Origin of the sequence: Asaia bogorensis, assembly GCF_900465345.1 — a bacterium.
Lineage (GTDB): Bacteria > Pseudomonadota > Alphaproteobacteria > Acetobacterales > Acetobacteraceae > Asaia > Asaia bogorensis_A.
Genome location: NZ_UEGO01000012.1, coordinates 57672 through 115342, shown reverse-complemented (window position 1 = coordinate 115342; position 57671 = coordinate 57672). Strand labels below are relative to the sequence as shown.

47 protein-coding genes, 1 tRNA gene and 1 other RNA gene (2 of these 49 cut by a window edge) are annotated in these 57671 nt (G+C 60.4%); 33 read left to right on the top strand and 16 right to left on the bottom strand.

Translation table 11 applies throughout. The annotated features are described in order from the left end of the window. Nucleotides 1–1057, bottom strand: partial view of a glycosyltransferase family 2 protein gene (locus ED655_RS06200; RefSeq protein ID WP_122049418.1) — the 5' portion only. Its footprint begins 35 nt before the window's first position; the window shows 1057 of its 1092 coding nt (coding positions 1–1057); its start codon is at nt 1055–1057; its stop codon lies beyond the left edge, outside the window. Continuing rightward, nucleotides 1054–1551 (bottom strand): Lrp/AsnC family transcriptional regulator, encoded by a 498-nt coding sequence (locus tag ED655_RS06195; protein ID WP_051395788.1) that lies wholly within the window; start codon nt 1549–1551, stop codon nt 1054–1056. Before ED655_RS06195 ends, ED655_RS06200 begins: the two co-directional genes overlap by 4 nt. A 259-nt stretch (nt 1552–1810) precedes the next feature. Between ED655_RS06195 and trxB the strand changes: the two genes are divergently transcribed. Further along, a complete protein-coding gene (trxB, locus tag ED655_RS06190; RefSeq protein WP_122049417.1) occupies nt 1811–2767 on the top strand; it encodes a thioredoxin-disulfide reductase in 957 nt (318 codons plus the stop codon). A 175-nt stretch (nt 2768–2942) separates the two neighbouring features. Continuing rightward, nucleotides 2943–3833, top strand: a complete 891-nt coding sequence (locus tag ED655_RS06185; RefSeq protein WP_122049416.1) for a LysR family transcriptional regulator — start codon at nt 2943–2945, stop codon at nt 3831–3833. A 191-nt stretch (nt 3834–4024) separates the two neighbouring features. On the opposite strand, the gene ED655_RS06180 is transcribed toward ED655_RS06185, so the two are convergent. From ED655_RS06180 to ED655_RS06170, 3 genes are all read right to left on the bottom strand, one after another. Next, entirely contained in the window at nt 4025–4321 is a 297-nt protein-coding gene (locus ED655_RS06180) for an integration host factor subunit beta (RefSeq protein ID WP_122049415.1), read from the bottom strand. Between the two features lie 67 nt (nt 4322–4388). Beyond that, a complete protein-coding gene (gene sppA, locus ED655_RS06175; RefSeq protein WP_122049414.1) occupies nt 4389–5333 on the bottom strand; it encodes a signal peptide peptidase SppA in 945 nt (314 codons plus the stop codon). 90 nt (nt 5334–5423) lie between these two features. After that, complete coding sequence (locus ED655_RS06170; RefSeq protein ID WP_122049413.1) at nt 5424–5915, bottom strand: Ros/MucR family transcriptional regulator; 492 nt, start codon at nt 5913–5915, stop codon at nt 5424–5426. Nucleotides 5916–6900: 985 nt separating this feature from the next. Here ED655_RS06170 and ED655_RS06165 point away from each other — a divergent pair. Together ED655_RS06165 and guaD are read left to right on the top strand one after the other, a co-directional pair. Continuing rightward, nucleotides 6901–9015 (top strand): FUSC family protein, encoded by a 2115-nt coding sequence (locus ED655_RS06165; RefSeq protein ID WP_122049576.1) that lies wholly within the window; start codon nt 6901–6903, stop codon nt 9013–9015. Continuing rightward, nucleotides 9012–10379: a guanine deaminase gene (gene guaD, locus ED655_RS06160; protein ID WP_122049412.1), complete on the top strand. Its 1368-nt coding sequence runs from the start codon at nt 9012–9014 to the stop codon at nt 10377–10379. Before ED655_RS06165 ends, guaD begins: the two co-directional genes overlap by 4 nt. 33 nt (nt 10380–10412) lie before the next feature. On the opposite strand, the gene ED655_RS06155 is transcribed toward guaD, so the two are convergent. The 3 genes from ED655_RS06155 to ED655_RS06145 form a co-directional block, all read right to left on the bottom strand. Further along, nucleotides 10413–11465, bottom strand: a complete 1053-nt coding sequence (locus ED655_RS06155; protein ID WP_240993528.1) for an alpha/beta hydrolase — start codon at nt 11463–11465, stop codon at nt 10413–10415. 32 nt (nt 11466–11497) lie between these two features. After that, entirely contained in the window at nt 11498–11857 is a 360-nt protein-coding gene (locus ED655_RS06150) for a zinc ribbon domain-containing protein YjdM (RefSeq protein ID WP_122049411.1), read from the bottom strand. Between the two features lie 239 nt (nt 11858–12096). Next, nucleotides 12097–12186, bottom strand: a tRNA-Ser gene (locus ED655_RS06145). 279 nt (nt 12187–12465) lie between these two features. Between ED655_RS06145 and rplU the strand changes: the two genes are divergently transcribed. The 4 genes from rplU to proB all read left to right on the top strand — a co-directional run bounded on the left by rplU (nt 12466) and on the right by proB (nt 15323). Next, the gene (rplU, locus tag ED655_RS06140) at nt 12466–12780 is read left to right on the top strand and encodes a 50S ribosomal protein L21 (RefSeq protein WP_023977545.1); all 315 of its coding nucleotides are present in this window, start codon (nt 12466–12468) and stop codon (nt 12778–12780) included. A gap of 28 nt (nt 12781–12808) precedes the next feature. Further along, nucleotides 12809–13075: a 50S ribosomal protein L27 gene (gene rpmA, locus ED655_RS06135; protein WP_023977546.1), complete on the top strand. Its 267-nt coding sequence runs from the start codon at nt 12809–12811 to the stop codon at nt 13073–13075. Nucleotides 13076–13170: 95 nt separating this feature from the next. Further along, entirely contained in the window at nt 13171–14190 is a 1020-nt protein-coding gene (obgE, locus tag ED655_RS06130; RefSeq protein ID WP_023977547.1) for a GTPase ObgE, read from the top strand. Then, nucleotides 14187–15323 carry a glutamate 5-kinase gene (gene proB, locus ED655_RS06125; RefSeq protein WP_122049410.1) on the top strand — a complete coding sequence of 379 codons (1137 nt, stop codon included), beginning with the start codon at nt 14187–14189 and terminating at the stop codon, nt 15321–15323. The genes obgE and proB overlap by 4 nt, the downstream gene beginning before the upstream one ends. Before the next feature lie 195 nt (nt 15324–15518). Here proB and ED655_RS06120 read toward each other — a convergent pair whose 3' ends face one another. From ED655_RS06120 to ED655_RS06090, 7 genes are all read right to left on the bottom strand, one after another. After that, a complete protein-coding gene (locus ED655_RS06120; RefSeq protein ID WP_122049409.1) occupies nt 15519–16589 on the bottom strand; it encodes an SDR family NAD(P)-dependent oxidoreductase in 1071 nt (356 codons plus the stop codon). Nucleotides 16590–16896: 307 nt separating this feature from the next. After that, nucleotides 16897–17865: a hypothetical protein gene (locus ED655_RS06115; protein WP_162993413.1), complete on the bottom strand. Its 969-nt coding sequence runs from the start codon at nt 17863–17865 to the stop codon at nt 16897–16899. Between the two features lie 163 nt (nt 17866–18028). Continuing rightward, nucleotides 18029–19258 carry a histidine-type phosphatase gene (locus ED655_RS06110; protein ID WP_122049407.1) on the bottom strand — a complete coding sequence of 410 codons (1230 nt, stop codon included), beginning with the start codon at nt 19256–19258 and terminating at the stop codon, nt 18029–18031. Further along, entirely contained in the window at nt 19255–21660 is a 2406-nt protein-coding gene (locus tag ED655_RS06105) for a TonB-dependent receptor (protein ID WP_240993527.1), read from the bottom strand. Before ED655_RS06105 ends, ED655_RS06110 begins: the two co-directional genes overlap by 4 nt. 297 nt (nt 21661–21957) lie before the next feature. Beyond that, entirely contained in the window at nt 21958–22845 is an 888-nt protein-coding gene (locus tag ED655_RS06100) for a FecR family protein (RefSeq protein ID WP_122049405.1), read from the bottom strand. Then, nucleotides 22842–23348, bottom strand: a complete 507-nt coding sequence (locus ED655_RS06095; RefSeq protein WP_162993412.1) for an RNA polymerase sigma factor — start codon at nt 23346–23348, stop codon at nt 22842–22844. Before ED655_RS06095 ends, ED655_RS06100 begins: the two co-directional genes overlap by 4 nt. A gap of 267 nt (nt 23349–23615) precedes the next feature. After that, nucleotides 23616–23915: a DUF2312 domain-containing protein gene (locus ED655_RS06090; RefSeq protein ID WP_051395789.1), complete on the bottom strand. Its 300-nt coding sequence runs from the start codon at nt 23913–23915 to the stop codon at nt 23616–23618. Nucleotides 23916–24167: 252 nt separating this feature from the next. Here ED655_RS06090 and zwf point away from each other — a divergent pair, with 252 nt between their 5' ends. Together zwf and ED655_RS06080 are read left to right on the top strand one after the other, a co-directional pair. After that, nucleotides 24168–25637: a glucose-6-phosphate dehydrogenase gene (zwf, locus tag ED655_RS06085; RefSeq protein WP_122049403.1), complete on the top strand. Its 1470-nt coding sequence runs from the start codon at nt 24168–24170 to the stop codon at nt 25635–25637. A gap of 9 nt (nt 25638–25646) precedes the next feature. After that, nucleotides 25647–26120 carry a hypothetical protein gene (locus ED655_RS06080; protein ID WP_062164307.1) on the top strand — a complete coding sequence of 158 codons (474 nt, stop codon included), beginning with the start codon at nt 25647–25649 and terminating at the stop codon, nt 26118–26120. Between the two features lie 27 nt (nt 26121–26147). Here ED655_RS06080 and ED655_RS06075 read toward each other — a convergent pair whose 3' ends face one another. Beyond that, the gene (locus tag ED655_RS06075) at nt 26148–27128 is read right to left on the bottom strand and encodes an alpha/beta hydrolase (RefSeq protein WP_122049402.1); all 981 of its coding nucleotides are present in this window, start codon (nt 27126–27128) and stop codon (nt 26148–26150) included. A gap of 339 nt (nt 27129–27467) precedes the next feature. On the opposite strand from ED655_RS06075, the gene rnpB reads away from it, so the two are divergent. The 23 genes from rnpB to ED655_RS05960 form a co-directional block, all read left to right on the top strand. After that, nucleotides 27468–27864: RNase P RNA component class A (gene rnpB, locus ED655_RS06070), an RNA gene on the top strand. 419 nt (nt 27865–28283) lie between these two features. Continuing rightward, on the top strand, nt 28284–28754 hold the full coding sequence (mraZ, locus tag ED655_RS06065; protein WP_122049574.1) for a division/cell wall cluster transcriptional repressor MraZ: 471 nt from the start codon (nt 28284–28286) through the stop codon (nt 28752–28754). Then, complete coding sequence (gene rsmH / locus ED655_RS06060) at nt 28751–29752, top strand: 16S rRNA (cytosine(1402)-N(4))-methyltransferase RsmH (RefSeq protein ID WP_240993526.1); 1002 nt, start codon at nt 28751–28753, stop codon at nt 29750–29752. Before mraZ ends, rsmH begins: the two co-directional genes overlap by 4 nt. Next, entirely contained in the window at nt 29749–30762 is a 1014-nt protein-coding gene (gene ftsL, locus ED655_RS06055; RefSeq protein ID WP_122049401.1) for a cell division protein FtsL, read from the top strand. The genes rsmH and ftsL overlap by 4 nt, the downstream gene beginning before the upstream one ends. 130 nt (nt 30763–30892) lie before the next feature. After that, nucleotides 30893–32923: a peptidoglycan D,D-transpeptidase FtsI family protein gene (locus tag ED655_RS06050; RefSeq protein WP_408735650.1), complete on the top strand. Its 2031-nt coding sequence runs from the start codon at nt 30893–30895 to the stop codon at nt 32921–32923. Nucleotides 32924–32927: 4 nt separating this feature from the next. Further along, complete coding sequence (locus ED655_RS06045) at nt 32928–34391, top strand: UDP-N-acetylmuramoyl-L-alanyl-D-glutamate--2,6-diaminopimelate ligase (protein WP_122049399.1); 1464 nt, start codon at nt 32928–32930, stop codon at nt 34389–34391. Continuing rightward, nucleotides 34388–35764 (top strand): UDP-N-acetylmuramoyl-tripeptide--D-alanyl-D-alanine ligase, encoded by a 1377-nt coding sequence (locus ED655_RS06040; RefSeq protein ID WP_122049398.1) that lies wholly within the window; start codon nt 34388–34390, stop codon nt 35762–35764. Before ED655_RS06045 ends, ED655_RS06040 begins: the two co-directional genes overlap by 4 nt. Further along, nucleotides 35764–36855 carry a phospho-N-acetylmuramoyl-pentapeptide-transferase gene (gene mraY, locus ED655_RS06035; RefSeq protein ID WP_023977565.1) on the top strand — a complete coding sequence of 364 codons (1092 nt, stop codon included), beginning with the start codon at nt 35764–35766 and terminating at the stop codon, nt 36853–36855. Before ED655_RS06040 ends, mraY begins: the two co-directional genes overlap by 1 nt. Before the next feature lies 1 nt (nt 36856). Continuing rightward, complete coding sequence (murD, locus tag ED655_RS06030) at nt 36857–38224, top strand: UDP-N-acetylmuramoyl-L-alanine--D-glutamate ligase (protein ID WP_122049397.1); 1368 nt, start codon at nt 36857–36859, stop codon at nt 38222–38224. Between the two features lie 27 nt (nt 38225–38251). Beyond that, on the top strand, nt 38252–39445 hold the full coding sequence (locus ED655_RS06025) for an FtsW/RodA/SpoVE family cell cycle protein (protein ID WP_122049396.1): 1194 nt from the start codon (nt 38252–38254) through the stop codon (nt 39443–39445). Beyond that, entirely contained in the window at nt 39442–40557 is a 1116-nt protein-coding gene (gene murG / locus ED655_RS06020) for an undecaprenyldiphospho-muramoylpentapeptide beta-N-acetylglucosaminyltransferase (RefSeq protein WP_122049395.1), read from the top strand. The genes ED655_RS06025 and murG overlap by 4 nt, the downstream gene beginning before the upstream one ends. Nucleotides 40558–40658: 101 nt before the next feature. Next, entirely contained in the window at nt 40659–42077 is a 1419-nt protein-coding gene (gene murC / locus ED655_RS06015) for a UDP-N-acetylmuramate--L-alanine ligase (protein WP_023977569.1), read from the top strand. Further along, nucleotides 42074–42985, top strand: coding sequence for a UDP-N-acetylmuramate dehydrogenase (gene murB, locus ED655_RS06010; protein ID WP_122049394.1), 912 nt, complete (start codon nt 42074–42076; stop codon nt 42983–42985). The genes murC and murB overlap by 4 nt, the downstream gene beginning before the upstream one ends. Next, a complete protein-coding gene (locus tag ED655_RS06005) occupies nt 42982–43920 on the top strand; it encodes a D-alanine--D-alanine ligase (protein WP_205835996.1) in 939 nt (312 codons plus the stop codon). The genes murB and ED655_RS06005 overlap by 4 nt, the downstream gene beginning before the upstream one ends. 71 nt (nt 43921–43991) lie before the next feature. Further along, on the top strand, nt 43992–45002 hold the full coding sequence (locus ED655_RS06000; RefSeq protein ID WP_240993548.1) for a cell division protein FtsQ/DivIB: 1011 nt from the start codon (nt 43992–43994) through the stop codon (nt 45000–45002). Then, complete coding sequence (gene ftsA / locus ED655_RS05995) at nt 44999–46399, top strand: cell division protein FtsA (protein WP_122049392.1); 1401 nt, start codon at nt 44999–45001, stop codon at nt 46397–46399. Before ED655_RS06000 ends, ftsA begins: the two co-directional genes overlap by 4 nt. A gap of 83 nt (nt 46400–46482) precedes the next feature. Beyond that, on the top strand, nt 46483–47961 hold the full coding sequence (gene ftsZ, locus ED655_RS05990; protein ID WP_122049391.1) for a cell division protein FtsZ: 1479 nt from the start codon (nt 46483–46485) through the stop codon (nt 47959–47961). Between the two features lie 168 nt (nt 47962–48129). Then, nucleotides 48130–49137: a UDP-3-O-acyl-N-acetylglucosamine deacetylase gene (lpxC, locus tag ED655_RS05985; RefSeq protein WP_122049390.1), complete on the top strand. Its 1008-nt coding sequence runs from the start codon at nt 48130–48132 to the stop codon at nt 49135–49137. Nucleotides 49138–49216: 79 nt separating this feature from the next. After that, entirely contained in the window at nt 49217–50095 is an 879-nt protein-coding gene (locus tag ED655_RS05980; protein WP_062164295.1) for an outer membrane protein assembly factor BamD, read from the top strand. A 78-nt stretch (nt 50096–50173) separates the two neighbouring features. After that, on the top strand, nt 50174–51889 hold the full coding sequence (gene recN, locus ED655_RS05975) for a DNA repair protein RecN (RefSeq protein ID WP_122049389.1): 1716 nt from the start codon (nt 50174–50176) through the stop codon (nt 51887–51889). Continuing rightward, nucleotides 51889–53943, top strand: a complete 2055-nt coding sequence (ligA, locus tag ED655_RS05970) for an NAD-dependent DNA ligase LigA (protein WP_122049388.1) — start codon at nt 51889–51891, stop codon at nt 53941–53943. The genes recN and ligA overlap by 1 nt, the downstream gene beginning before the upstream one ends. Before the next feature lie 84 nt (nt 53944–54027). Beyond that, nucleotides 54028–55359: a hemolysin family protein gene (locus ED655_RS05965; RefSeq protein ID WP_205835995.1), complete on the top strand. Its 1332-nt coding sequence runs from the start codon at nt 54028–54030 to the stop codon at nt 55357–55359. A 378-nt stretch (nt 55360–55737) separates the two neighbouring features. Beyond that, a protein-coding gene (locus ED655_RS05960) for an FUSC family protein (protein ID WP_122049387.1) crosses the window boundary here: on the top strand, nt 55738–57671 show its 5' portion. It continues 118 nt past the right edge of the window; the window shows 1934 of its 2052 coding nt (coding positions 1–1934); its start codon is at nt 55738–55740; its stop codon lies beyond the right edge, outside the window.

Below are 57671 nucleotides of genomic sequence, written 5' to 3'. Positions count from 1 at the left end.
TCCAGACTACACCAATCAGCGCACCGGCCGCACTGGCGCTGCTCCAGTGTCCATGCGTGTCATAAATCAACTGGGCAACACCAATATTGCCGAACGCCCCGATGGTGGCACCGATAACAAAAATGCATAGCCCCGGTAGCCAGCGTCGCCCGCGAAGAGGGCGATCAAGGTAGGTGATGCGATTGTTCAGCTGAAAATTGGCAAGAATGGCGCAAGCGGTACCGAGTATCTGACTCACCTGAAAGCCAGCTCCGGAGAAACGCGCCAATTCCGAAACCAGCAAATTGACGGCAATCCCGATCAGCCCGACAGCCGCGAAGATGATGAAACGCGTCGGGAGCCAACCACCGAAGGCACGCTCGATCAGCATGCCCAGAAACTGCACCATGACAAGCGGACTGAGCTTGCTCTCACCCGATACACGCGGACGAAACACGAAGGGCACTTCAATAAGCCGCGCCTGACGCGGCACGGACAGGACGATTTCAAGCAGAATCTTGAAACCTGTCCCGGTCAGCTTCGGGACAGCCTGTTCAAACATGGCCCGTCTCACCGCAAAGAAACCGCTCATAGGGTCGGAAAGCGGCATAGGCAGGATCGACTGTGCCAGTCTTATCCCGGCCTGTGACAGCATATGCCGCCACCGATTGGCCAGACCGCTGCTATCACCACCCTCTACATGGCGGCTGGCGACAGCAATATCGGCACGGTTTTCGAGTAGCGGTGTAACCAGATCACGCAGGATGCCCTCATCATGCTGCAGGTCGCCATCCATCACGGCAATAACGTGGGCCGTTGAAGACAGCGCCCCCTCAATCACCGCAGAGGAGAGCCCCCGGCGCCCGACGCGGCGGATCAGGCGGATACGGGGATCTTCCTGCGCGGCTTTCTCGACCGCTTTCGATGTCCCGTCCGGCGAATCGTCATCAACGAAAACGATTTCCCAGCGCGTGCCCTCCAGTGCGCGGCGCACCCCTTCGATCAGGGGAGCCACGTTGGCGGCCTCGTTATAGCAGGGAATGACGAGGGTCAGATCCGCCGGAAGCGGGGGCATCATACCGGAACGCCGGCCCTGTTCAGACTGGTGCGTATCGTCTGGAGCGTTTGCACGCGCACCACATGATCCAGATCCGTCAGGCGCTTAGTCAAATAGTTCTGATGCGCGGCATCACGGGCCACGAGGCGCACGAGAAAATCGCCGCCGCCCCGGATCATGTGACACTCACGCACTTCGGCCCAGCCAGCGACTTCGCGCTCGAAGGCTTCCAGCACACTGCCCTTCTGGCTCTCGAGCCCGATCAGCGCGAAAAATGTTAGCGACCACCCGAGCCGGGAGGCATCCACATCTGCATGATAGCCCTCAATAACTCCGATTTCCTCAAGGCGTCGAACACGGCGCAGGCAGGGTGGCGCCGAGATACCTGTACGTCGCGCCAGTTCGACATTGGTCATACGGCCGTCACGCTGCAACTCGGCCACGATCTGACGGTCGATCGAATCCAGATCGACGATCGTCGCGCTGGACGATCCCGGGGAGAGACCTGCCGACAGTGACTCGACTCGCGCCGTAGCGTCGTGAGGAGCAGCGTTGTGGGGGAAGTGGTCGTCAGGATCGTTGTCAGTCATCGTCACCGTGAGGGTCGGGCAAAACTAGTCGGTTGGCAGGCGCGCATCATCACCTATATCTGCATCCTGACCCGAGAGCCATGTCTCTTCGCAATTGTCTTGTCACTTAGGCATGGTGCATCAACACCCTGCCCGATGGTCAATGACTAAAAGTTAAACGAACACCAGTTCAAGGACATTCCCAGTGAGCCAGAGTTTCAGGACTGATCTGCTTGTTATTGGCGCAGGCCCGGCAGGCTATACCGCAGCGATTTACGCAGCGCGTGCCAATCTCAAGCCGATTCTTGTGGCCGGGCTGCAGCCGGGCGGCCAGTTGACGATCACAACCGATGTTGAAAACTACCCCGGCTTTGCCGAGCCGGTTCAGGGCCCCTGGCTGGTGGAGCAGATGCGCCTGCAGGCCGAGCATGTCGGCACCGAGATGCATTACGACCTGATCACGGAATGTGCATTCAACGAAAAAACCGACGATGGCTATTTCCGCCTCAAAGCAGATTCCGGCGCGGAATATCTGGCGCGCACCGTCGTCATCGCCACCGGGGCCCAAGCGAAATGGCTGGGCCTGCCCTCCGAAGCCAGACTGCAAAGCGGTGGCGTATCGGCCTGCGCCACCTGTGACGGATTCTTTTATCGTGGCAAGAAGGTGGCCGTGATCGGTGGCGGAAACACGGCTGTCGAAGAGGCGCTCTACCTGACACACCATGCCGACCATGTGACACTGGTTCATCGACGCGACAGCTTGCGTGCAGAACGCATCCTCCAAGATCGTCTTTTTGCCAATCCCAAGATCACGGTGCTCTGGAACAACGCGGTCGAGGAAATTCTGGGTGCCGGCAAGCCGGAGACCGTTTGTGGCGTGCGACTACGCAATACGGTTGATGGCAGCGAACAGACCCTGGGTGTCGATGGTGTATTCGTGGCGATCGGCCACAGCCCCAACACAGCACCGTTCCGTGAGACGCTGGAATGCGACTCAGAGGGCTACATCATCACGGTGCCGGGCAGCACAAAAACCTCAGTCGAAGGCGTGTTTGCCGCTGGCGATGTGCAGGACAAGAAATTCAGGCAGGCGATTACGGCGGCTGGTACCGGGTGTATGGCAGCCCTCGAGGCCGAGCATCTTCTGGCTGGACTATCCTGACATTTTGATCGTTATTCTTCCGTAAGAGTTGCTGCATAAAATGACTTGGCAGAGCCCAAGAATGCTGCCAAGTCATAGCGATCAACATTTGATGACCGCCAGGCACGCGACCGGGAAATCCGCCCGCTCGCGCTCTTTTTCTGACGTGGTCGGGGACGAGCTCTAGGAAAGCCGCATGGACTGGGACAAATTGCGAATATTCCATGCGGTTGCGGAGGCGGGTTCATTCACCCATGCCGGCGACCGGCTCAATCTGAGCCAGTCCGCAGTCTCGCGTCAGATCTCGGCTCTTGAAGAGACGCTGAACGTCCCGCTTTTCCACCGCCATGCCCGCGGCCTGATCCTGACCGAGCAGGGCGAGACACTCAACCACACCGTCCGGGAAGTGTTCTCGAAACTCTCCCTGACACAGGCCTATCTGAGCGAGAGCAAGGTCAAGGCCAAGGGCGAGCTCAAGATCACCACAACGTCCGGGTTTGGCCTCGGCTGGCTTGCCCCCAAGATTCAACGCTTTCTGTCGCTTCACCCCGATATCGAGGTGAGCCTGATCATGGAGGATACGGACCTCGACCTCGGGATGCGTGAGGCCGACGTCGCCATACGTATGCATCCCCCCAGGCAGGCCGATCTGATCCAGCGTCATCTGGCCAATTTTGCAATGCCTATCTATTCCAGTCAGGCCTATCTGGACCAGCACGGCGTTCCGAACAGTATTGCAGAGCTCGGCCAGCATCATCTGGTCGGGTTCGCTGGTATGTCACCTCCCCTCCCTGATGCCTTCTGGCTGCTCGAACTGGTCCGCCGCCAGTGTCATGGGTCGGTTCGCAACAAGCTAGAGATCAACAGCTTCCCGGCCATCGCCACGGCCATCGCGAAAGGTGCCGGGATCGGATCGGTTCCCACCTATCTGGCGCAGGCACATCCAGAACTCGTCCGCATTCTTGAGCACGAGCCCATTCCAACCGTCGAAGCGTTTTTCGTCTATCCCGAGGAACTCAAGATGTCGAAGCGCATCACGGTGCTGCGTGACTTCCTGCTGAGCGAGATTCAGGCAGGCAAGCATTGAACCAAGCCCGATAACCTCACCCGCAATCCCCTGGGTGATACTGTCACCGAGAAATCGCTCGCTGCTATTCCGATCTTGAGCCAGTACAGGCTTGCCTTGCAGAGTCGGGGGCCGGCTGTGTCACATCAACCTGAGAGGGCTGACGGCCCGCTGCGGCGCCCCCGCTTTTCTTGTCACCGACGAGCGGCCACCTAGCCTCGCTTGTTTGCATGAGCATTGACGCGCTCGCGTAGCTCCTTGCCTGCCTTGAAGAAAGGGATCGTCTTTTCTTCCACCGAGACAGCAGAACCCGTGCGAGGATTTCGACCCAGACGGGCATCACGCTTCTTGACGACAAAGGCACCGAAGCCACGGATTTCCACCCGGTCTCCACGCGCAAGGGCGCCGGAAATCTCCGACAGGATGGTTTGGACAATCATCTCGATATGACGGGCACTGAGATGAGGATGCGCCGCTGAGAGTTCGGCAATGAGTTCGGATTTTGTCATCAGGGGCTCTGCAAACTCTCGGTAACAAGAGGGCGGATCGCCTGATCCGCCCGACAACGCTCAGTTTTCACCGTGGCAAAATCGAGACTGCACCGTCAAGGCTCTGATAAGCCACCATCCTGTCGATTGCTTCGGGCCAGGCAAACAGCGAGCCGCCAAAACGGTGATAGAGGCGCTCCCACATCGTGCGGCCGGGTCTTTCGATAACAAGCTTTCTGACCGGCAGACCCTTGCCACCCTTGATCTGACCATGCAGCCATGCCGTCGCCTGCTCCTCATCGCCAATCTGGTCTATCAGATGAAGCGCAACGGCCTGACGTCCAGTATAGGGGCGGCCATCGGCAAGCTGACGGATTTCATCGACGGAGCGATGACGTCCCTTGGCAACCATCAGAACGAACTGGTCAAACAGATCGTCCACAATCCCCTGGAGCATCTGTCGCCCCTCGGGTTTGAGGGCCGTAAAGGGCTGTGACTGGTCTTTCATCGGGCCTGAAGCAATCGCATCGGCCTTGACACCGATATGATCGAGCAAGACCGAGGCATCGGGACGCATCATGATGACCCCGATCGACCCCGTGATGGATGAAGGATAGGCAAAGACTCGCTGAGCCGGCACGGCAATCATGTAGCCAGCCGAGGCAGCAAGACCCTGCATGGAAACGGCAACCGGCTTGTGGCTGGCAAAACCGGCAATGGCATCGTGCAGCGCCTCCCCTCCGGTTACACCACCGCCAGGACTGTCGATGACCAGCAGCATCGCCTTGATATGCGGGTCACGCTCTGCTCGCTCGATCGCTTCAACCGTCGGTCGTACCCTGTTGCCGATGACGCCCGTTATCTCGAGGCGTGCAATCGCATCATGGGGGGGATGAGGTCTGGCGGGTGCAAAGAGCACGAGCGTCGTCACGATCAGGGCCGCAACGGCGATACCACGCCAGAACAGCAAGCGCTTTCGCTGGCGACGCAATACGGCCTCACTATCATCATCCGTGCGATTGAATGCCGTCATCGGTCTTGTTTCCCATCACGCAAATAAAAAAGGCAACCCATCACAGGATGGGTTGCCTTTCGTGGCGCGTCTACTGGGTAAATCCCCGTTTCAGGCCTTTTTTGCGCGGCCGCGGCGGGCGGGACGCTCTTCGCCTTCACTACCTTCTTCGGTCGGGACGCGCGAGGCCGTATCAGCCCCGGCATTGATCTTGCGACCAAGACCGATTTCGCGAGCAAGATGCGAACGACGCTCGGCGTAATTCGGTGCAACCAGAGGATAGTCGCTCGGAAGGCCCCAGCGCTCACGATACTGCTCAGGCGTCATGCCATAGGCGCTCTGCAGGTGACGCTTGAGCATCTTGAGCTTCTTACCGTCTTCCAGGCAGACGATATAGTCCGGGAAGACCGATCGCTTGATCGGCACGGCAGGCTGCGGACGCTCCGGCTCGGGATCGGCCTGACCGGCACCTTGCAGGGCATTGTATACTTGCTTGATCATGCCCGGCAGGTCATCGCCAGCGATCGAATTGTTGGCAACGTGAGAGGACACGATCTGGGCAGTCAACTCGAGCAAGGCGACGTTGGTTTCTGACTCTGACATTTATTTTCTCTTTGTTGAAGTTTAACTCTTTTAACCGGATGTTTTATAGCATCAGTTTTTCGGGGTAAATAGGCTTAACGTTTTATCTTTTCTTTTTTATACTTCCAATAAGTTTGCGTTAAAATCAAATTGATCTGACAGTTTTTTTTCATCGGCATCAAGAAGAAATCCAGGACAGCGCTCTTATCTTCGAAGCATTTTTTTCTAATGCGTCAATATACGTAAAAGTATCCTAATATATCTTTGTAAATTTTTTGATAAGTCAGGAAAAAAAAACCGCCTCATCATCGTTGTTTGGATTTTCATTCGGCCATTTCCTTTTATTATTGTTTAATTAACGTTTTTATTCCTTCGCCAGATCAAAAATACCGCATGCCCGAAAGGGGAAAAATCGCCGAAAGGTCACAGGCACGATAATCTCGATGATAAAAAGCAGACGTGCGCATCCTGATATTGCATGATCATGATACGATCGTCGTATATTTTCTGGTCATTGGCACTCTCGTCGACGCTTGTCTTTTTACATTCGGTTACTCTTGCACCTCTCACAAAAACTGCTCTGAACAGAAAACCTGTCTCTCTGCTCAAGTAACCAGATGCTGTCGATGATCAGGTTTTCATCGTCTCCGTGCCTCGAGACGGTACTGACGCAATGGATAACGATTTTTAACAATCTGATAATTCTCTCCATTCACAGCTCATCCTGTCGCTGATGCACATCTGGCAGATGACGGCCTTCGGCCCATGTCAGACAGCTTCGCAAGTATGAGCATTACCGATTCTTTAGGCGTACGCTCCTCGGCTACGCTTTCTTTCGTCATGACGCCCTGCCATCATGGACCAGCCATTTGCAGGGCGGTGTTTTCTGCGCCTGCCATAGTCGTACAGAACGCGGTCCCCTTCCTTGCGCCTTTTCTCCTTCCTTCCCTCCGTCGCCAATCGCTCGGGTAAACGAACATCCCTGGCGGAGAAAATCGCCCTCAGGATGCCTGCCTCTTACGGTCTCAATCGCTGGAGCTGGCTGTTTGCTCCGTCCGCCCAGTCCGTGGAGTTTGCGCTACGCAATACGGTCGCTGCCTTGCTTGCGCTCGGCATAGCCATGTGGATGGAACTCGACAGTCCTATATGGGCGACGATGACCGTTTGGGCGGTCGCTCAGGGGACGCGCGGTGAAAGCCTTTCAAAGGCACGCTGGCGTATTGTCGGGACAATCATCGGTGCAATAGCCGCCGTCGGGCTCTTCACCGTGTTCCCGCAGCAGCCCTTGCTGTTTTTCCTCACACTGGCGCTCTGGATGGGGCTCTGCGCAGGGCTCGCCACTTTTGTCAGTAATTTCCGTGCCTATGCTCTCGTACTATCAGGCTATACCTGCGCAATCATTGCGATGGGCGCCGTCTACGATCCTGAGAACGTGTTCATCATCGCGGTTTCGCGCTCCACATATATCGCTCTTGGTGTGATCTGCGAGGCCGGGATGGGCTTGCTCTTTGCAACCAGTCAGGAACGCCAGGCGCGACAGGCGGTACAGACGAAACTACAGACGGCGCTTTCCCTAGTATCGCTTTCCATTGCCGACATTCTTTCAGATGCCGCCACCACCCAGCGCAAGGCACGTGAACTGTTTGCGACGATACTGCGCCTGAACAGCGAGATCGAATTTGCCGAGATAGAAATGGGCCCCCATGGGCACGAGGGCGATCACGCCCGTGCTGCGCTCGCTGCAGTTTCCATTCTGCTTTCCCGGGGCTTTGGCATGGCTGCGCGTCTGGCGGCTCTGGCTCACAGTCATGGCAGCTTTCGCGAGACATCCAAAAACGCACAGATCTTCCTGCGTGGGCTTGAGGAAAGGCTCCGCAAAGCCGAACCCATCCAGAGCATTCTGGCTGACCTGCATCTGTTGATCGAAGAGTGTCGTGTTCATGCCGCGCCCTTCATCAGGGCTGACTATGACGATACCCCTGACCTCGGTCCGGTCGATGAACGCGTCCTGCATGTCGCGCTTGGCGAACTGCTCAATGATCTCGAAATCGCCATCATCGAATATGATGCCAGCACGCATCTGATCCCACGCGATCGTTTCCATTTCCGGCTTGAAAGCCATCGCGACCCGCGTAATGCCGTCAATAATGGTCTGCGCGTGATGGCGTCCATCCTGTTCACGGCTCTGGTGTGGGAAGTGACAGCCTGGCCTAACGGCACCGGCTTCATCTCCATGACGGCACTCATCTGCGGTCTGTTTGCCACGCAGGAAAACCCGGTTCTCGGCACGACCGTGTTTCTCAAGGGAACCCTCTGGTCAGTTGTTGTCGGGGGTATCCTGACGTTCATCTTCGTTCCGAAATTCGACACATACGAAATGTTCATCATGGCCTTCGGGCCCGCCATGTTCATAGGTGGCCTCGCACGAGCAAATGCTGCCACCGCAGGCGCTGCTGCCGCATACGGGCTGCTGATGCCCAGTATGGTAAATGTTCAGAATCATCATCGCCTGGACGAGATTGCCTTTTACAATGGCGCGATGGGCACGGTGTTGGCGGCATGCGCGGCAGTGCTGGTATTTCACACCTTCCTGCCCTTCAGCCCCCAGGCAGAGCGTCTGCGCCTGCGTAGGCAGATGCTGGGCGAATTGCGTACCCTTTGCCACCTCGACAAGGCACCCGAGACCAGACAGTGGATCGGGCGCAACATTGATCGTTTTGCCCGCCTGATCCGTCATGCAGGCCCCTCCCCGCTACCTATCGTGGAAAGCTATCTGCAAGGGACGCTGGCGGTCATGACAATTGGCCTCAATGCCATCCGCCTGCGCACATTGCTCGACCGTGAGCATCTGCCGGTGACGGCCCGACGTCCCATAGAACTTCTGCTGGACCGCATGGAATATACACGCGACCGTCATGACCGGCCGGCTCGTATCGCCGCAGCGGCCGTACGCCGGTTACGCGCCCTCGATCGGACCGAGAAGGATCTGGTGACAAGGCTCGAACTCATACGGGGCATCTCCTACCTCGTGGTAGTCCGGGATGAACTGGTTGCCAACGCGGCCTTTCTGGATGAGACACAGGCTTTCACCAGTCACGAATTGCTCGAAGAAATCAGATGATCCGGTCCAGCCATCCTCGTGACAGTTTCGATAGCGAGACACCGCAGACGCGTCAGCAAAGCCTTGCCCTGCGCGGTACCATTCTGCGTTTCGTCGGTAACCCGTTCGATATGCCTCCTGAAATGGCTTTGAGCGCAGACACAGATGGGGTTATTCTCATCGAGCAAGGCCGCGTCAGCGCTGTCGGGTCTTACGGTCAGATAGCACCACAATTCGGTAGCGACGTGGTGATTGTCGATCATCGCGACAAGCTGATCGGACCGGGCTTCATCGATACCCATGTGCATTATCCGCAACTCGGGGTCATTGCGTCCTATGGTGAGCAATTGCTCACCTGGCTCGAGCGTTACGTCTTTCCTGAAGAGCGTCGCTTTGCCGAACAGACCTACGCACAACACATCGCCTCGGCTTTTCTGGATAACCTGCTTGACCAGGGCACAACTACTGCCGCGGTCTACTGCACGGTGCATCCAGAATCGGTCGAGGCCTTCTTCAGCGAATCCTCAAGGCGCAATACCCGTATGATCGCCGGGAAGGTCCTCATGGATCGCAATGCGCCAGATTACCTGCGCGATACGGCTCAGAGCGGCTTTGACGAGTCCCGACGCCTGATCGACAAATGGCATGGTCGTGGCCGTCAGCTCTATGCTGTAACGCCACGCTTTGCCCCAACCAGCACCGAGACCCAGCTTGAGCTGGCCGGAGCCCTCCTTGATACGGCGCCCGATCTGTTCATGCAGACGCATCTTCTGGAAACACTGCGCGAGGAAGAATGGGTCCGGTCCCTTTTCCCTCACCGTACAGGCTATCTGGATGTGTATGACCAGGCAGGGCTTGTTCGACCGCGCAGCATTTTCGGCCACGCCGTCCATGTAAATGAGCAGGACCTGACGCGTTGCGCCCATGCGGGCTGCACCCTGGCGCATTGTCCGACCTCAAACGCGTTTCTGGGCAGTGGCGCCTTTCGCCTGTTCGATGCCATGCGCCCCGACCGGCGTGTGCATGTTGGGCTGGGCACCGATATTGGCGGCGGTAACAGCCTCTCCATGTTGCGCGTGATGAACGACGCCTATTGCGCTGCACAGTCACATGGAACGAGTCTGCATCCGGTGCAGGCCTATTGGCTGGCAACAGCCGGGGCAGCACAGGCGCTGGGGCTGCAGCATCAGATCGGCCAGGTGGAGCCCAGGCTAGAGGCTGATCTTTGCGTGATGGACCCCTATGCGACGCCCCTTATGGCGCAACGTGCGAAACGGGCCGAAACGGTGTCAGATCTGCTTTTCGCGCTTTCCATGCTCGGGGACGACAGGGCAATCAGCGCCACTTATGTCATGGGGCTGCGGCATCAACGCTCAACGCCGTGAAACGCCAAACTCCCACCCCGGCACGATCAGCGCTCAGATGGCGCGGATCAGCCCGTATTGGGCGAGCCAGGATTCATACCAGACTGGCCAGTTCGCGGTGACCTGATCGGGCTCACCCATGCCGAAGCCATGCCCGCCACTGGGCAGGCGGTGATAATCGACAGCCGTCCCTATAGCCTCGCAGGTCTGGGCCATCAGTGCAGCGTTATAGGGGTTTGCGATACGGTCATTATCCGCCTGGGTCAGAAACACCGGCGGATAACCCGGCCTGACGTGACTTTGCACTGACCATAGACGCGCCAGATCAGGGGCTGCATCGACGCCCACAAGATCCCGATGCGTTGCCGTATGATCATAGGGCTTCTCAAGCGTGATCACAGGGTAGATCAGGGCAGCGCCAGCCGGTTTCGGCACGGATATTTTTGCAAGGAGGGACGCAAACGGACCTTCTCCATGCCATTGCGAGGCTGTCACGCCCATAAGATGGCCTCCAGCCGAGAAGCCAAGCAGGCTGATACGCGCCTTGTCGATACCGTCACGATGCGCATGGCGCCCGATAAGGGCAAGCGCACGACGGGCATCCTGCAAGGGAGCGAGCGGACCCTCTGCCCATCCCTCACCCGGCAGACGATAGACCAGCACATAGGCGGTCACGCCACGGGCCGAGAGCCAGCGTGCAGCAGGATAGGCCTCACGCTTCATGCCGATGCGTTGATACCCGCCCCCTGCCGCGATGAGTACCGCACTGCCATTGGGGCTGTTTGGGCGAAAGACCTCAAGGCGAGGCTCGGTGATATTGTAAAGAGCGCCCTTGGCCGTCGCCTGTTCCGGTCCGCTCGGACCACCACCGCCGGGTGGCGTCTCGGGCCAGAGCGCAATCTGCTCTGGCGATCGCGAGCGGGACGGCCCGTGACATCCTGTCAGAGTTGCGGCGGAGAGTGCGAGAGAGGATGTCAGCACGCGGCGGCGGTTGAGAGCATTTTTCGCCTCGACCGGCCCCGTGATCGCAGGGGTCAAACCATGACCGGAACCTTGCTCCGCCATTGCGATAGCGGGTCTGAAACTTCCGGGCGCTTTACGCGACATGCGGCTTCCTTCCTGCTTGTCGCGAACGGCGCTCAGGCCTTTCGGACGAATTCCGATTTGAGATTCATCCCGCCGATCCCGGGAATCTTGCAAGACAGATTGTGCCCATCGCTGGCATCGACAAGACGGATACCCTTGATTTTGGTGCCGCCCTTGATGACCGACGACGATCCCTTGACCTTGAGATCCTTGATGATGGTCACGGTATCGCCATCGGCGAGTTCGTTGCCATTGGCGTCACGCACCGTCGCATCATCGCCAGCCTGGGCTGTGCCATCCGCAGGCGCCCCCTCGACGCTCCACTCAAGCGCACATTCGGGGCAGACCCAAAGTCCACCGTCCTGATAGATATGTTCGCAGCCACATTGAGGGCAGATATCGCTTTTCACGATCTTGTCTTCCTGTTCATTGGGGGCGCCTCATGAAAAGATATCAGGGCACCGCTTTTTCTTGACGCGCAGGGTAGCGTTTACCCCTGACAGCATGGCTTTTGCCAGCGTCATATCGCTCTAAGCCGCGGCAAAGCGTCTCGCCACCCAGCGTGACAGAACCCAATAGGCCCGTTGGCCCGCCGTCGACCGTCTTTATTGATGGATTATTGTCGTGATCTGTCGACCCTTTTTTCGGGGTCTGGCGGAGAGGGTGGGATTCGAACCCACGGTGCCCGTGAAGGCACAACGGTTTTCGAGACCGTCCCAATCGACCACTCTGGCACCTCTCCGTAGCAGGATCACCTGGTCGTGGGCGGCTTATAAGGGGCAGGTCCGGTGGCTTGCAAGAGGGGGAAATGCGATTCTTTTCGTAAGGCCGTCATTTCGCCCTGCTCCCCACGCGATAATGATTGACGGAAGCGGCTTGCCTCCTGTAGTGAGCCCCCCTCGCGGGAGCATGCGTCTTGTGGTGCGTGGTTCGGCCAATAATAAAAAGCGACTGGGCAATGCCGACCGGGGAAAACCCTGGCAAAATTGCCAAGAGATCGGACTGATAGAGAGTTTAAGACATGTTCGCAGTCATCCGCACCGGCGGAAAGCAGTATCGCGTGGCCCCGCAGGCAACGTTGAAGGTTGAGAAGCTCGAAGCCGAAGCCGGCACGACCATCACCTTCTCCGACGTTCTGGCCGTTGGTTCCGACGCAGGCATCAAGATCGGCGCTCCGCTGGTCGCTGGCGCCACCGTCACGGCAACCGTCATCGCCCAGGACCGTCTGGACACGGTCATCATCTTCAAGAAGCGCCGTCGGCAGAACAGCCGCCGCAAGAATGGTCACCGCCAGCACGTGACCGTCCTGCGCATCGACGCGATCAACGCAGCGTAACTGACGCTAGAGAGAAGGAGAGACCTCCATGGCACAAAAAAAGGCAGGCGGTTCGAGCCGTAACGGACGCGACAGTGCAGGCCGCCGTCTCGGCGTCAAGAAGTTCGGCGGTGAAGCCGTTCTCGCAGGCAACATCATCGTCCGTCAGCGCGGCACGAAGATGATGGCTGGCCCGAACGTTGGCGTTGGTCGTGACCACACCCTGTTCGCCCTCGCCGATGGCGCTGTGAAGTTCACGCGCCGCGCAGAAGGCCGCGTCCACGTTTCCGTGACGCTGGCAGAAGCCGCAGAATAAAAGACTGGCCAATACCAGTTGACGGGAGAGGCCGGTCCGCTTGGGCCGGCCTTTCTTGTTTTGAACGATATTGTTGGACGAAGACGAGACAGACCATGAAATTCCTCGACCAGGCCAAGATCTATGTGCGCTCCGGCGATGGCGGGGATGGTGTTGTCGCGTTCCGTCGCGAAAAATACGTCGAATTCGGCGGTCCTGATGGCGGCAATGGTGGCCGCGGTGGCGACATCATCTTTCGCGCCGTCCCGAACCTGAACACCCTCATCGATTTTCGCTACACCCAGCATTTCCGCGCTCGCAAGGGCGGCAATGGCGCGGGCTCGGACCGTACCGGGGCCAAAGCCGAGACCGTCATCATCAATGTGCCGATCGGCACGCAGATTTTCGACGATGATCGTGAGACCATGCTGGCCGACCTCGATGAGGACGGCAAGGAAGTGCTGCTTTGCAAGGGCGGCGATGGCGGATTCGGCAATGCCAATTACAAGACCAGCACCAACCGCGCGCCGCGCCGTGCTGACAAGGGCTGGCCGGGCGAGGAACGCTGGGTCTGGCTGCGCCTCAAGCTGATTGCCGATGTCGGTCTTGTGGGCCTGCCCAATGCCGGCAAATCCACCCTGCTTTCCGTGTGCTCACGGGCCAAGCCCAAGATTGCCGACTACCCCTTCACCACGCTCCACCCGCAGCTTGGCGTCGTGCGCCTTTCGGCCACGGAAGAATTCGTGATTGCCGATATTCCGGGCCTGATCGAAGGCGCCAGTGAAGGCGCAGGTCTTGGCGATCGTTTTCTCGGCCATGTCGAGCGTTGTGCCATGCTCATCCATCTGCTCGACGGCACAGAAAGCCAGCTGGTCAAGAATTACCGCATGATCCGCGGCGAGCTGGCTGCCTATGATGAGACCCTTGCTGAAAAGCCGGAAATCATCGTGCTGAACAAATGCGATGCCCTGACCAAAACCCAGATCACAGCCAAGACGAAGGCGCTCGCCAAGGCCTCCGGTGCCGAGGTGTTCACCTTGTCGGCAGCTACCCATGAAGGGCTGGCCGAGCTGCTGCGTATCGTGCAGGATCGCGTCACCCATTACCGTCTGGAAGAACGCGAGACCCATCAGTGACCAACCGACTGGCTGAAGCGCGCTGTGTTGTCATCAAGATTGGTTCGGCCCTGCTGGTCGATGCCAAGAACGCCGCGCTACGCCATCACTGGCTGAACACTGTCTGCGAGGATATTGCCCGGCTGCGCCGCCAGGGCACCGATGTCGTGGTTGTCTCCTCGGGTGCGATTGCGCTTGCGCGTGTGCGCATGGGCATGGTGGGGCGCAAGCTCCGTCTCGAGGAAAAACAGGCCGCTGCCAGTGTTGGACAGATCCAGCTTGCACAGGCATGGAGCGCCGCTCTGGGCCTTCAGGACCTTACCGCAGGTCAGTTGCTGCTGACCCCTGGTGACACAGAGGACCGCGAGCGTCACCTCAACGCCAGAGCAACATTGCGCACCTTGCTGGGTCTGGGCTGTGTGCCGGTCATCAATGAAAACGATGCCATCGCCACGACTGAAATCCGCTTTGGCGACAATGACCGTCTGGCTGCCCGTGTCGCCCAGATGATCGGCGCTGACACGCTGATCCTGCTTTCGGACATCGATGGCCTGTATACCGCTGACCCCCGCCTCGACCCAAGGGCGGAACATCTGCCTGAGGTCGCTGCACTGACTGAGTCGATCATGGCCATGGGTGGAGCGCCCCCGCCCGGTTATTCCTCAGGCGGTATGCACACCAAATTGCTTGCGGCCCAGATCGCTACGCGTGCAGGTGCCCGCATGGCCATTGCCTCTGGCCTCTCCCCTCACCCGATCAGCCAGCTGCTCGATACCGGGCGCTGCACCTGGTTTCTGGCTGCGGAAGATGCAGGCTCGGCCCGCAAGCGCTGGCTAGCCAGTGCACTCGAAACCAGAGGTCGCGTCATGATCGATCAGGGCGCGGTGCGTGCCCTCGATCATGGTGGTTCTCTTCTCCCTGCGGGTGTGAAACAGGTCGAGGGTCGTTTCAGCCAGGGCGATCTCGTCCTGATCTGCGATGAGACCGGACAGGAGATCGGCCGCGGCCTGACCGCCTATGATGCCGACGAGTCCCGCCTGATTGCCGGCCATCGCTCTGAGGACATCGTCACGTGCCTCGGTCATTCAGGTCGGGACGAGCTGATCCACCGCGATGATCTGGTTCTGATCCGCCAACCCCGCGAGCCGTCCTGAGCCCCTGCGCTCCGGTACGGTAACCGTATAGGGCGCCTGAAACACTCGCTCATGCGGTGAGGCCCCGGCGGGGAAAGATAGTCTGCCGTTAGAGGCGAGCCACGATGTCAGATAGCCCCTCCCGGATGAGTTGGGTGCCCATTACCGGCACCCGGGGTCGTCATCACTCTCTTGAACGCTCCTGTGCCTATCGGCTCAGGTCATCAGAGCACTGTCACCGCCATTAACCTCGAATTCTGCCCCTGTTGTAAGGGCAGATGCGTCGGAAGCCAGAAATACGGCAACAGGCGAGATATCCTCAGGCTGTAGCCATCCGACTGGCTGAACCTCGGTCCGGGCACGATCCTTCCATGCCTGGGCGGGTGAGATCTCGCCATGCACCTTGTGATGCACCTGCTGCTCAAGGGCCGCAAGACGCTGTTGATTGAGCGTGAGAGCAGTGCCCACAAGCCCCGGTATAATGGCATTGACCGTCATGCCATAGGGCGCAAATTCCATCGCTGCGGATTTCATCAGGCCGATCAGACCCCATTTTGACGCGGAATAGCTCGCGCCCCCCTTCGTGCCATGTCGCCCCTGCATGGACGAGACGATCAGCACTCGACCGCCCTGGCGCGTGATCATGTGCGGTACAAAAGCCCGCAGGGTCCGTGCGGTGCCATTGAGGTTGTTCTCTATCTGGTCGTCCCAGTCAGCGTCATCCATATCGAGCAGCGCCTTCCAGCCCTGTATGGCGGCATTGGCCACGAGGATGTCGATATGGCCAAAGGCTTTGACAACCTCATCCGCTGCGGCTCGCAGCTGCGCGATCTGACGGATATCAGCCTTTATCGCCATTGCACGGCGACCAAATGACCGGATTTGACGAACGGTCTCGTCCAGTTCCTCATGACTGGCAGGCACAGCGTCAGCCACACCGCTTATCGGCCCGGCGATATCCAGAGCCACCACGTCGGCCCCGTTTGCGGCATACTCGACCGCAATGGCACGACCGATACCCCGAGCCGCTCCTGTGACGACTGCCACGCGCCCCTGAAGCTGAGACCCTCTGCCGGCCCGGATAGCCCCCGCACTGAAAACGGCAGGGGCGCTGGGCGCAGCATGCGCACCATCATCGTTGACCGCAGCGGCCCTGGCGCCGCCGGCTGAAGACAGAAATGCGGCCCCCCCTGCCAGACCGGCAGCCAGCAAGGCACGCCGCGGATGAACCGAAGATGTCTCGGTGCCATCACCTAGAATGGCTTTGCTTGTCCTTGGATGAGGCATGGTCGTCGCTCCCGCTTACCTGAAGTCGTATCGTCAGACACAATACGACACATTCAGATAAAGGGGGTGACACATGATTGTGCTCGAAGAGCATAAATCCGGATTTATGTGGTACTGATTGCCAAATTCACTAGAAAAATATTACCAAGACAAAGGCATGAACGATGTTTTTCTAGCATTAAAACTTTTTCAGAATTATGGCTATGTAAGAAGTCTTGCTCATACCTTGGCATCATGCCTCGGTACCAATTACGTCCTCTGAGTATCGTTTCTCTTCTCTCTATCCGCCCATGAAGACTGCGCAGCTTCAGGGGCGCGGTGGCCAGCGAAGGGTCGGCTCGGAACGTACGCGCCGCGCGCCTGCCTCCTCCGCCTGACGGAGTTTTTCAGCTTCCGCTCCGGCACCGCGCGGTGCCATTTCCTGACGCTGCGCCTTCAGGCGCCATGCATCATCGTTGCGGCTCGTCACCTCATTCTGAACCTTGCCCTGATAGCCGGAAATTGATGCAGCGGTACCGCCTGCCCCGGCGTATGGGGCTGCAGACCCCCGCGTCTCATAAGCTGCGCCTGGCGGACGCGGCGCCTCTCTCGGTGGCGGCGGGTCAAAATGCGTGGGACGCAGGATGCGCTCGAGATTCTCCTGTGCGCCGGACTCCGCATAGCTGTAATCATCCCGCACACTCGGCGGGCTCTGGCGGTCACGACGCTCGTCACTGGAAGGAGGACGCGGCTGGAAGGCCTCGCGCGGTGAAACCTCCTCGGCAGCAGGCATGGGCCGCAATGCCTCATCCTGACCAGAGCGGTCGTACTGCATCCTGTCCGGCTGGATACGTTCAGCCGGGGCATGATCTGGCGTGAGGCGCTCACCCGAGGGACGCTCAACCGGGGGACGCTCAACCGGGGGACGATCCACCGGGGGACGCTGGGCTGCCTGCCGACCGGCCTGCGCCGACCACGGCATGGGGTCGGGGGCGCGCATGGTTTCAGTCGGACGAAGGGGCGGCTCAGCCTGCCCGCCAGACGCTGCGGCTCGCCGGGGCGGCGCATAGATCGGCTCACCGGAGGGACCAGTTTCGCCAGCGCCCTGAGCCAGCCTCATGGCGATGATCCGCAGTTCCGCCCGTACCTCGTTGAGCTGTAGCTCCACCTCTTCCAGCCGCGGTTTTACACCGAAGATGGAAAACGGCATGAGGATGAACATAAGTCCCAGTCCGAGCAGGATAAATCCTGCAAGAAACTGCATCCACAGAGGGAGAGAAAGGAGCGCGGTCGTCATAATCAGCGATCTATGCTAATTTTGCCGACTCCGCCAAGAGCGATCTTTACGGCCAGCCTTCCTGCCTCACAGCAAGCAGCCCTCAGATTGCCTCCCAGCGTTCGTAACGGTGTATCCCCAGTCTCCAACCGGGAAAGCGATCCCATTCCCGGACGCACAGTTTCTAGCGTAAACGCGTCCGGGTGAGGGTTACGGCAAGCGGTTGCGCGGCGCCGCTCTTGCCTTCCCTCAGGGCTTGCAGGGATTGATGGAATATCCGGGCGCGATAGACGATCTGCCCTTTTCCATCGCGCCATTGCTCGAAAGCCAGTGTCGTGTCCGGAGCCGTGCTGTCCGGCTGATCACTGAAATGCCAGTCCAGACCATATCGGGCCGCCAATGCATCAAGCGTCGTGTCATGACCTGCAAAGGCAAGAAGCCGCGTTGCGGGTGGGACGATCGAACCATCCCCCAGCGTGATCGCCTCGCCTGCCATGAATCGCGCGATGATATCCGCCATGACCGCGCTGCGTGCGGCTATGGCCACACCATGACGGCGGACAAGTTCGGATATATAGTCATGCACCGGAAGCACGGTTGTCAGCAGAGCCGGATTGATTTTTCCGACCCATGCCTCACGGGCGGACGCATTTCCTGCCTGATCGAGGCTTTGCGCATGAATCAGCAGCAGGTTTTCAGCGAGCGTCGCTGCCAGTGTCATCCCTCCGCCCAGCGAAGGTCGCCCTTTTTTCTCACTGACCACGAGGCCGTCTTTGAAACAGGGCCCCTGCGCCGTCTCACAGGCTTGTGGCGCAAAAAGCTGCTGCAACGCCGCCAGCCCGACATTCACGCTGTCAGGACGCGCCAGCCTGTCATTTCGGGCTGACTGCGTCGCGTCCTGCGCCATCTGATCATGGTGCTGTTTCACGAATTCCGCCGTCACGGCGTCAAACACCGGATCATGCTGCCCCGCGACAAGTGAGTGGGCCGCGATTTCATGCCCCGGCGAAAGGGCACGGGCCATGATTCGCCCGCTCTCACGGGTGCGGTCATCGGCAGAATCTGCCCATATGAAAGGAGGCGTCGCCCCAATGCAGGGAGATATGTTGTGCGTGCAGGCGAGATCATAATAGCGAGCCACCCCCTGCATCATGGCATCGAGTGTGGCGCGGCCATGATCGGTCAGTTCGCCGGGGGCCACCGGCCAGGAGGGCCAGACAACCCCGGTTTCCTGTTCGAGGCTACGGGAATCATGCGTCGGGCTGCGTATCCCATGACGTGCGATCAGCACAACGCGTTCCAGTCTCGCTGGCGCTTCAGGCTCGACCGAAGAGAAAACAGGAGATGAGGCAGCTTGTGCTGTACCTGCACCACCCAGTGCCAACGCAAGAGAAAGAATGAGCGCGCGGTTCATGGCAGGGTGACCGTCAGGTTGAAGAACACAGAGCGCCCCGCCAGACGCCAGTAAAGCGGTGCGCCATCGGGATAGCCCGCGCTGGCGGCAGACTGGTTACCGGCAAAGTCGCTGATGGCACGATTATTGAAGAGGTTGGATATCTTGAGGCTGGGCGTCACATCGCGCATGAAGCCACCCAGCTTCTTGAAATGCCACCCCAAGGCAAGATCGGCGGTGGTGGTGCTGCCAATACGATACTGATTGGCAAAGACTGTATTGCCGGCGCTATCGGTGGTGCTGTCGAGCCCATAATGATTGCCCACAAATTTGCCGATAAGCGAGGCATAAGGGCCCTTATTGTCGTCATAGAGCACACCAAAAGAGGCGAGCACATTGGGGGTAGCTGCCACGCGCACCGAGCTGTGCTTGTACTGCGCGTCATTCACGCTGTAATTGCCATAAAGAGACACGCCATGACCGATGGCATATTGCCCCTCAACCTCAAGCCCCTTGTAGATGGCGCCACCACTATTTACTGAGGTGCTTTGCGTGCCAAAGCCGGGCACCTTGATCTGCGCCGAGGCAATAAAGTTCGAGAAATTGATGTAATAGGCGTCGAACGAGACCGTCCAGCGCTTCTGCTGCACCACTGTGCCGATCTGATAGTTCAGTGTGGTTTCAGGGCTGACATTGCCCACATTCTGGGTCTGGAACACGCTCATGGGCGGGGCCAGAAAACCGCGGGCAATCTGGGCGTAGGCACTCCAGCCCGGCAGGATGATCTGGTTTGCCGAGATCGAAGGCTGCCATGAGGTGAATTGCTGCGTCGCGTTCAGCGGCACCTTGGTCGATTTGTTGACCGCCGCATCATAATCACGACGGAAATAGGAGTATTTGATGCCCGGCTTGATGATGGTGTTGCGGAACGGCTTCCAGTCGAATTCCAGATAGGGCTGAACGGTCGTGTTGAAATCCGAAATATCATAGCTATAGGCCGAGCCATTCTTGCCGGGCACCATGATGCCGCCCTTTGTCAGGTCGAGGGCATAGGTATAGCGCCGATCGTCCTGCAGATCGGCCCAGGCACCAACCAGCACATCACCTTGCGACGTATGGGCCTTGAAGGTCAGTGTGTCGCCATAGTCACGGAATTTCGCATCGGCATATTTGCCTGGCACGTCATTCTTGTATGTGGCCAGCTTCTTGCCTGCAGTTGAATAGAAGGTCACGCCATTGGCGCCCGGATCATCCGAACTGGCATCGGTGGACTCGGTGTAATCGTGTTCAAAACCGTTCGTATAAAGACGGTTTTCGATTGTCAGCCAGGGCAGCACCTTGCTCTTGATATCGATGTAGTCGAAATCCGACGTGTAGGTGCTTGGCTGATACCCGGCATAGCATTGCAGCGCAGGATTGAAGCAGAGGCCATAATCCTTGCCGTATTTACGGTACTGGGCCAGCGTGGCCCCCTGCGTGGTGTTCTGGTTTTCCCAGTTATAGGTGGTCAGCAAGGTCAGGGTCGTGTTTTCCCCCAGTCGCGCGACATCCTTGAACAGCAGGTTGTTGCGCCGCTCTCCCGAGCCGGTCAGATATCCATCCGTCTCCTCATGCTGCAGATCGAGCACCATCGAGCCAAAACGGGTCTTGCCGGAATCGACCTCTACACCCCCGGCACGGGTGTTGAAGCTGCCATAGGTGCCATAGGGTGTGACCCCGAAATGCTGTGCAGGGGTGCGGGATTGAAACCCGATCGTCCCGCCAAAGGTCGCATTGCCGATAGTCGAGGCGGTACCCGGCCCACGATTGACCTGCACCTCGCCGAGAAAATGCGAAATGAAAAGCGACGAGGTGGTGTGGTGCAGATCGCTGGCATTTCCAAAGGGGATACCATCGAACAGCATGTTGTACTGACCATCCTGAAAGCCACGCAGGCTCATGGTCTCGGCCTTGCCCATACCGGGGCCGTTGGGGTTCTGTGTCCAGATGCTCGGCTGGAACTTGATAATGTCATCCACGCTTGCCAGTGGCACGATATTATTGGTGATGAAGCGCTTCTGGATGACCGAGGTCGGTTCGGTAATGGTCAGCGGCACGGTGGAAGGCGCAAGGCGCTCAGCCCGCCCGATGACCGTGATATGCTCCTGCCCGGTTTTGTCGTCGTGTTTGTCATGCGCGAAATTGCTGCCACGAGCGGCATTGGCGATCACAACAGTCCCATCGGGCTGGATATGCGCACTCAGCCCGGACCCGCCCAGCAGACGCTCCAGTGCCTTGTCGAGCGTCAGGCGCCCCTTCAGCGCCGGGGCATGCCTGCCACGCACCTGATCGCTCGAAAACAGGAGGTCGCGCCCGGACTGCCTCGCGAGGGCGGTCAGGGAGTCTTCGAGTGGTCCCGCGGGCTGACTGAACCCTGTGACCATACGCCCCTTCCCGGAGACCGCATCCCCTGCCTCTGTCTGCCGTACAGTGGAGGTCTGAGCCAGCCCAGGGATTGGCCAGGCACAAAGCGACAGCAGCACCATCGCCAAACATTGGCGATTCCTGCGCGGCTGCTTGGCAGGAACAGGGCATGAGGCGGGGCGATCAGAGGCATACAGGGCGGGAATCATTGAAGCGGGTTTCCGTCAGGGTACGACCGGATTGGTCTCTCCCTGGCGAGACGACAGGCACGATCAGGCCCTCATCTGTTTCAATGCCGTTTCATCAAAGCTTAACAATCAGAGCTGCACGACCGAGATCAGATCGGGGGCAAAAACCACCCGCAAAGGCAGAAGATGCGCCAGCGCCCGGAAGAAACGAGCCGGGTCATGGGTGTGAAAGACACCGCTGATGCGCAGGGAGGCGAGCGACGGCGAAACAAGCCGGACAGGACGATCGCTGTAGCGGGCCATCTCGCTCAAAGCCTGTGCAAGCGGCGTGCCATGAAACACGGCGCGCCCCTCACGCCATGCCAGCAGATCATCCAGTTTCCCGGGCCGCTGGGTCACCAGATCGGTCCGCCTGTCATATGCAAAGATCTGCCCAGCCTGCACAACATGCGACGCGCCGGGTTTCCTCAGCCTTGCGTTCCCCTCAAGCACCGCGAGCGTCATGGCAGTGTTCGTCACATCCAGCGCATAACGTCCACCACGCCCCGACACGGCCCAGGAGCAACAGCCGAATTGCGCCTGCTGCCCGAATGGCGCGGCCATCACCTCATAGCGCCCCGCCTCGAAAACCATGCGACCGGTGCGAGGCGCGAGAACGAGAGAGCTGCACGCATCCATCTCCACGCGCAGCCCGGATGCCATGACGCGCCTGTGCTCGCCGCGGCCCGTACAGATCGTCCGCGCATCTGCCACGTTTGCCGCGGCACCGAGACTTGCCCCAAGCCCGACGATACCGGCCACCACGCCACGACGCGACAGCGGCAGCAAGACGCTTCTCCGGCGCGGCTGTGCAAACTGCCCGCCCTGCCAGATCTGTGAGACGAGATTATAGGCCTGATGATGCGCCTCTTTTTCCTCAAGCCACGCGTCGAAACGCCTGCGGTCGAGGTCGGAACACCGGTCGGACATAAGCCGCGCCTGCCAGTTTGCCGCCTGTTCGATTTCCGCGGGCGTCACGCGCCCACCGCTGTATCGGTCAGGAGCGCCATCGCCAGATGGGCCAGGGCTCGCGCCATGGATTTTTCGATCGTGCTGACACTCAGCGAGAGGGCCGCGGCAATCTGGCTGTAGGTCAGGTCATCCAGACGATGCATCAGGAAGATACGCGCCGTGCGGGGATCAAGCGCATTGAACGCCGTGCGCACGCGCCTCAGTTGCTCGCGACCCAAGACGATGCGTTCCGGCCCCGGCGCAGCACAGACGGGCTCTGCGCTGGTATCATCGTCGAGCGATGCCACACGCAGCCGTGCCTCGCGCCGTGTGCGGTCGATGGCGAGATTGCGTGCCGCGCGCAGAACATAGGCTTCGGGGTGTTCGATGCCGTCCAGCCCGCGCTCGAACAGATGCATGAGCGCGGTCTGAAGCAGATCATCTGTATCGTTGCGCCGGTTCTGACGCCGGATACGCTCGTGCAAAGACGTCCAAACGGACTGTCTGAGGCACCATTCTGCCGCTGACATCGCCATCCTGACCGTAATGAAACAACCGGAACGGGGCGTTTCATATCAATGGCCGTCGCCAAAGTCAGGGAGAGATAGAACGTGTCTTTAAATCTTCATGAAACCCGGCACAGGCCCTTGCTGCACTAAGCAGGATCACAGTGCGGCTGGGCGGCAGCGCGCTGACGCCCAGCCGGGTCGCGCGCCTACAAAAACCGGTCTCCGAAAACCGGAGGCTCCGGAAACGGGCATCAATAAAACATGCCCGGTTCGTGTTGGCGAGAAGCCTTACATTCCAAGCGCACGGCGATAGATATCAAGCAGCGTCTCCTGCTCTTCAATCTCATTGGGCTCCTTCTTGCGCAGCTTGATGATGTTCTTGATGGTTGCAACATCGAACCCGGCTGACTTGGCTTCGCTGAAGATATCCTTGATGTCGCCTGCCAGCGCCTTGCGCTCTTCTTCCAGACGCTCGACGCGCTCGATAACGCTGCGCAGGCGGTCAACGGCAATGCCACCTACATTCGAGTCAGGATCGGCAGCCTGACGCGCGCGGCTGGCGGCGGCTTCGTCAATATCAAAAGGCATGTCAGACATGGTGACCTCGAAAACAGGGGTTGCACACGGCCCGGTCGAGCCAGAACAGCCACAGATGCACGCAGCTGGATTTTGCAGGCACTTGCGAAGAACGGCGGCTTATCGCGCCGGTATAGGCCGGGTCAACGCATATTGCGAGGGAACAACCGACCATCTGGCGGCTTTGCTTTGCTACCTTTACCCCGTCCGGGCACGCATGTCATAAGACCGCACTGCCCCACCCAGAACCGGAGAGCCAGGAAGATGACCAACTGCCACCAGGTCGCCCCATTCGACTATGTCATTTTCGGCGCCACCGGCGATTTGACCATGCGCAAATTGCTACCCGCCCTCTATTACCGTCTGACCATGGGACAGGTGCCGAATACGGCCCGCATCATCGGCACGGCACGCTCCCCGCTCAAGCGCAGCGAGTATCAGACGCGCGCACGCGATGCGCTCAAGCGCTTCGTCAAGACCGATGATTTCGACGAAGACACGGTCGATCGCTTCCTGGACATGATCCATTATGTCAGCCTCGACGGCTCCAAGCCCGACAGCAACTGGGCAGGTCTGCGTGAAGTGCTCAGCCACAAGGCCGAAGAGCATGTGCGCGTGTTCTATTACGCCACGGCCCCTGACCTCTACGGTGCAATCTCGAAGAACCTGCACCACGAAGGGCTGATCACCGATGACAGCCGCGTTGTGCTGGAAAAGCCGATCGGCATTGACCTCAAGACTGCCGAAGAGATCAATGAAGGTGTTGGTCAGTATTTCAAGGAAAGCTATGTTTTCCGCATCGATCATTATCTGGGCAAGGAAACTGTCCAGAACGTGATCGCCCTGCGCTTTGCCAACCCGCTTTTCGAGGCGGTCTGGTCGGGTGAGCATATCGAGTCCGTTCAGATCACGGCAGGTGAGCTCGTGGGCGTTGAAGGCCGCGCCGCCTATTACGACAATTCCGGCGCCCTGCGCGACATGGTGCAGAACCACCTGCTGCAGGTGCTTTGCCTGGTCGCCATGGAAAAGCCGGACTCCCTGCAGGCCGATGACGTGCGTGACGCCAAGGTGGCTGTCCTGAAGTCGCTCGTGCCGCTCGATGCCAGCACGCTGCCCACCAGCACGGTGCGCGCCCAGTATACGAAGGGTCACAGCAAGGGCGCGACGGTCGATGGCTATCTCGACGAGCTCGGCCATGACAGCAACACCGAAACCTATGTCGCCCTGCGCGCTGAAATCGACAGCCCGCGCTGGAAGAACGTGCCGTTCTATATCCGCTCGGCCAAGCGACTGAAGGCCAAGGTCAGCGAGATCGTGGTGACGTTCAAGCCGTCGGCCACCAAGCTGTTCCCGTCCCAGCCGGAGAAGAACGTGCTAGTGATCCGGATCCAGCCGGATGAAGGCGTGTCGTGGCAGTTCAACGTCAAGAACCCGCTCGATGATGATTTCGGCCTGTGGGAAACCAACATGGACGTGCATTTCGAGCGCGAATTCTCGGTCCGTTACCCCGATGCCTATGAGCGCCTGCTGCTCGATGCTGTGCGCGGCTATCCTGTGCTCTTCATCCGTCGTGACGAGGTCGAGGCTGCATGGAAGTGGGTCGCGCCGGTTATGGATGCCTGGGCCAAGAACGAAGTGCCGATGGCGCATTATGCGGCAGGCAGCTGGGGCCCCGAGGAAGCGCGTCAGATGCTCGCCCGTGACGGGCAGGTCTGGCACGAAGACATGGAATAAGGCATCCCCTTGGCCTCTGAACCCAAAACACCCTCGCAGCCCGGCGCGCCCAGACTTGGTTCGGGCCGCCGCAAGCCCCGCACGCTCAAGCAGCATCTCCTACGCCGCCTGATCGTGCTGGTGCCCGCCTCGCTTCTGGCCATTCTCGTCATGAAAATGGGGTGGCTGGATCAGGCGGCGGACAAGATCCAGTTCGACCGCCTGGCGTGGTTTGATAACACGAAGCTGGTCGAGCATCTGCGCGTCATGGTCACGCATAATGGTATGACCGACGTGCCGGCTAAATGCCTCGTTCCCATTCTCAATGGCAATGATCCGCCAGATGCAACACGCATCGATTTCATGCAGCGCAGCAATGATGGCTGCCCCGGTAAGCCGGGTACTTTTGATCGCCTGTTCACCATCAAGGTCAATCGTGCCGATCGCATGCTGGCAACGGACCAGGGTACACCCGGCCGGTTCCACGCCATGTCGCAACAATAAAGAACGCCGGGCCTTGAGCCCGGTTTTTTATTGCGCCTCTTTGTACCGCGCGAATTGCGCCCGCAGATACGCCCCGCCCAGCCGCAAGGCACGCCGCCCCTCAACCACGACAGCATAGAAATTGAGAAAGCCGTGAATGGCTTTCGCACAGCAGACGAGGCGCACTCGAACTCCCGCTTCACGCAGCAGCGTAGCATACAGCTCGCCTTCACCTCTCAACGGATCGAACCCGGCCGTCACGATCATGCCGGGGGGCGCCGCTGACAGATCATCCGCGAAAACTGGCGCAAAATCCGGGTCAAGCATGTCACGGTCCTGCCGGATATATTGTCGGCCATACCAGTCGAGCAAACGCGCCGTAAGCATAAATCCTTCCGCATAGACAGCGCGGCTTGAAGGTGACCAAAGGCCCGAGACCGTGGGGTAGTAAAGAAGCTGGGCGACCACGCGCCACATACCTTCCACTCCGGCACGGCGTGCGAGCACGGCTGCCAGATTCCCACCTGCACTGTCGCCACAGACAGCGATGGGGAGATCGCGCATCCCGGCCTGATGATCGAGCCATTTCAGGGCCGCCCAGCTGTCCTCGACGGCCGCCGGATAGGGGTGTTCCGGGGCCAGCCGGTAATCCAGCGACAACACCATCGCGCCTGCATGGCGCGCGAGACGGCAGCACATGCCGTGATGCGACACCAGATCGCAATGGACGAACCCGCCACCATGCAGAAACAGGATGATGCCCGTCACCTCACCCCTCGGGCGATACAACCTCGCCGGACGCACATGCTCGCCGCACGGGATATCGAGGCTACGCCATGACCTTATCTGCAGGGCCGATAATACCTGCGGAAAACTTGGCATACCCGTCATGCGACGCAGGGCAGCAAGCGATTCCGGGGTCAGGCGGTCCGGTATAGGCAGACCATCACGCCCTTTTGCCGCGCGCCTCAACCATGAGAGGAATATCCTGTAGGGCAATCCGGGGCGTGCAACGGGCAAGTCAGTCATGAGCCGACACTAACACAGGATGCGCTTACAGAACTGGCCTCAAATCATGCGGCTCACTCACAGCAGGTCGCACTCACCGGGATGCACCCTTTGCGATCGCCCCTCTCCCGGAAGGATTGTGCCGCATGCGGGTCACAACTGGCGTCCCAGCCTCTGCATACGCGCTCTGGGAAGCTGACCGGTACCACATCACCTTCATCCGGCGGATGGTGAAGCTTCCCCGAGAAAGGAGGGGATGTTCTTCCCCTTGGTCGATCTGTTGCCAAAGGCACCGGGAAGTTATCAAAAAGCGCGGTGCCACGCTTGACCCACCTGCCCTGTTGGGTCAGGTTGCGCCCGTCAGACGGTCGGGCGATCGCTGTTGCGCCGGTGAGAACCGTCGTGATGGAGGAAAGTCCGGGCTCCACGGGAGAACGATGCCGGCTAACGGCCGGCGGGGGTGACCCTAGGGAAAGTGCCACAGAAAACAAACCGCCTGCCCGGCCCTCGGGCTGCAGGCAAGGGTGAAACGGTGCGGTAAGAGCGCACCGCTCCTTCGGTAACGCGGGAGGCAGGGCAAACCCCATCGGGAGCAAGACCGAATAGGAATGGCGGATCCGTCCCTCGGGATGGGATCAGAGGCTCTCCCGCCTTGTCATTCGGGTTGGTTGCGTGAGGCCGGTTGCAAGACCGGTCCCAGAGGAATGATCGCCCCGCTTTCAGCGGACAGAACCCGGCTTACAGACCGTCTGACATCTCCCCCGTCGAAAAACGACGTGACGAATACTGCACCGAACAGTGAAATCGCAGTATCATCATAAATTACATTAATCGTTTATAAATATTCTGGAAATCTTCATCTTTCGCCTCACTGGGGCCACAATCCATCGCAACTCCTCGCAGTGAAGAACATAACAAAAACCTTGCGTCGACCTTCCGTTCTCTTTCGCCATATCAAAATCCAGAACATAACAAGAACTATTGATTGTTGGCCCCAGAGAAAATCTGCGAAATCCCGCCATTTTTTGTTGCGAATTGTTTGACGTCCCATGAAATCCCATGATATCCCAAATTTATCCGAACGGTTTCTCTGCATGACAGGTCAAGACCTGTCCCGTGACGGACCCGAAACATCTGCGGCAATCACTCCAGGGCGAAGGGGAGGCATCGAACGGCGTGAGCGTGTTTCTCGGAACGCATCAGAACCGCTTTGACGCCAAGGGTCGCGTGTCAATTCCTGCCCCGTTTCGTGCCGCTCTCAGGGCGCAGGCGCAACCCGATGTGAGCCTCGTGATTCTTCGTCCCTCACATCTGCATCCCTGCATCGAGGCCTGGCCCAGCGCCGCCTTCGCCACGCTGGCAGGTCCCGTGGAATCGCTCGATATCTTCTCTGATGATCATGATGATCTGGCGGCCAGTCTCTACGCCGACGCCTACCCGATCGACGCCGACAAGGAAGGGCGCATCATCCTGCCGGATGTGCTCAAGCACCATGCCAATCTTGTCGACGAGGTTTCCTTCATGGGTCTGGGACGCGTGTTCCAGATCTGGGAGCCCGAAGCAGGCGCCAAGCGCCGCGAGGAGGCACGCGTGCGCGCACGGCGCATGACCAGCCGTCCCGCCATGCAGGGCGAGGTGGCATCATGAACGCCCTTGCACCACTCGCCATACTGACACGCCACGACCCCGGTCATGTGCCCGTGATGCTGCCAGAGGTGCTCGATGCACTCGCGCCGCGTGATGGCGGACGCTATGTCGATGGCACATTTGGCGGTGGGGGTTATACACGCGGCGTCCTCGCTCGTGCCGCCTGCACTGTGTGGGGAATTGATCGCGACCCGACGGCTATTGCCCGTGCCGCCGACCTCGCCGCAGAGCTGAACGCTCTTGCGCCAGGGCGGGCGCTCGTGCCTGTCGAGGGCACATTCGGCGCCATGGCTGAGCTTCTAAATGATGACGCGCCGTTCGATGGCATTGTGCTTGATGTCGGCGTCTCATCGTATCAGCTCGATGAAGCCGAGCGCGGCTTCTCTTTCCGCCATGATGGTCCGCTCGACATGCGCATGTCCCGTGCCGGTCGCTCAGCTGCGGATCTGGTCAATGAAGCGGATGAAGCCGAGCTGGCCGATATCATCTATCATTATGGCGAAGACCGCATGTCACGCCGTATCGCCGCTGCTATCGTGCGCGAGCGCCAGGAAGAACCGATCCGTACGACGGCTCGTCTCGCGGATATCGTACGCAGTGTTGTTCGCCCTGACAAATCTGGCATCCATCCCGCCACGCGCAGCTTCCAGGCACTACGTATTGCCGTCAATGACGAGCTTGGCGAGCTACAGCGTGCGCTGGACGAGGCCCCCGCCCTTCTGGATGAAGGCGGAAAACTGGTTGTGGTGACGTTCCACTCCCTTGAAGATCGCCTCGTCAAGCGTGCCTTCGCGCAGGCTGCTGGACGGGTGAGCCGCCCGTCACGCCACGAACCCATGGCCGAGCGTTTCGTCACGCCCGACTATGTTCTGCCCCATACCCGCCCCGTTCTCGCCTCTGACGAGGAGATCGGGCGCAACCCCCGCTCGCGCAGTGCCAAGCTGCGCAGCCTTCTCCGTACCGCACCATCAGCCTCTGTTAGGGGGTCTTCTTCATGATCCGGCCGTTTACGATTCTTTGCGCGCTTCTCGCTGGTGGTTCGGGAATGTTTCTTTATACAAAGAAGCACGAGACAACGGTCCTGGACCAGAATATCACTTCGGTTGTTCAGAAGACCGAGCGTGTCAGGCAGCAAACCGCCATGCTGCGCACACAATGGGCCTTGCTGAACCAGCCGGATCGTCTCAGCGCCCTGTCCTCACGCTTCCTTGGCCAGCTTCACCCCATGGCACCCACGCAATATGTGCGGCTTGCCAGCATGATCGAGACACTGCCGGCACCTTCCACTCGTCCGGCGTTTCGTGACCCACGTGAAAGCCTGAGCATTGCGGTTTCACAGGCGCCCGCAGCGTCGGCGCCTCGCAATTCCGAGTCTGCCCCTGTGGTTGCAACACCGGCTCCCAAGGTCAGCAGCCCCAAGGCACAAGCTCCTCGCGATACTGCGGCTCTCATAGCGAGTGCCGAGCCTGCCCATCATCATGCGGCGGTCGTTGCACCCTCTATCGCCCCCCCGGTTGTGGCACCCCGCGTCATGGTCGCATCGGTGACACCGCGTGTGGTCCCGACTGCACGTCCCGTCCCTTCCCCGGCCCATGCAGTTCGTGCCCAGAATGCCTCGCCGCGCCCGACCATCGAACTCGCGCAGGAAACAACGCGTACCCATGTCGTGTCTGACGAACTCGGCCAGACCAGCCATCACAAATCGCGTTATGGTGCCGTTGTCCATGCTTCGTCGCGCGATGCTGGCGCACGTGACAGTGCAGCGCAGTCAGGCAGCGCATCCGACCTTGCCGTGCGACTGGCCAGCTTTCGTGGCAACCGCCCGCAGGCAACCCCTGCAACCTCATGGCACAGCGCGAGAGAGGCTGTCTCCCATAGCGCGCACGCCAGTCGTGACATTGCCATGCAGTCTCCAAAGCCGCATCATGTGCAGAGCGATTCCGGGTCATCCTCGGCGCTGGCCGGCTATGGCGATGCCTTGCCGCCCCCGACCCCACTCGCCAACTGAGCGGATATGAAAGCGGCTGAGCATGGCTGGCAGGACACCCCCACCCTCTAACAGGTCGGGCCATAGCGGCGGCGCATCATCCCGCGTCGAAGGCAAGAGCTCCAAGAGGGTCAGGGCTTCTCTCGATCAGATGCATACAAGGCTGATCGGCGTTGGTCTTGGCTTCATGCTGCTGTTCAGCCTTGTTGCAGCCAAACTCAGCCTCGCCACGGTGTTCATGCCCATGGCGCCCGAAAAGCGCCAGATTGCCTCGCAGGTTCCCGAGATCCCCAAAAGCGATCCCAAGGGTCAGGTTGCTGGTGATTTCTCGCTCCCCGACGTGCGCCGCGCCAGCATTGTCGACCGCAACGGCCAGACGCTGGCCCTGTCTCTGCCTGTGGCACAGGTCTATGCCAATCCCATGGAGCTGATCGACGCGGCAGACGCGGCTAAAAAGCTCAAGAGCGTGCTACCGCAGCTGGATGAAGCCGAGACCACACGTCGCCTCTCGCTGAAGAAGCAGTTCGTCTATATCGCGCGCGATATCTCGCCGGTGCAGGAAATCGCGATCAACAATCTTGGCATCCCCGGCATCTATTTTGAAGCGAGCGAGCGGCGTCATTATCCGCTGGGCCGCACCGCAGCGCAGATTCTGGGTGGCGTGGACATTGACGATCATGGTGTGGCTGGTGTCGAACGCTACTTCAACGAGCGCCTGAACAAGGATCGTACCCCGCTGCGCCTGTCGCTTGATGTGCGTATCCAGGCTGTCGCGCGTGAAGTGACCCAGGCGGCAATGGACGAGTTTCAGGCCATAGGCGCGGCTGCCATCGTCATGGACGTGAACACAGGCGAGATCATCTCCATGGTCAGCCTGCCCGACTATGATGCCAATGAGTTCGGCCATGCACCTGCCGATGCCCGTTTCAACCGCGCTGTCACAGGCATGTATGAGCCTGGTTCGACCTTCAAGCTGCAAACAGCGGCCATGGCCATCGAGTATGGCGTTGCCCATATCTGGGACCGCTTTTCAACCATTCCCATCCATATCGGCCGGTTCACCATCTCTGACATCAAGACCGATCATTTTGCCCCCTGGCTGGCATTGCCCGACGTTCTGGCAAAATCCTCAAACCCGGCGGCTGCCCATATTGCGCTCGATGTCGGCGCGAAAAGGCAGCAGGACTGGCTGCGCACGATGGGATTTTTCAACCGCGTGCCTATCGAGCTGCCCGAGGCCGGACGTCCGATTGTGCCATCCTCAAAGAACTGGGGCATATCGACCGTCATGACGGTCGGGTTCGGTCATGGTGTTGCCGAGCCACCGCTCTCGATCGTGCGCGGGACGGCAGCGACGGTGAATGGCGGCATCCTGATCAAGCCAACCCTCCTCGCCCGCGAGCAGGATGATGGCACCAGCGCCGCGACGGACCAAGTACCGGGGAATGCTGCACCTTCACCGGCAGGCAACGCCGCATCACAGGATGGCGCGCTGAACACGACACCTGCCACGACGCAGCCCTCTCACGCGCCTGTCGTCCCAGCAGCCTTCAAGCCGGACGCCGACGCCAGCAGCGATGCCCCTGCACCGCCGCCCATCCCTCAGGGTGAGCGCGTCGTATCAGAGGAGAATTCAAAGCTTATCCGCAAGATGCTTCGTCTTGACGTGACACAGGGTACGGCCCGCAGCGCCGAGGTGCCTGGCTACTTTGTGGGCGGCAAGACCGGCACGGCAGAGAAGGTCGGCCCCAATGGCCGTTACCTCAAACACGTCAATATCTCGGCCTTCACCTCCATCTTCCCGATGAACGCGCCGCGCTATGCCGTGTACGTCATGCTCGACTCTCCGCATCCTACGCCCAAGACACATGGCTTTGTGACCTCAGGCTGGAATGCGGCGCCAACCACCGGCAAGCTGATTGCGCGTATCGGCCCGATGCTCGGCCTGTTTCCGGACACCAAGAACGCTGCCCGTATCGACGCCGAGATGGCCATACCGCTTGAGCCCGGCATTCCCCCCGGACGTCGCGCTCTCGGGCCCGGAAATGATCCCGGCGACCCGCGCATCGCCGCGCAGAAGGAAGAGGCCGAGAAGAAGGCGGCCAAGGCTGCCGAGAAAGCGGCGAAGCTCGCCGCCAAAGCCGCCGATCGCGCCGCGCACCACACTCCCGAACGAGGCTGAGCCCATGCGTCTTTCCGAGATCCTGAAGCGGGCCGGACTAACGGTCCCGCCTCTTGTCGTTGACCCTGAAATTCATGGCATCACAGCGGATAGTCGTGCGGTGCGGCCGGGTATGATCTTCGCCGCCCTGCCCGGCGTTGCTGTCGATGGCGCGACGTTCATTCCGCAGGCGCTCGCACAAGGTGCCTCGGCCCTGCTGGCCTCCGACGCGGTAACACCCACTTTTTCCGTGCCCTGCGTCTCATCGCCCTCGCCTCGCCATGCGCTGGCGCTCATGGCAGCTGTCCTTGCCGGGCCCCAGCCAGCCCATATTGCTGCAGTGACGGGAACAAACGGCAAGAGCAGCACAGCCGATTTCCTGCGCCAGCTCTGGTCCATGAGCGGCAAACCGGCTGCCAGTATCGGCACGCTGGGGCTGATCAGCGATATTCCCGTCGAGGCCCCGCCGCCGCTGACGACGCCAGACGCCGTCTCGATGGCCCAGACACTGGCGCAGCTCAAAACCGCAGGGATCGACCATGTCGCGCTGGAGGCCTCGTCTCACGGTCTCGACCAGCATCGTCTGGATGGCGTGCGTCTCGGCGCGGGCGGGTTCTGCAATCTGACGCGCGACCATCTCGATTATCACGGGACGATGGACGCCTATCGCGCCGCCAAGCTGCGCCTTTTTTCCGATCTTTTGCCTGAAGGGGCCATTGCCGCCTTCAACGCGGACATGGATGCGCAAACTGTCTCGGCCCTGCGCGATCTGGCGCAGGCACGACGCCTCAAGCCGCGGAGTGTGGGCGAACAGGGCGAGACGATCCGTCTGCTGAATGCCACCCCATTGCCGCATGGTCAGATTGTCTCCCTCGCTCTGTTCGGTGAGAAACTGCCCGACGTCACTATCGGGCTGACGGGCCGCTTTCAGGTTGATAACGTGCTTCTGGCGGCATCGATGATTTGGGCGCAGGACGATCAGGCGCGGGGTATTCTCGACCTCATCCCCCATCTGCAAGGCGTACGCGGTCGTGCCGAACTGGCCGTGACGCTAAATAATGGTGCCGGTGTCTATGTCGATTACGCCCACACCCCCGACGCGCTGGATCATCTGCTGCACAGCCTGCGCCCTCATGCTCAGAACCGCCTGATTGTCGTATTCGGTGCCGGTGGGGACCGTGACCGGGGCAAGCGCCCCCTCATGGGTGGCATCGCTGCGAAACTGGCCGATCTGGCGATCGTGACGGATGATAACCCGCGCAGCGAGGATCCCGCCTCAATCCGCGCTGCCATCCTTGCCGCCTGCCCTGATGCTCTGGAAATCGGGGACAGACGCGCGGCCATTGCCGCTGCCCTGTCCGAAGCCAGACCGGGTGATGTGGTGGTCGTGGCAGGCAAGGGCCATGAGAGTGGACAGACCGTGGCTGGTGTCACGACACCGTTTGACGACCGTGCGGTGATCCGCGAACTGACCGGGGTGCCGGCATGACACCGATCTGGACCAGCGCCGAGCTTCGTGAGGCCACATCAGGGCAGCTCATTGCCGATGTCACCGTGACCGGTATCTCCATTGATACCCGCACGCTGGAACCGGGAGACCTGTTCATCGCCCTCGTGGGCGATACCAGCGACGGCCATGCCCATATCACGACCGCACTGGAGAAAGGCGCGGCCTGCGTCATGGTTCACACTGCGTCAGGCAGCGACGACCCGCGGTTGCTGCGTGTGCAGGACACCATGCAGGGGCTACGCGCCCTGGCACAGGCCGCACGGGCGCGTTTCACCGGTGTGATGATCGGTGTGACGGGGTCAGTCGGCAAGACCACGACCAAGAACATGCTGCATTGCGCCCTCTCGGCGCTCGGGCCGACCCATGCGGCAGTCGCCTCCTACAACAACCACTGGGGTGTCCCGCTGACGCTCGCCCGTATGCCGCGCAATGCTGCATTCTGCGTGGCCGAGATCGGCATGAACCATCGCGGTGAGATCGCTCCACTGGCCGGGATGGTGCGCCCCGATGCAGCCGTCATCACCACCATAGGCAGTTCGCATCTGGGCTATATGGGGAGTGTGGGGGCCATTGCAGAAGAAAAATCCGACCTGATCCGCGCCCTCAGTAACGCTGGCGTGGCGCTGGTTCCAGACGATACAGGGCTGGACGCCGTTTTCGAGGATGCTGCCGCACAGGCCGGGTGCCGCCTGGCCCGTGTCGGTCTGGGCGAGAACGCCGATTATCGCCTGACCGGCGTGCAGACCGCGTCAGGAAGCTCACAATTCACGCTCGGTTGTCGCGATGGGACGAGTCATGCGGTGACGCTTGCTGCACCGGGAGCCCATCTCGTGCGCAACGCAGGCATGGCCCTTGCGGCCCTTCAGGCGCTCGGCCTGCCTCTTGCCCACCCCATAGCGGCTCTGGCCGCGTGGCGCCCCGGCGCGGGGCGTGGCCAGATCCAGCTCATCATGGCCGGGCAGGCTGCCCTGCTGGATGAGAGCTACAATGCCTCGGTTCTCTCCATCCGTGCAGCGCTGGAAACGCTCTCTCTCGTACCGGGCGAACGGAAAATCGCGGTTCTGGGTGATATCCGCGAACTCGGTGACTTTGCCGAGTCAGAGCATCTCTCACTCGTGCCGGATGTCACAGCAAACGCCGATCTGGTTTTTTGCTGCTGCCCGCACATGCGCCATGTTTTTGACGCTCTTCCCGAAGAAAAGCGTGGCGTCTGGCAACCAGACGCGGCATCTCTCGCCCCCTTCGTCCAATCCAATCTGAAAGCCGGTGACGTGGTTCTCGTAAAAGGCAGTCTTGGCAGTCGCATGCGCGACATTGTCACCCCTCTTCTTGCAGGGGGCGTGCAGGCCTGATGCTGTATAATCTTATCGCCATCCACGACACGACCCATGGCGGCTTCTTCAATCTGTTCCATTACCTGACATTCCGTTCAGGCGGTGCATGCCTGACGGCTTTCGTTATTTCGCTGGTTTTCGGGCGTCCCTTCATTGCGCAGCTCAAGCGTATCCAGCGCGAGGGGCAGCCCATTCGCACGCTCGGCCCGGAACGCCATATTCTCGAAAAAGCCGGCACCCCCACAATGGGTGGCATGCTCATCCTGATCGCGCTTTTTGCTTCCACCCTGCTCTGGGCCGATCTCACGAACGGCTTCGTCTGGGCCGTCATGTTCGTGACAGCCGCTTTCGGCGCGGTAGGGTTTGCGGATGACTATCTCAAGCTCTCGCGTCGCAACACGGCAGGCGTATCCAAGCGGGCCCGGCTGGGGAGCGAATTCGCCGCCTCGCTGATTGCCGGCTACTGGATGGAAAGCCTGATGCCGCCCGAACTGCGTAATATGGTGGCCTTTCCGTTCGTGAAAGACTTCCTGCTGCCGCTCGGCTTTGCCTTTCCGCTTTTTGCCATGCTCACCATGACCGGGTTCGGCAATGCGGTGAACTTTACCGACGGCCTTGACGGTCTCGCCATCGTGCCTGTCGTGATCGCATCGCTGGTTTTCGCGCTGATCGCCTATCTGGTGGGTAATCGCGTTTTCGCCGATTATCTGCAGCTTCACCTTGTCCCCGGCACCGGCGAGCTTGCCGTTTTCTGTGCAGCCCTTATCGGCGCGGGGCTCGGCTTTCTCTGGTTCAATGCGACCCCGGCCGATGTGTTCATGGGCGATACGGGCTCGCTCTCGCTGGGTGGCGCACTGGGTGCTGTCGCAGTTGCGGTCAAGCATGAGCTGGTGCTTTGCATCGTGGGCGGGCTTTTCGTGGTCGAGACACTCTCGGTTGTCATTCAGGTGTTCTGGTACAAGCGCACAAAAAAGCGCGTCTTTCTGATGGCCCCGCTGCATCATCACTTCGAAAAGAAAGGGTGGCAGGAGCCCAAGATCGTCATCCGGTTCTGGATCGTGTCCATCCTGCTCGGCCTGGCTGGCCTTGCCACGCTGAAGCTGCGCTGAAATGACCGGTCGCCCCTTCCCCTCCGATCTGTTTGCCGGGTCGCGCTTTGCTGTGGTCGGCCTTGGCCGCAATGGCCACGCTGTCGTCAAGGCCCTGCTTGGCATGGGGGCAGAGGTCCAGGCCTGGGATGACAAATCACCCCCGGCCCCTGATGCTTATGGAGCGCAGGGCGAAAACAGCCGCTTTACCGCCGCCCCGCTGGACGATCTGACCGGGTTCGAGGCGCTGATCCTCTCACCGGGCATCCCTCACAGGCTTCCGAGCCCTCACCCCGTCGCCATCAAGGCGCGTGAGGCTGGCATCCCCATTCTGTCCGATGCCGAGATGCTCTATCGTGCGGTGCGCAAGACAGGCTCGAAGGCCCGTTTCGCCTCGATCACCGGGACGAACGGCAAATCCACGACGACCGCCCTGCTCGCCCATATGCTGGATAAGGCCGGAGTGCCTGTTTTGGCCGGGGGCAATCTCGGTACGGCATCGCTTGCCCTGCCGCTCCTGCCCGATGACGGCGTGTATGTCATCGAGATGTCGTCCTATATGCTGGAGCGTCTGGACCAGTATCATGCCGCGACAGCCTGCCTGCTCAATCTGACGCCGGATCATCTGGACCGTCACGGGGATATGGCGGGCTATGCCGCAGCCAAACGCCACGTTTTCGATAACATGACCCCGGATGATCTCGCTGTGATCGGCGTCGACGACGCCTACACCCGCGCCGAGGCATCAACGCTGATTGCCAACGGCCTGGGCGTCGTCACGATCTCGGTTCATGATGAAACGCTTGTCGCGCCGGTGGCGAAAGCCCTTGAAGCAGCGCCCGCCCTGCCCGGCGCGCATAATCTGCAGAATGCTCTCGTGGCACGGGCGATGGCAAAGCATCTGGGGCTGGACGACCGCGCCATCGAAACCGGCCTGACAACCTATCCGGGCCTGCCGCATCGTCAGGCACTGGCGGGCGTCATTGATGGTATCCGTTTCATCAACGACAGCAAAGCGACCAACGCCGAAGCCGCCGAAAAGGCGCTGCTCTGCTATGACAAGGTCATCTGGATTGCGGGGGGTACGGCCAAATCCGGTGGGATCGAGGCACTTGCGCCATTGTTCGATCGGATTGCCAAGGCTTTTCTGATCGGCCGCGACGCGCCCATCCTGCAGGTCACTCTGCTGGCCCACGGGGTTGCCACTGAAATCAGCCAGACGCTCGATGTTGCGACGTCGGCGGCACTGGAAGCGGCCCGCGCGCTCGATGTCCCGGTTGTTCTGCTGTCGCCGGCATGTGCAAGCTTTGACCAGTTTGCGAGTTTTGAAGCGCGCGGCGCGTCTTTTATCGATATCCTGACTCGCCTCAGCGATTCAGAAACGCCCTGATCCGAAGGGCCGAGGGGTTAGGGAAACATGGCAGGGCTTTCACGTGTCGATACGTCCCGTATAGGGCGCTGGTGGCGCAATGTGGATCGCGTCACCTTGTGCTGTGTCGGGGTGCTGATAGCTTTTGGCTATGTCCTGATGCTGGCCGCCAGTCCTGCCGTCGCCGTGCGCATTGGCGCCTCACGCGAGATGTTCATCCTCAAACAGGTGATCTTCCTGCTTCTGGCGGGTGGGGTCGTGCTGCTTGTCTCCGGCCTGTCGCGTGAAGCGGTCAAACGCCTTGCGCTTATCGGCGGTGTCATTGCGTTGGCGGCTACCTTCATGACGCTCGTTCATGGCGTCGAGATCAAGGGGGCGCGGCGCTGGATTGCGCTGCCCATGATGTCGGTCCAGCCCTCCGAGTTCCTCAAGCCGTTCTTTGCAGTGGTGACGGGATGGCTGCTTGCCGAGCAGAGGCGGCGGGTCATTTTCGGCTCGGTCCGTTTCCCCGGCATGCTCATCGCCTTCGGCTGTTTCGGGCTTATCCTGCTACTGCTCAAGTCACAGCCTGATATCGGCATGTTGTCGGTCATCACGATGGTCTTTTTCATCCAGCTTTTCGTGAATGGCCTGCCCATCATTTTTGTTGGTGCTGGCGTGGGAGCCATGATCGCGGCGTTTGCAGGCGCCTATGTCGCGTTTCCGCACGTGCGCTCGCGCGTGGAGCGCTTCCTGCACCCCAATGTGGGCGACCATTATCAGATCGACACCGCGCTGCGTGCCTTTGGCAATGGCGGCATGATGGGGCGTGGCCCCGGTGAAGGCCGGGTGAAGGATCTGCTGCCAGACGCCCATGCCGATTTCGTGTTTGCTGTGGCGGGTGAGGAGTACGGGCTGTTCATCTGCCTGTTTATCATCCTGATCTTCACCGTCATCGTGGTGCGCACGCTGCTCAAGCTCATGCGCGAGAGCGACCCGTTCGTGATCACGGCCGCGTCGGGGCTGGTTGCCGGGTTCGGGCTGCAGGCCTTCATCAATATGGGCTCGACCTTGCATCTGATTCCCACCAAGGGCATGACGCTGCCCCTCATTTCCTATGGTGGCTCCTCGGCCATCTCCATCGCCCTGACCCTTGGCATGGTGCTGGCACTGACACGCCATCAGGTTTCGGCCAGCCCCATCAGTTCGCACTATGCCGGTCAGAGGCACTGGACGTCGCTTCGTGAAGGATCCAATTCGTGAAAAGCCCCATCGTGATTGCTGCCGGTGGCACAGGCGGCCATTTCTTCCCCGCCGAGGCGCTCGCGACCGAACTTGCGGCGCGCGGGCATGATCTGGTGCTGATGACCGACAAGCGAGCTGGTAAAAGAACGAGCGGTATCTTTCAGGACAGGCCACAATATGTGCTTGATGGCACAGGTGTGGCTGGCAAGGGTATCGCTGCCAAGCTCCGCGGTGTGACTTCGCTTCTGCGGGGTGCCTGGGAGGCCCGCAGCCTGCATAAACAGATCGCGCCCGTCGCCGTGATCGGCTTTGGCGGCTATCCGTCGGTGCCCCCCATTCTGGGCAGTCGTTTCCTGACCGGCGGACGCAAGCCGATCGTGATCCTTCATGAAGGCAATGCCGTGCTCGGGCAGGCCAATGCCCTGCTGGCCCGTTTTGCCAGTGCCATCGCGACATCTTTCCCCACCGTCGCCCGTCTGCCTCTGGGGCTGCGCACGGCCCTAACCGGCATGCCGGTGCGGCCCGCCATCGAGGCGCTGCTCGATGAGCCCTATACCCCGCCCGAAGAGGCGATCAATCTCCTGATCTGGGGGGGGTCCCTGGGCGCCAGAGTGTTCTCGACCACCATGCCCGCCGCTCTGGCCCAGTTGCCCGCAGGGTTCCGCGCCCGGCTGCGCGTGACGCAGCAGGTGCATGAGAAAGACATTGCTGAAACACGCGCCGCCTACGAGGCCGCAGGCATTGTTTGCACCCTCGCGCCGTTTTTCAGCGATGTCGCCACATTGCTGCGGCAGGCGCATCTGGTGATCGGGCGTGCCGGAGGCTCTTCTGTGGCAGAGCTCACCATTGCGGGTCGTCCGTCCATTCTTGTCCCCCTGCCCATTGCCGCATCAGACGAACAGGGCGCCAATGCCACGCAGCTTGTCGATGCTGGCGGGGCCTGGATGTTCCGCCAGAAGGACTTCACCCCCGAGACGATATCTGCCTTTCTTGCCACCTTGCTGAACGCCCCCGAACGTCTGGCGATGGCGGCGAAGGCCGCACACGGTTTTGCCCATCCCCACAGCGCCAGACTGCTGGCCGACCTTGTCGAAGCCCGCATTTCGGACTACCGCTCCCCTGTTTCGTGATGGGTAGCCTCTTCGCTCACATCCATCGCTGACCTGACGCCCTTCTTCTGTCCTCAACTCGATCTTCCTGTTTTCTCGCAGTTACTCTGAAAGCCTGGTTCATGCGCGCACTCCCCCTTTCCATCGGAACCATCCATTTCGTCGGTATTGGCGGAATTGGCATGTCAGGAATTGCCGAAGTGCTGCATATGCTCGGCTACAAGGTTCAGGGGTCGGATATCAGCGAAAACGCCAATGTGCTGCGCCTGCGCAAGCTCGGTATTGTCGTCGCGATTGGCCATGACGAAGGTAATCTGGGCGCGGCTCAGGTTGTGGTCACCTCAACGGCCGTGAAGAAGGACAATCCCGAGGTTCTGGCGGCGCGCGCGAGGCTGATCCCCGTCGTGCGTCGTGCCGAAATGCTGGCCGAGCTCATGCGCCTGCGCTGGGCGGTGGCGATTGGCGGCACCCATGGCAAGACAACCACCACAAGCCTCGTGGCCTGCGTGCTCGAACAGGCCAAACTTGACCCGACCGTGATCAATGGCGGCATTATCGAGGCTTACGGCACCAACACCCGCATGGGTTCGGGCGACTGGATGGTGGTCGAGGCCGATGAGAGCGATGGCTCCTTCCTGCGTCTGCCTGCGGTCATTGCCGTGGTCACCAATATGGACCCCGAACATCTGGACCATTGGGGCACGGCAGAAGCCATGCAGGCGGCCTATGACCAGTTCGTGTCCAACATTCCGTTCTACGGGTTTGCTGTACTGTGCATCGATCATCCTGCCGTACAGCAGATGATCCCGCGCCTGTCAGACCATCGTATCGTGACCTATGGCTTCAGCCCGCAGGCCGATATCCGCGCGGACAAGCTGATTACCGACCGTCTGGGCGCCACATTCGAGGTGGTGATCACCAACCGCACGCGAAAGACCACGCGTCGCGCCGGGCCGTTCCGCCTGCCCATGCTGGGCCAGCACAACGTGCTCAACGCACTCGCTGCCATCGCCGTCGCCAGCGAGATGGATATCAGTGACGAAACCATTCGCCTTGCGCTCGCCGGGTTCCGCGGCGTCAAGCGTCGTTTCACGCGTTGCGGTGATTTCAATGGTATCACGGTCATTGATGATTACGGTCATCATCCGGTCGAGATTGCTGCCGTGCTGCGCGCCGCCCGCCAGGCTGGCGCACGCGATGTGATTGCCGTGGTGCAGCCGCATCGCTACTCGCGCCTCCAAGCCCTGTTCAGCGATTTCTGCACCTGCATGAACGACGCTGGAACGGTCATCGTGACCGATGTCTATGCTGCCGGTGAAGCGCCGATCGAGGGCGTCAGCCGCGACACACTGATCGAGGGACTGCGCGCCAGCGGCCATCGCTCCGTGGTGCCGTTGCCCGGCCCCGAGCATCTGGCCGAGATGATCAACGCCATCGCCAAGCCGGGTGACTTCGTTGTGTGCCTTGGTGCGGGCACCATCACCAACTGGGCCCACGCGCTGCCGGGTCAGCTTGCCGCGCTTAATGGCAAGGCATCATGAGCACGAATCTGCATCAGCTCTCGCCACGTGGCCGGTTGAGTTTTGACGCACCGCTTGGCCCACGCGCCTGGTTTCGCACGGGCGGCAATGCCGAAGCCCTGTTCGTGCCCAAGGATGTGCAGGACCTTGCCGACACTCTGGCGGCCCTCCCCGAAGGGTTTCCGGTCACGGTGCTTGGCGCCTGTTCGAATGTCATCATCCGCGATGATGGGATTGAGGGACTTGTGGTGCGCATGGCGGGCGGTTTCGCCGATATCGTCATCGAGCCCGATGGTCTCGTGGCCGGTGCTGCAGCGCTCGACATGATCGTGGCCGAGCAGGCCGCCGCAGCAGGTCTGACCGGGCTGGAATTCCTAGCTGGAATTCCCGGCTCCATTGGCGGGGCGGTGGTCATGAATGCCGGCGCTTATGGCTCTGATATCAATGCCGTGCTCGACTGGGCTGAAATCCTCCTGCCCGACGGGACGATCACGCGTCTGGGCAATGCCGAACTGGCCTTCAGCTATCGTCATGCCAGTCTGCCTGATGGGGCCATCGTGCTGAGGGCGCGGCTGCGGGCGCGACCGGGCGACCGCGAGCAGATCCGCACCCATATTGCAGGCATCAAGGCCGCCCGCGAGGCCTCGCAACCCGTCAAGGCCCGCACGGGGGGCTCGACCTTCCGCAATCCTGACGGCCACAAGGCCTGGCAACTGATTGACGACGCCGGATGCCGTGGTCTCACCCGGGGTGGCGCGCAGGTAAGCGAGAAACACTGTAATTTCCTGCTCAATCTCGGCACTGCCACAAGCCGCGATCTGGAAGATCTGGGTGACGAAGTCCGTGCTCGCGTCCTTGCCCAAAGCGGCATTGCCCTGCATTGGGAAATCAAACGCCTTGGAAAACCGTCATCGGGAGAACAGCCATGAGTCTGAAGATTGCCGTCCTTCAGGGAGGCATTTCAAGCGAACGACCCGTCAGTCTGCGTAGTGGCGCTGGCGTTGCACAGGCTCTGGCCGAAGCCGGGCATGATGTTGTCAGTGTCGATGCCGGCCCCGATCTGGCCGAAACGATCCGCGCCCTGCGCGCTGCGGCACCAGATGTCGTGTTCAATGCGCTGCATGGCCCGCTGGGGGAAGATGGTGCCATTCAGGGCGTTCTGGAGTGGCTAGGCCTGACCTACACCCATTCTTCCATACGGGCGTCCTCGCTCGCCATGGACAAGGAAGCCTCGCGTCGCGTGTTTGCAGCGGCCGGTCTGCCCGTCGCTGAGGGACGGGTCGTGACGATGGACGAACTTGCCGCAGCTGACCCTCTACCGACGCCCTATGTGGTCAAGCCCATCGCCGAAGGGTCATCATTCGGGGTCGAGATTGTCCGGACCGGCAGCAACCGCCGTCAGACCATTGCCTCTAACTGGGCCTTTGGCCGCGAGGCGTTGGTTGAGGAATATATTCCGGGTCGCGAACTCACCGTCGCCGTGCTGGGTGACCGGGCCCTGACCGTGACCGATATCGTGGCGGCGTCTCCCACAGGCGATTTCTACGATTTCGACGCGAAATACGCACCCGGTGGTTCCGTGCATCACGTGCCAGCGCAAGTGCCGGAGGCCATTTTCACCCAGGCCTTGCGCGTGGCCGAGAACGCCCACCGTGCGCTGGGCTGCTCGGGTGCCTCGCGAGCCGATTTCCGTTATGACGAGGAAACGTCCCGTCTGATCCTTCTGGAAGTCAATACGCAACCCGGCATGACCGCCACCTCTCTCCTGCCGGAACAGGCCGCCTATTGTGGCATTTCCTACCCGGAGCTTTGCGACTGGATCGTGCGTGATGCTCTCACCACGCGGGGCAAACAGGCCAGATGAGAAACCGGCGGCCGGAAGCTCCGTATCGCGGGCCCGTTCAGCAGGACAGACCAGCGCGTCTCGTGCTGTTTATGCGCCGCCACAAGCGGGGCCTGCGTGTATTTCTGGCCTTCCTTTTTCTGCTGGTCGTAGCAGGAATTGCCGCCTCATTTCTGCGCCTTTCGGCTTCCGAGGCGCGTTTTGCGCCCTATCGCGCGAAGCTCGTTCAGTACCTGCCATTCCAGATCAAGACGATCCGAATCGAGGGGCGCAACCTCACGCCGGAAGACGATCTGATGCGGGCTCTCGGCACCTCGGTCGGCAAGCCGATCTTCGGGTTTTCGGTCTCGGCGGCGCGTGATCGCATCGACACTCTGCCCTTTATCGATCATGCGACGGTCGAACGGCATATGCCCGACACGATCGTCATCAAGATCACGGAACGCAGCCCGGTGGCCGTCTGGCAGGACCATGGACAGTTCATCCTGATCAACCGCGCTGGCGAGCGCGTGCCGGATCAGGGGCTGGAAGGCAAAAATGGTCAGGCCTTTATCAAGCTGCCACTGGTTGTCGGCGAAGGTGCAAACCTGGCGGCCTCGACGTTGGTGGATGCGCTGACGGCCAATCCATCGGTCAAGGAGTTCGTTGTCGCAGCCGTACGTGTCGGGCAGCGTCGCTGGAACCTGACCCTGCGTGATGGCGCCACCGTCCTGCTGCCAGAAGGACAGGAACAGGCGGCGCTTGCGCGTCTTGCGCAATATCAGGACCAGTTCCGCCTGCTCGAGCGCCCGGTCGTTTCGATCGATATGCGCCTGCCGGATCGTATGGTCATTCACCAGCCCCCCGCGCCGGTTGCCGATCCGAACGCTCCGCATGAATCTTCAAATACCAACCAGGACAAGGAACCCGGCACCGACGCCTCCAACACAGGTAATGGCGCGCCCGTCAGAAGCGGCGGACAAGCAGGATCAACGCAAAAATCAGGACCGGGAACTACCGGAAATCCGCCGCAATCAACGCACAAACCGGGCCATGCTGCCACCCAGCGCGGCCATGACAGCCAAGCCCCTTCCTCCGCAGATGGAGCCTCGACCGAAGAATGAACGACCTCGTGGCCACAGACCCGGACTCGCCGCGCAAGAAGCGCCGGCGGACAGTGCGTAGCCGCGCGCTCCTGCCGGTCAGCACAGCGCAGAGACATCACGAACGCTCCGAGGATCATATCCTCGCCCTGCCCCCGGCAGATGAGCCTGCCATGCCCAGACACTGGCGCGTGGGTGTTTTCGGTGTGCTGGACATCGGATCGACCAAGATGACCTGCCTGATCGGCCGTGGCGAGGCTGATGGCACGTTGCGTGTGCTCGGCTATGGCTGGCGTCGATCGCGCGGGATACGCAACGGCAATATCGTCGATCTGAAAGAGGCTGAGCAGGCCATACGTGCCACTGTCGGTCAGGCTGAAGAAGCTGCCGATCGTCGCCTCGACGATATTGCCGTCAATCTCTCCTGTGGTCATCCCGAGAGCCGTCTGTTCAATGCGCGTATGCCCATTGGTGGTCACGGGGTCAGCGAGAGCGATATGGCCCGCGTCGTGGCAGAGGGTCAGGCCCGTGCCTTCACCGAGGGTCGCACCGTCATCCACACCCTGCCCATCGGTTATGCGGTGGATGATACTTACGGCATTGTCGATCCCCGGGGCCAGGTATGTGAGCAACTCACGGCCAGGCTTCATGTCGTCGATGCCGCAACAACCGCAGTGCGTACACTGGACTCGGTCCTGATGCGCTCAGAGCTCAAGATGACCGGTCTTGTCTCGGCGTCCCTCGCCTCGGGTCTCTCGGTGCTCGATGCAGATGAGCGCGAACTTGGCGCAACTGTTGTCGATATGGGCGGCGGCACGACCTCGATCGCCGTCTTTGGTGATGGCATGCTACGTCATACGGCTTTCCTGCCTGTCGGCGGATTGCATGTCACCCGCGATCTCGCGGGCATGCTTTCCACCTCGCTGGACGAGGCGGAGCGGCTCAAGACCAAATATGGCGCCGCCGAACTCTCTGCCGAAGACAGCAGCGAACTCATCACGCTTCAGAAAATCGGTGAAGCCCCCGGGACGCTGACAACCGTTTCACGCGCAAGACTGGTCTCGGCCATCAGGCCGCGCATCGAGGAAACGCTCGAACTCGTGCGCGATCGTCTGGATGATGCCGGTTTCAGCCGGACAGGCCGCGAGCGTGTGGTCCTGACCGGAGGTGCCTCCCTGCTGGATGGCGTGGGACCGATGGCCGCACGGATCCTGGATCGTCCCGTTCGTCTCGGACGCCCGCTCGGCATTGTCGGATTACCCGAAATCGGCGCGAATTCCGCTGGTTTTTCCACGGCATCGGGCCTGCTGGCCTGGGTCGCCGGGGGAGATCGGAGCTTCCACGATGCCGATACACCAGAGCAGAGACCGGGAGGCATGCTAAAGCGCCTGGTCCATTTCATTAGGGGTCGCACATGACGAAAAACTAACCTATTAAGGTTACGCTTTTCAGTCATTCTCCCTGAATTCGGGACTGATACCAGCCCTATCCGGATTACGCCATGACGCTCAATCTCACTGCCCCGCAATATAATTACTCTGACTTCTCTCCGCGCATCACCGTTATCGGCGTTGGTGGCGGTGGCATGAATGCCGTCAACAACATGATCGAGATGCAGTTGCAGGGCGTCGAATTTGTTGTCGCCAATACGGATGCGCAAGCGCTTGCGGGCTCACGCGCAGAACGCCGCGTCCAGCTTGGTCCTCATCTTACCCAGGGCCTCGGGGCAGGTGCCAAGCCGGAAATCGGCAAGGCTGCCGCTGAGGAAGCGGCAGAGGAAATCAGCCGTCATATTGATGGCGCGCACATGGTTTTTGTGACAGCTGGCATGGGTGGCGGCACCGGCACGGGCGCTGCACCCGTCATTGCCAAGATGGCGCGTGACCGCAAGATTCTCACAGTCGGCGTGGTCAGCACACCTTTCGGCTTTGAAGGCGCGCGACGCAAGAAAGTGGCCGAGGCAGGCATTGCCGAGCTGCAGCAATATGTCGATACGCTGATCGTCATTCCGAACCAGAACCTGTTTCGCATGGCGACCATGCACACGACCTTGCGTGAAGCCTTCAAGATGGCTGACGAGGTGCTCTATATGGGTGTGCGCGGCGTGACCGATCTCATGCTGGCACCCGGGCTGATCAATCTCGACTTCGCCGATATCCGCACTGTCATGGCGGAGATGGGCAAGGCGATGATGGGTACGGGCGAAGCCGAAGGTGAGGATCGCGCCCTCGAAGCCGCCAACCGCGCCATTTCCAACCCGCTCCTTGATGACTCGTCCATGTCCGGGGCGCGTGGTCTTCTCATCAACATCACCGGCGGTGATGACCTGACCCTTTACGAAGTCGATCAGGCCGCAGAGCGTATCCGACAGGAAGTGGCTGATGACGCCACGATCATCTGGGGTTCAGCCATCGATTCGTCGCTGAACGGTCGCATCCGCGTTTCGGTAGTCGCTACTGGTATTGACGGCAGCCGTGAGCCCGAGCCCGAAGAGGTGGTTGCCCCGTCAGAGCCGTCGCAGGAAACCTCCGTCATGGCTGATGGCGCGGAACTCGCCCAGAATGCCGGGCAGCAGCCTTTCCAGCCGGCTTCCACCTATGCCGCCGTACCGCGCCAGCAGCCCCATTACGCGCTTGATGCGCAATCACCCGCAAGCGCTGCGCCCTCTCCTCACTCAGTGCCTCCCCAGGCAGCAAAAGTGACACCAGCCCCCGCTGCCTCACCGCGTTCGGGCCTGTTCTCGGACCAGGGTCAACGCCCCGCGCCCGAACCCCAGTCTCGCAGTCTGTTTGGTATCGTAACAGGTGCGCTGCGTGGTCGACCCGCGCCGTCGAACTATACCCAGCAAGACGAGGCACCGCGCAACGAACCCACTGTGGTCGAGCGCGCTGAGCCTTCGCGTCCTGTCTCGAATCACGACAATAGCGAAGAAAACGGTCTCGACATTCCTGCTTTTCTTCGTCGCGATCAGGGTCGCTGATTTCTGACACAAAGCCACGCTCTGAAACTGATTTTTACGTGCAGTTTCAGAGCCTTAGGCCGTAATGAATGGCAACAAACATTGACTGGTCTGCCTGCCCCTTTAGCGGGTAGAGCTTTCTTCAAGGCCGAAACATAACGTTTCGGTAATTTGGGAGAGCGTCCAATCATGCAGATCACGGCCGAAACACCGTTCAAAGCATCGATCGTGCCTCCCTCAGTTTTCAAGAACTCAGCCGATTTTCTAAGCCCCTTCGGCACCAATACGCAGACCGCGCCCCAATGCACACTCAAGCAGCCCATTACCTGCGTTGGCATAGGGCTTCATAGTGGCCATCAGGTGCGTATGACCCTGCGTCCCGCCCCTGTGAACCATGGCATCGTTTTCCGCAGAAGCGATCTTCCCGATGCCCTGCCGATCCCTGCACGCTACGACAATGTGGTGTGCACACGGCTCAGCACGGTGATCGCCCGTGCCGATGCGCCAGATATCCGCGTTGCCACGATCGAACATCTGATGGCCGCCCTGCACGCCAATGGTATCGACAATGCCCTGATCGACATTGATGGCCCGGAAACACCGGTACTTGATGGTTCAGCTGCCGAATTCGATTTTCTGATCCAGTGCGCGGGCAAGACCGGGCAGGATGTTACACGCGTCGTGATCGAGGTTCTTCGCACCGTTCGTGTGGAAGACGATAACGGAGCGTTTGCCGAGCTTCGCCCCGCACGAGCTGGCTTCGCCCTCGCCATGTCGATCGATTTCACGGCCAGCGCGATCGGCCATCAGCGCCATGCCATGCCCTTCACCCTCGACCGCTTCCGCCAAGAGGTAGGGTATTGCCGTACGTTTGTTGAGCGTAAGGAAATCGAGACCCTCCAGAAGATGGGGCTCGCCCGCGGCGGCTCACTGCATAATGCCATCGTTGTGGAAGGCGATACCGTGCTCAATCCTTGCGGTCTGCGTCATCCCAAGGAATTCGTGCGTCACAAGCTCATGGATGCCGTGGGCGATCTGTATCTGGCCGGGCACACGCTCAAGGCAGGCTTCATGGGCCATAAATCGGGCCATGGATTGAACAACCGTGTTTTGCGCTCCCTTTTTTCCTCCGGTGAAAACTGGCGCCTGGCAGGTCAGACCGCTCGAAACAGAAGTGAAATACACGCAGCAGCGTGAGAGAAACGATCTCGTGCGCCCAGGACTTCCGCGAATGGTCAGGCGTGATATAAGACCGTTCGTCAGTGGAAGAGTCGGCATGCACCAGAATACAGAACGTCACGTACCTCCTGCCTCGAAGCGTCAGCGCGTCGTTAGCGTCCTGACAGCCGGCAGCTTTCTGCTTTTGAGCGGCTGCTCGCTCTTTTCCAACAAGGAAGAGTTCAAGGCACCAAAGGTCGCCAGTGCCGAGACGCTGTATAATTACGGCATCGATGCCCTTCATTCGAAGCGCTACACGCTGGCCAGTGGCGAATTCGAACTCCTGCAGCAGAACTACCCTTATTCGGGCTATGTCGGTAATGCCGAGCTGATGGAAGGCTATGCCTATTACCTTCAGGGGGAATATGCGCTTTCAGTCCAGCAGCTTGAGCGCTATCTGCTCCTGCACCCCACCAGCCCTGACGCCGCTTATGCCTATTACCTGCGCGCTCTTTGCTACTACGAACAGATTGCCGAAGTTCAGCGTGACCAGCAGGGTACGATCGAAGCCCTGAACGCTCTTGAGGAGGTCGTGACACGCTTCCCACAGACGGCCTATGCCCGCGACGCCCAGCTGAAGATCGACCTTTGCCGCGACCATCTTGCCGGTAAGGAAATGCTCGTCGGCCGCTACTACCAGCAGCAGCACAACTACGAGGCGGCTCTTGGCCGCTACCAGCGCGTCGTGAACGACTTCCAGACGACCAATCACGTGGCTGAAGCGCTCGAACGCATCGTCGAGGTCAGCCTTGAACTGGGTCTGGTCGACGAGGCACGCAAATCAGCCTCGGTTCTGGGTTACAACTATCCCAACAGCCAATGGTATCGTTACAGCTACAACCTGCTGCGCAACCGCGATCTTTTACCCGATCATAGCGTCGCGCCGGGTGGCAAGCAGCGCGGGCTTTTCGGCCGCATGTGGCACTCGGTTTTCTGATCCGGACGAGACAAGGACGCTGGCGCGATCTGCCGCCGCCAGCGATGTTTCCAGACTGACACATCAGGACCGCCTTGCATGCTGACTCACCTCTCGATACGCGATGTCGTTCTGATCGAGAGGCTCGATCTGCCTTTTCATCCGGGACTGACGGTCCTTACGGGTGAAACCGGGGCGGGCAAGTCCATCCTCCTCGACTCCCTTGGACTGGCTCTGGGCGACCGCGCCAGCGGCGGCCTCGTTCGTGCCGGGACAGATCAGGCTGGCGTTTCCGCCTGTTTCGACATCCCCGATGGCCACCCGGTCCATCAGCTTCTTGCCGAGCAGGGCATTGCCCTTGATGACCCGCATGAACCGCTTGTGCTCCGACGCACGGTCACTGCCGATGCGCGGTCGCGGGCCTACGTGAACGATCAGCCCATTGGCGTTGGGCTGCTGCGTCGCATCGCGGCTCTTCTGGTCGAAATCCAGGGCCAGCACGACCAGATGGGTCTGGCGGATCAGGCGACCCATCTCGATCTGCTCGACGCTTTTGGCGTGGATCGCAGTGCTCGCGAGGCCGTGGCTCGCGCCTATCGTCGCTGGATCGAACTCACTGCGGCCCTCGCCGCAGCGCAGTCCGAAATGGAAGCGACGCGGCGTGAGGAGGACTGGCTTAGACAGGCCGTTGACGACCTCAGCGTTCTTGCCCCGCAGGAAGATGAGGAAGAGCAACTAGCTGCGCTGCGTATCGGCCTGCAGCAAAACGAACGACGTGGCGAGGCCATTGCAGCGGCCCTGTCCGAGCTGACACCGCGTGACCGTCGCTCCGCCACCCCCGCCGCCGCCCTGCGCAATGCCAGCCGCACGCTGGCCCGCCTGCTTCCCTCCCCCGGCGACGACCCGGTTGCCCATTCCGCGCAGCAGGCCCAGGCGCAGGAGGCACTCGAGGCTCTGGAAAAAGCTGAAGAGGCGCTTGCCGAGGCCGAAACCCTGCTTTCCCGTCTTGCCGCTGATGCAGACACCGATCCCCGCCTGCTTGAGGAAACTGAAGAACGTCTGTTTGCCCTGCGTGCAGCGGGTCGCAAGCATGGTGTGGCGGTCAATGAACTGGCCGCTCTGCTGGCGAGCCTTCAGGCCCGCCTTGAGGCGCTGGATTCAGGCAATGCCCGTATTGATCAGCTGATGGCGGAAACGCAAGCAGCGCGCGAGGTGTTTGCCACAGAAGCAGAGAAACTCAGCCAGATACGCGAGCGCGCTGCGCGTCGGCTTGAGACCGCTGTCATGGCCGAACTCAAGCCGGTCAGGCTCGAGCGCGCCAAATTCATTGTTTCGCTCACGCCACTTGCGCCGGAGGCCTGGAACCTGCGTGGCAAGGAGCAGGCATCCTTCCTGATCGCCGCCAATCCGGGCCAACCACCTGGCCCACTGGCCAAGGTGGCCTCGGGCGGCGAATTATCGCGCCTCATGCTGGCTCTGAAGGTCGTGCTTGCCGAACGCTCGGCTATACCGACGCTGGTTTTCGACGAAGTGGATTCCGGCGTTGGCGGGGCTACGGCCTCGTCCATCGGTGACCGCCTGCATCGTGTAGCGCAGGATGTACAGGTGCTTGTCGTCACCCACAGCCCGCAGGTTGCGGCGCGTGGCGACCAGCATCTGCGCATCAGCAAGCGTATCCGAAAGGACAGGACGGAAACCCTTGCAGAAAAACTCTCCGCCGAGGAACGACGTGAGGAGATCGCGCGTATGCTGGCTGGCGAGACCATAACGGATGCCGCGCGTACGGCCGCTGACAGCCTGCTGGAACAAGAGTGATGACTGATACCCCCGCCCATGAGCACGCCAGATTAGCGGCGCTCATTGCGCGCTGGAACGACGCCTATTACCGCGACGACGCCCCTGAAGTGTCAGACACGGAATATGACGAGACCAGAAGGGCGCTCCTTGCCCTCGAAGAAGCTCACCCTGACCTCAGGATTGAGGGCGGCATCTCGGAGCGCATTGGTGCAGCGCCGGACACCGCCTTTGGCAAGCAGCCCCATCGCGTGCCCATGCTGTCGCTCGACAACGTCTTCAATACCGAGGAATTCGAGGCTTTCGTGGCAAAAGCAGCCCGCTTTCTCGGGCTGGATGCCAAGGCGGCCGATCAGCTCACTTTCGTTGCCGAGCCCAAGATCGATGGCCTGTCGATCAACCTCACCTATGTAAACGGCGCGTTGCTGCGCGGGACGACACGCGGGGACGGGCTGGTGGGCGAGGACGTCACCGCCAATCTGAGAACCATTGCTGACATTCCGCAAAAGCTCGAAGGAGAGTTCCCGCAGGAGATCGAGATACGCGGCGAGATCTTCATGGCAAAGGCCGATTTCCTGTCGCTCAACGAGACAATGCAGGCACAGGGACAGAAGGTTTTCGCGAACCCGCGCAACGCTGCCGCAGGGTCACTGCGCCAGCTTGACCCCAATGTGACCGCCAGACGCCCGCTGTCGCTTTTTGCCTATGCGCAGGGCTTTTCGAGCCAACGCTGTGCCGCAACACACTGGGACTGGCTGGAGCAGTTGAAACGTTGGGGCTTCCCGGTCAATCCGCTTTCAACACGCATCGGCCATGCCAGCGAGATCGCCGGTTATATCGCCAATCTTGCCCGCGAACGCTCATCCCTGCCCTATGACATCGATGGTGTCGTCTTCAAGCTGGATGATATCGACCTCCAGACCCGTCTTGGCTTTGCAGGCCGTGCACCGCGCTGGGCCATTGCATGGAAATTCCCCTCCGAGCAGGCCATCACGCGACTGGAAAAAATCGAGATACAGGTCGGGCGCACAGGCGCGCTTACCCCCACGGCCCATCTGGAGCCGGTCAATGTCGGTGGTGTCATCGTGTCACGCGCAACGCTGCATAACGAAGACGAAATTGCGCGCAAGGATGTCCGCCCTGGCGATCTGGTGCGTGTGCAGCGCGCAGGCGATGTCATTCCGCAAATTCTCGGGCCTGTTCCTGAGGATAAGTCGCGCGGTCCGGCTTTCATCTTCCCGACGCATTGCCCCGTCTGTGGCGCCCTGACAGAGCGCCCCGAAGGCGAGGCTGTACGACGCTGCACTGGCGGCTTGACCTGCGAGGCGCAGGTTGTCGAGCGCCTGATTCATTTCGTCTCCCGTCCGGCATTCGATATCGAGGGGCTGGGTGAGCGCTCCATACGCGAGTTCCACGAGATCGGCCTGATCGACCGGCCCGGCGATATTTTCCGCCTGCACGACAAGGCCGACATCATCCGTGACCGTGAAGGCTGGGGCGAGGTATCGACGCGCAATCTGCTCAATGCCATCGAGCAGCGCCGTACCATCGCTTTCAGCCGGTTTCTCTTCGGGCTTGGCATACGGCGTATCGGCGAGCGCAATGCCCAGCTTCTGGCGCGACATTACCAGACCTATGAAGCCTGGTTCGACGCCATGCACGCTGCCGCCATGATCGGTTCTGACGACCGCCTTGCCCTTGGCAGCATCATGGGTATCGGCCAGAGCATTGTGGCCGATCTCCTGGCCTTCTTTGCCGAGCCGCATAATGTGGAGGCGCTGGCTGATCTGCGGGCGCAACTTACAATCGAGCCGGAATCCCGCCCCGAGGAAGGCCCGCTTTCAGGCAAGACCATCGTCTTTACCGGCACATTACACACCATGACCCGCCCTGAAGCAAAGGCCATTGCCGAACGTCTGGGCGCGCAGGTGAGCGATTCCGTGTCGAAAAAGACCGGGCTGGTGGTGCTGGGTGAAAAAGCCGGATCGAAAGCAAAGAAAGCTGCCGAGCTTGGGCTTGAGACCTGCGACGAGGCAGGCTGGCGCGCAATCGCCGGGTTGCCGCCAGCCGGTTAAGGGCGGATACTGCGCCATGAGCCAAGAAAAACATCAAAGCAGGCTCTTCTTTTTCCAGCCCATTCAGAATGAGGAGTCAGGCACATGATGCTGCTGCTTCTGGGCCTCGCGGCCATGGTGGCAGCGATTGCCGTCTCGATCCTGATATCACTCTCCGAGATCTCCTTTGCCGCAGCGCGTGACATTCGCCTGCGTGCGCTGGCCGATCAGGGTGACGCCCGTGCGGCGGCTTTCCTCAAGCTGCGGCGTAATAGCGGGCAGGTCATCACCGTCCTACAAATCTGCCTCAATGCCGTAGGCGTTCTTGGCGGTGTCATATCCAGTGAGCTTCTCACACCGGCCTTCAGCACGGCCCTCATCGAAGCCGGGTTGACACCAGGTGTCGCCACCAAGACGGCGGCGACGCTGGCCTTTGTGATCGTGACGGGCCTGTTTGTCCTGTTTGCTGATCTGCTGCCAAAACGTATCGCCCTGAACAATCCGGACCGTGTGGCGCTGCGTGTCGGCTGGTTCCTTACCGGGGCGCTGAGAGTGCTCTACCCCGCCGTCTGGATTTTCTCGGTGATTTCAGACTGGCTGCTCGCCCTGCTGCGCATCCCGGCAGCCTCTGCTGTCGAGCCCGTCACGCCTGAGGATCTGAACGCCATGCTGGCCGCAGGCACGGCATCCGGCGTGTTGCAGGAAAAAGAGCACCAGTTGATCCAGAATGTTCTGGCGCTGCAGGATCGCTCTGTAACCTCGGCCATGACCCCGCGAGACGAGATCGTTTTTCTCGACGTGCAGGAGAGCCTTGAATCTCAGCGTGACAAGGTACGCATCCGTCCGTACTCACGCTATCCGCTCTGTGATGGCGGGCTCGATCACGTGATCGGCTCGATCCGCGCTGAGGACGTTCTGGTCGCGGTCGTGGATGAGGTGCCAGCCTACACCGATCCGAGCCAGCCTATTACCAACCAGATTTTCCGGATGCGTCGTGACACGCTTTCGCTGCCGGACACGCTGAATTTGTGGGACACACTGGCGCAATTCGACTCGCATGGTGCAGGCTTTGCGCTGATCGTGAATGAATATGGTCTCGTGGTCGGTCTGATCACGTTCAAGGACATCATGGGCGCGCTCATGGATGGACTGGCAAGCCCGTTTGAAGAGCAGGCCATTGTGCGACGCGACGCAAATTCGTGGCTCATCGATGGAGCGGCTCCCATCGGGGACGTGTTCCGTGAGCTCGATATCAACCTCGACGCCGAGCGCGATCTGTTTCACACGATCGGTGGTTTCGTCATGCATCGCCTGCGCCGCATGGCGCGTAAGGCCGACCGGGTCGAGGCCGCGGGCTATCGCTTTGAGGTGGTCGATGTGGATGGTTTCCGCATCAATCAGCTTCTGGTATCCCGTATGGCGCAGGGTGACGCGTAGGCACCGTTTCCAGCGTTGGCCACGCCTCAAATCAGGGATACTCGTCATATCGGGCGGCTATCCGAAACGGCGGCAATCGAAATTCTCCTGACGCTTAGAGAAAACCGGAGCGTCTGAAGAACCGCCTCCGGGTGAGCCCCCTGCTTGTCCGTATCACGGCGGCAATCCTGACAGCGCACAATGTCATGGCGGGCTTCGATCACAGGAAAGCCCGTCGATATCCTGCCGAGACCTCCCAAATCTGCCTCCAACGGAGGCACCATTACAGACCCGTATCTGACAAAGGATTTCCCGGCCTGCACCAGGCCGCTGCGTGCTTGACCTTCTGAGCCTGCGGGGCGTTCCTGTTGCGCGGGTCAGATTTCGGGTTGGAGGCACATGTCAGAGGGGGTGGAAACACGCATACGCTGGTGGCCCGTCCCCGCCGATCTGCCCAACCCACCCTTCCCGCCCGGATGGATCGGTTTTTCCCTGCGCAGCTGGGCGGCCGTCTGTCTCGCCCTTGCCACCGCCTTCTGGGCGCAGCTCGACTCTCCTGCTGGTGCCGCTGTCACCGTCATGATCATCACCCAGCCTTTGCGCGGACAGGCCCTTTCCAAGGCGCTCTACCGGCTGGTTGGCACGGCCCTTGGTGTGGGGGCTTCCATCCTGCTCATCGCCTGTTTCAGCCAGGATCGCGGCATGATGCTGGGTGGATGCGCGCTGTGGCTGGCAGGCTGCACCTATATCGGGTCGCTGGAACGCCATTTCCGCTCTTATGGCGCGCTACTCGCGGGTTACACGATCGCTCTGGTCGCCATCAACGTAATCGACACACCGCAGAATGTGTTTGACGTCGCCCTTTCCCGCGCAAGCTGTGTGGCGATTGGCATTGCCTCTGTGGCCTTCGTCAACATGCTTACCGGCTCACCCAAGGCGTGGCAGAAATTGGCGGATAGTCTCGAGGCCAAGGCGGGTCAGATCCGGGCTTTCGGACGCGACGCCATGCGGGGCGATTCCGTGCCTGATGCGATGGAGACTACCGCCATCGCAGGCGAGATTCTTTCGCTCTCGGCCCAGATTACCTATGCCCGTACCGAGATCGACCGCTCAACGCGGCGTAGCGCCGGGGCGCGTCTTGCGATTATCGGCATGCTCACCGTTCTTGGGTCGGGACGCGCCATCGCCCATATCCTGCGTCACAAGAGTGTCTCTGCTCTCGCGCATCGTCACGTGCTGGCATGGCACGAGTTACGTGAGGACAATAGCGACCGTTACGAGACGGTTGGCTCCCTGATGGACGCCATGCAGGCGGAAGCACCGGATTATCACCCCGACGCCCATGATGCGCATTTTCTGGAGCGCAGCGCCGTCATGCTCAGCAACCGGCTACACATCGCGACGGGCATTGATACGCTTCAGCACGCCACCCCTGCAGGAAACGCCCTCAAACTGGCACAGCTCGGCCAGCATGCCGATCACGTCGCCGCGTTCATCAACGCGTTACGGGTCCTGCTGGGGTTTTCGATCACCGCCGGGCTTTGCATCGCCAGCGATCAGCCTGCCTCCATGGCGGCTCTGTCACAGGCCGCGCTGATCCTGACGCTCGCTTCCACCGCACTCGACACCTCCCAATTCGGCATGGGGGCAATACTGGGCCTCTCATTGGCCGTGGCTGTGGCCATCGTCATGAATTATTTCGTGCTTCCGCATATCGCTGCTTTCGGTGCGCTGGCCCTGGTCTTTCTGCCCCACACGATCTTCGCCTGCGTTATGCTGATGAACGCCCGCACAAGCGCCATCGGGTTCAATTACGGGGCGTTTTTTCCGATCATTCTCGGTCTGAGCAATCATCAGGATTACGATCCGCTCGCCTTCATCTCGCGCAATATTTTCTATCTGATCTCGGGTGTCGTTGCCTTCGTCATTCTGGTCCTGCTTTTCCCTCCCACGCCCAAAAGCCGGCGTTTTCGTATCGCTGCCTCAATCGGTCAGGATCTCGAGGCCCAGCTGCATGGAAACGGGAAGCCAGCCGGGGCACGTTTGCTCAGCCTTAAATATGACAGGCTCGCGCAATTGCTGACCTGGACAAAACGCATGGACGCGCATCGCCGCGTCAACCGCCATGTCTTCAATCGCCTCGTCATGCTGGAAGATCTCGCCACCACGCTGGCGCGGGTGCGTCATTATCTGGATGAGGCTGCGGCCTCGCCGTGCCTGCGCCTTCTCGCTACTGAAGCACATGGGCTGATCAATACCGCTTCGTTTCCCACCCTTGGTCATGCCCTGCCACAAATCAGCAACCGCTTTCTCGATATCGCGCGCACGGCGCG

Excerpts from the sequence above, each read along its gene's own strand:
- ED655_RS06185 (WP_122049416.1), top strand. The coding sequence starts at position 2,943 with ATGGACTGGGACAAATTGCGAATATTCCATGCGGTTGCGGAGGCGGGT.
- ED655_RS06180 (WP_122049415.1), bottom strand. The coding sequence starts at position 4,321 with ATGACAAAATCCGAACTCATTGCCGAACTCTCAGCGGCGCATCCTCAT.
- sppA (WP_122049414.1), bottom strand. The coding sequence starts at position 5,333 with ATGACGGCATTCAATCGCACGGATGATGATAGTGAGGCCGTATTGCGT.
- ED655_RS06170 (WP_122049413.1), bottom strand. The coding sequence starts at position 5,915 with ATGTCAGAGTCAGAAACCAACGTCGCCTTGCTCGAGTTGACTGCCCAG.
- ED655_RS06165 (WP_122049576.1), top strand. The coding sequence starts at position 6,901 with ATGCCTGCCTCTTACGGTCTCAATCGCTGGAGCTGGCTGTTTGCTCCG.
- guaD (WP_122049412.1), top strand. The coding sequence starts at position 9,012 with ATGATCCGGTCCAGCCATCCTCGTGACAGTTTCGATAGCGAGACACCG.
- ED655_RS06155 (WP_240993528.1), bottom strand. The coding sequence starts at position 11,465 with ATGTCGCGTAAAGCGCCCGGAAGTTTCAGACCCGCTATCGCAATGGCG.
- rplU (WP_023977545.1), top strand. The coding sequence starts at position 12,466 with ATGTTCGCAGTCATCCGCACCGGCGGAAAGCAGTATCGCGTGGCCCCG.
- rpmA (WP_023977546.1), top strand. The coding sequence starts at position 12,809 with ATGGCACAAAAAAAGGCAGGCGGTTCGAGCCGTAACGGACGCGACAGT.
- obgE (WP_023977547.1), top strand. The coding sequence starts at position 13,171 with ATGAAATTCCTCGACCAGGCCAAGATCTATGTGCGCTCCGGCGATGGC.
- ED655_RS06120 (WP_122049409.1), bottom strand. The coding sequence starts at position 16,589 with ATGCCTCATCCAAGGACAAGCAAAGCCATTCTAGGTGATGGCACCGAG.
- ED655_RS06115 (WP_162993413.1), bottom strand. The coding sequence starts at position 17,865 with ATGACGACCGCGCTCCTTTCTCTCCCTCTGTGGATGCAGTTTCTTGCA.
- ED655_RS06110 (WP_122049407.1), bottom strand. The coding sequence starts at position 19,258 with ATGAACCGCGCGCTCATTCTTTCTCTTGCGTTGGCACTGGGTGGTGCA.
- ED655_RS06105 (WP_240993527.1), bottom strand. The coding sequence starts at position 21,660 with ATGGTCACAGGGTTCAGTCAGCCCGCGGGACCACTCGAAGACTCCCTG.
- ED655_RS06095 (WP_162993412.1), bottom strand. The coding sequence starts at position 23,348 with ATGTCAGCGGCAGAATGGTGCCTCAGACAGTCCGTTTGGACGTCTTTG.
- ED655_RS06090 (WP_051395789.1), bottom strand. The coding sequence starts at position 23,915 with ATGCCTTTTGATATTGACGAAGCCGCCGCCAGCCGCGCGCGTCAGGCT.
- zwf (WP_122049403.1), top strand. The coding sequence starts at position 24,168 with ATGACCAACTGCCACCAGGTCGCCCCATTCGACTATGTCATTTTCGGC.
- ED655_RS06075 (WP_122049402.1), bottom strand. The coding sequence starts at position 27,128 with ATGACTGACTTGCCCGTTGCACGCCCCGGATTGCCCTACAGGATATTC.
- rsmH (WP_240993526.1), top strand. The coding sequence starts at position 28,751 with ATGAACGCCCTTGCACCACTCGCCATACTGACACGCCACGACCCCGGT.
- ftsL (WP_122049401.1), top strand. The coding sequence starts at position 29,749 with ATGATCCGGCCGTTTACGATTCTTTGCGCGCTTCTCGCTGGTGGTTCG.
- ED655_RS06050 (WP_408735650.1), top strand. The coding sequence starts at position 30,893 with ATGCATACAAGGCTGATCGGCGTTGGTCTTGGCTTCATGCTGCTGTTC.
- ED655_RS06045 (WP_122049399.1), top strand. The coding sequence starts at position 32,928 with ATGCGTCTTTCCGAGATCCTGAAGCGGGCCGGACTAACGGTCCCGCCT.
- ED655_RS06040 (WP_122049398.1), top strand. The coding sequence starts at position 34,388 with ATGACACCGATCTGGACCAGCGCCGAGCTTCGTGAGGCCACATCAGGG.
- mraY (WP_023977565.1), top strand. The coding sequence starts at position 35,764 with ATGCTGTATAATCTTATCGCCATCCACGACACGACCCATGGCGGCTTC.
- murD (WP_122049397.1), top strand. The coding sequence starts at position 36,857 with ATGACCGGTCGCCCCTTCCCCTCCGATCTGTTTGCCGGGTCGCGCTTT.
- ED655_RS06025 (WP_122049396.1), top strand. The coding sequence starts at position 38,252 with ATGGCAGGGCTTTCACGTGTCGATACGTCCCGTATAGGGCGCTGGTGG.
- murC (WP_023977569.1), top strand. The coding sequence starts at position 40,659 with ATGCGCGCACTCCCCCTTTCCATCGGAACCATCCATTTCGTCGGTATT.
- murB (WP_122049394.1), top strand. The coding sequence starts at position 42,074 with ATGAGCACGAATCTGCATCAGCTCTCGCCACGTGGCCGGTTGAGTTTT.
- ED655_RS06005 (WP_205835996.1), top strand. The coding sequence starts at position 42,982 with ATGAGTCTGAAGATTGCCGTCCTTCAGGGAGGCATTTCAAGCGAACGA.
- ED655_RS06000 (WP_240993548.1), top strand. The coding sequence starts at position 43,992 with ATGCGCCGCCACAAGCGGGGCCTGCGTGTATTTCTGGCCTTCCTTTTT.
- ftsA (WP_122049392.1), top strand. The coding sequence starts at position 44,999 with ATGAACGACCTCGTGGCCACAGACCCGGACTCGCCGCGCAAGAAGCGC.
- ftsZ (WP_122049391.1), top strand. The coding sequence starts at position 46,483 with ATGACGCTCAATCTCACTGCCCCGCAATATAATTACTCTGACTTCTCT.
- lpxC (WP_122049390.1), top strand. The coding sequence starts at position 48,130 with ATGCAGATCACGGCCGAAACACCGTTCAAAGCATCGATCGTGCCTCCC.
- ED655_RS05980 (WP_062164295.1), top strand. The coding sequence starts at position 49,217 with ATGCACCAGAATACAGAACGTCACGTACCTCCTGCCTCGAAGCGTCAG.
- recN (WP_122049389.1), top strand. The coding sequence starts at position 50,174 with ATGCTGACTCACCTCTCGATACGCGATGTCGTTCTGATCGAGAGGCTC.
- ligA (WP_122049388.1), top strand. The coding sequence starts at position 51,889 with ATGACTGATACCCCCGCCCATGAGCACGCCAGATTAGCGGCGCTCATT.
- ED655_RS05965 (WP_205835995.1), top strand. The coding sequence starts at position 54,028 with ATGATGCTGCTGCTTCTGGGCCTCGCGGCCATGGTGGCAGCGATTGCC.